This window comes from Streptomyces sp. 2323.1 (genome assembly GCF_900221035.1).
GTDB classification, from domain to species: domain Bacteria; phylum Actinomycetota; class Actinomycetes; order Streptomycetales; family Streptomycetaceae; genus Streptomyces; species Streptomyces sioyaensis.
In genome coordinates this window covers 1032533-1085882 of sequence record NZ_LT907981.1, presented here as the reverse complement: position 1 = coordinate 1085882, position 53350 = coordinate 1032533, and the positions used below count along the sequence as shown (strand labels likewise).

The following is a 53350-nucleotide window of genomic DNA, read 5'->3' as shown; positions in this document are numbered from 1 at the left end:
CCGCTGCGTGCGGATGTACACCGTTGCGTGCGGAGGTACACCGTGCGCAATCGGCCGCCGCCGACCGTGACGGTGTGCTGCGCCGCATCGCAGAGACCGGCTACGGCGCCGTGGAGCCCTGGCGCTGCTCGACGACCGCCCCGGAACCGGGCTCACTGCTTGCGGGTGAACTATGAAGCCACACCCTCGCGCTGACCGAAACTGGACGATCACGCCCTTATTGTCGCTTCTTGTGCTGTTGAGCTGTGCGTTTGTGAACCTCAAGCCCGGCGTCGGAAAGACGACGAGTGCGGTGTGGCTGGCCCACGCGCTTCATGAGTCGGGGCTGTCGCCGCTGCTGGTCGACGGTGACCCAGCCGCTTCCGCGCTGCGCTGGAGTGAGCTGGCCGAGGGCTTTCCGTTTCCGGTGATCGCCCTGCCGGTGGGGGATGTCCACCGTCGCGTGAACGACTTCCTCGGCAGCCGGCAGGCCGTCGTGCTCGACGCGCCCCAGCTGGAGGACCATCCCCGCATCGCCCGCAGCATCATGAGGTACGCCGGCGAGTGGATCGTGCCGGTGACCCCGGCCCCCATCGAACTGGACCGGATGGCACCCATCCGCGGTGAGATGGCGGATGTGCAGTCCCTGCGCGCCGAGCCGGCCCGCACGGTGGTCCTGCTCAATCGAACCAACCGTCCCGATGCCACGCGCACCGGGCCCGATGCCGACGCCCGCGAGGCGCTCACCGAGCGGGGTTTCGAGCTACTGGACACCCAGATCGCGCGGCTCGACCTGTACGCCCAGTCTTTCGGGAGCCCGGTCCAGGCCAAGGGTTCGGCGTACATGGACCTCGCGGATGAACTGATCAAGCGTCAGGAAGAGGCATGAGCCAGCGCAAGGACAGCTACCGCGCGGCATTGCAGCGCGGGCAGGACGTCTCGGCACCCCAGCCCACCGTCACCACGCTGCACAGCAGGTACATCCGGGTGACCGTCGAGGTGGATCCCGATCTGCGAGGCGAGCTGACGCGATGCGTGGGCCGGCCGGTCTCCTCGGTCCTGTTCGCCGGAACGACAGTCCTGCGCACTCTGGCCGTCATCGCCGGCAGGGTGTCCCGGTCCGGAGGCTAGGGCCTGTCCGGTGGATCATGGCCGGGTCCGCGGCGTCTGGCGCGGCACCTCGCGGCGTTGCCGAAACGTCCGCATAGCTCCGCTATGAGGACGCTCCGGCGCCTTGCGATGCACCACACCAGACGCCGCGGCCCTTTCGACCCTGATCCACCGGACAGGCCCTAGCCGCACCCAGAGCGATCGTCGGGTATCGCGAGCCGCCGGCGCCGGTGCCCAGTGGTCCTGCGGCGGTCGTCGCATCCTGGCGGGCGGCGGCCTCCGGCAAGGTGAGCACGGCTCCATCGGCCGCGGCATACCCTCACTGTCCGTGTTCACCGCGCGATGCGCTGATGTGGGCGAAGCGACCCCCGGTGTTATTCAATGGAAGGTGCGGTCAGGGATCTCGGGGCCCCGTCGCACGGGTCCGAGTACGGCCCCGGCGCTGCGCCGGGGATTGCTGAGAGAGCCGCATGGACGCCACACCCTCGCCCTCGTCCTCTTCGCCGTTCGACCTGGTCAGCAGCGCCCTGGGGCGATACATCCCGCGTGGCGGAGCGGCACCGGCCGCAGGGACTGCCGACGCGCAGGGCGACCGCACCACCCGCCAACGGGTACCCGACAACCCGGCAGCCGGCCGTCAGGATCAGATTCTCGGCGCGGTCAACCTGGACAGGGAGCTGAGGATCACCCGCTGCAATCTGGATGCCCCCGTCTTCGCGGGTCTGGACGCCGTGGCCGGGAGTCCCTTCGTCGATCTCCTGCCCCCCGGGGACGTACCGACGGTCACACGGCGGTTGCGGCAGGTCCTGGAGACCGGTGAGGCGCACGTCGCCCGGATCCAGCGCCTGCGGCGCGGCGACGGTTCGGAGCTGGTGGTCTCGATGAGCATCCTGCCCGCCGCGGTACCTCAGGAGGGCCTGACCGTCTCCGTGATCGCCATGGCCCGGAGGCTGCATCTGTACGCCTCCGAGACCGCGATCGGCACCTCGCTGGACATCGGCGACACCGCGCAGTCGCTGGCGCAGTCCCTGCTGGCCTGGGGAGACGTGGCCGCCGTCGACCTCGACTTCGCCGTGTGGACGGGCGAGGGAGTCACCGGGAAGGGGCAGGGGCGCATCCGGCTACGGCGGGCGGCCCTGGTGCCGGACCGGGCGTGGCCCGAGGGCTACGTGACTCCGGGCGACGATCTGCCCAGCGACGCGAGTCGCCTGCTGGCGCAGGCGGTACGGCGGGACGACATCCCGCAGGCCATCGTCATGCCCGACCGGGAGGCGGTCGAGCGGGTACTCGGCAGTCCGCGAGCGATGCGTGCCCTGGTGCCCGGCGACCGGTCGGCGGGTGTGGTGTGCATACCGCTGGTCCTGGACGGCACGCCGCCCGTCGTGCTGGGCGTGGCGGAGGTCTGGCGGCGGGCGGACTGCCCCTTCCGCGACAGCGAGCTGTTCGACCTGCAGGAACTGGTTGCCAGGACCGCCCATCACGTCGACCTGGCCCGCCAGCACCAGCGCGAGCACACGCAGGTGCTGGCGTTGCAGCGCCGGCTGCTGCCCCGGACCGGCGGCGACACGATCGAGATCGCCAGCGTCTACCAGCCCGCCACGCCCGACAGCGCGGGCGTCGGCGGGGACTGGGTGAACAGCTTTCCGCTGCCGGACGGCCGTACCGCGCTGGTGGTCGGTGACGTCGTCGGGCACGGCCTGGGAGCCGCGGCAACCATGGGCCAGCTGAGCATGGAGGCCCGCGCGCTGCTGTCCGCGGGGCTCGCGCCGGACGAGGTACTGGAGCACCTGGACGAAACCGTGACACTGCTGGACGACGCGGAGTCCGGGCTTGCGGCCGGCTACAGCGCCCTCGGCTCGACCTGCTGCATCGCCATCTACGACCCGGTCAGCCACCATGTGGCACTGTCCAGCGCCGGCCACCTCCCCCCGGTCCTGGTCTCCCCGGACGGGCACGCGGGCCCGCTCGCGGTCCGACCGCACCCCGGCCTGGGCGCCGAGTTCGCGCTGCGGGAGCCGTTCGACGTGCACACTTTCGGCGCACCCCCAGGCTCCCTGCTCGCCTTCTACACCGACGGCCTGGTGGAGGATCCGGCCGTGTCGATCGACGAGGGAATCGGCAGGCTGGCGGACGCCGTGTCCAGGGTGCACCCCTGGGACGCCCTGCAGCAGGCCGCACGGTACGTCGTCGCCACGCTGGCACCCGAACCCGTGCGCCAGCGCGACGATGTGACCCTGCTGCTGGCGCGGATGATCGGCTACCGCAAAGGGGACACCGCGACCTGGCGGCTGCCCGCCCGCGACGACGCCCCCGCCCGTGCCCGTGCGTACGTCTCCGCGCGGCTGCGGCAATGGCGCCCCAGGGACGACACCCGGGACGATGCGCTGCTGCTGGTCAGCGAGCTGGTCACGAACGCGGTGCGCTTCGCCACCGGTCCCATCACGGTACGGCTGATCAGGGCCGGTCACGGCCTGCTGTGCGAGGTGGGAGACACAGGCAACGGCAGGCCACGTCTGAGACGGGGCGGCCTCCTCGACGACGGCGGACGCGGCCTGCACGTCGTGCACAGGCTCACCACCAGGTGGGGGGTGCGGTGGACGGACACCGGCAAGGTGGTCTGGGCGGAAGTCGCGAGGTGACGCGGCTGCGGGGCGGGGGAGCGGCCGGCGCAGGGGAGCGCGGCGAGGGTACGGGCGGCGTGCGTGTCACCCGGCGTCACCGACGGTGCCCTCAGCGCTACCGGTGGCGTGACCGGTGATACGGACGGCCCGTTTGCCGGTACGGGTGGCGCGGGCTCGCGCTAGAGCCACTCACCTTCCAGGGCGGTGGCGGTGAGGCCCGGTGCCGCCGCGTACAGGACGGCGCGACTGCCCGGCTTCTGCCCGGCGTCGTGCGCCCGCCGCATGATGTCGAACACGGCGGCGCCGCCGCGGTTGCCGCTGGTGTAGCTGTCGCGGCTGTAGTCCAGCAGCCCTGACGGCCACCCGTCGGGCATCGTCTGCTCCATGTACTCCAGCACCCGGGTCCCGCCGGGGTGCGCCAGCAGCACGTCGGGGTGCCAGGAGTCGGGGTCGTCCTGGTAACGGACGCGCAGCCACTCCCACATCGCGGTGACCGTCTCCTGTACGGCGCGCGGCCCGCGCCGGTCCATCACGAAGTGGGTGCCGTCCGCCCGCGTATCGAGACGGTGCAGGTCTTGGGTGCCGGGCAGGGTGTGGTGCCAGGCGGCGTCCAGCCGCAGCACCGACTCGCGCCTCGGGCGGCCCGTGACCACCACGGCGACCGCGGTGTCCGCAAACAGCATCCGGACGATCAGGGACTCGAGAGAGTCGTCCGAGGGCTGGTAGGTCGTGCTCAGCGCCTCCGCGATCACGACCAGGACCACCCGGTCGGGGTCCGCGGCCACGAGATCCGCCGCCAGCGCCAGGGAGCGGGTCCCCGCTATACAGGCCCACTGCGTGGCCGGTACAAGCATCACGTCGTTGCGGAGCGGAAGCTTGTTGGCCAGGGCGATGTCCAGACCCGGCAGCGCCGGGGTGGTGGAGTGACTGGTGATCAGGCAGTCGATGTCTGCGGCGTCCAGCCCGGCGATCTGCAGGGCCCCGCGGGCCGCACGCTCTCCGTAGGACTGCACGGCCTCCCAGGCCGGGGCTGTGCGCTCCTGGATGGTCTGCGGCGCAGGTATCGCCTCAAGTGCGGCGATCACGCGGTCCACGTCCTGCTGGGTGAACCCGTCGCGGGCCAACGCCTCTTGGGCCGGCCCGATGCCGACAGCCCGCAGGCCGCTGCCGTTGCCGGGCGCGACGGCGGCCTCCAGCGGCAGCATCCACCCGCGTGTCTCGATGCCCGTGCTGGCCGCGATGCCGTCGATCCGCGGCGCCCACGCCGCGTGCGGATGCCGGTCGCGCACCTCCGCCACGATCTGGCTGGTCTGCACGGCGTGCTCGCCGTGTATGACGGCAGGAGGACAGAGGTAAGCGGCCATCATGGGGCACCTTTCAACGGAAACAGGCAGGAATGTCCCGAGTGCTGTGGCGTGGATCACTTTGGGCTTCACACCCAAGAAGTCGCCGATAGGCCCCACTTTGGGAGCTGGTATCCGTTTCGAGCATGGCCACTAAATGGGCATTTGCGCTGTGATGCAGGCAACTTAGGCGCCCTTGGAATACGTGACACGGCACACATCGCCGAAACAGGGGCCCGCAGGGCGGTTCCGCAGGTCATACCTGACCTACCGTCAGCCAGGAGCTAGCTGGTCACTGCCGCCGGAGCTGGGGGCGCCCCCTGGCGGCACGGGCCCCTCGACCGCACCTTTGCCAGGCCGCACCGAGGAAAACGGTGCGGATCGCGGCCTCCAGCCCCCTGTGGCTGTCGGAGATCACCAGCTGGACGTCGTCGTGTTTTCCGCGCGGGACAGGGCGACTTCGAGTACGACCAGGAGGGCGTCGCGGACCGAGCCTGTGTTGCGGGCGTCGAAGACGGTCAGGGGGACGTGGTCGGAGACGTCCAGGGCCCAGCGCACCTCGTCGAGGTTGTGGTGGATTTCGCCGTCGAATGCGTTGACGGCCACGGCGAAGGGGATGTCCTTGTGCTCGAAGTAGTCCACTGCGGCGTAACAGTCGTCCAGGCGGCGGGTGTCGACGATCACCAGGCCGCCGAGAGCGCCCTCGACCACGTCGTCCCACATGAAACCGAAGCGGTCCTGGCCCGGCGTGCCGAACAGGTAGAGCTTCAGGGTCGGGTCGATGGTGATGCAGCCGAAGTCCATGGCGACCGTGGTGGTGGTCTTGCCCGGGGTGTGAGTGAGATCGTCGACGCCGGCCGCGACCTCGGTGATGGCGGCCTCCGTGGTCAGGGGCCGGATCTCGGAGATCGAGCCGACGGCTGTGGTCTTGCCGACGCCGAAGCCGCCGGCGATGACCAACTTGACCGGTACCGGTGGCTGTTCAACCGCTGTCACGGAGTGTGTCCCGTGAGTCGGGGACGGCACGGAGACCATCGATAACCCTTCGCAGTACGGAGATGTCCTGGGTGGTCCCGGCGTTCGGGACGTGCACCGCCAGCCGTCCGGCGGCGCGCAGGTCCTCGGCCAGCACCCGGACCACGTTGAGATGGAGGCGCAGCCCCGCGGCCAGTTCTGCCACCGACTGCGGCCGGCGGCAGGCGGCGACGATGTCGTGTTGTTCGAAGGCGAGCGAGCCCAGGGCGGAGAGCCCGGCCGAGGTCGCCACGACCTGGGTCTCGACCGGGAGCGGGGGGCCGGTGCCGCCCCCCGCCACCCGGCCGGCCGTCAGCAGGAACGGCCGGATCGCGGGCGCGCGGCCGGCCGGCTCCGACGGGCCCTGGGCGCGGCCGGCTGCCTCGTCGTCCGGTCCTGGTTCGCCGCCGGCCATCATGCTCCTCTTCTCAAGCCCTGCATCCTGCCTCCGCGGTGTGGGACGGCTCAGCGGGCCGGTGTGGCGCCGGCGTTCTTCTTGAGCTCCAGCACCAGTTGGGGGGTGAGCGCGCTCCCCGCCCGGTTGGCGAAGAGGGTCATCTCGTAGGCGATGTTGCCGAGCTTCGCCTCCTTCGAGGTCACCACGCCGAGGACGGCACCGCAGCCGATGGCCGACACCAGTACATGGCCGCCCTCCAAGTCGATGATGACCTTGTTGAGGCCGCCGAGGCCGTAGTTGCCGGACGCACCGGCGGCCAGGCTCGTGACACCCGACACGATCGCTGCGAGCCGCTCGGAGTCGGCCTGCTCGCGCAGTTGGGAGACGGCGATCAGCAGGCCGTCGGAGGACACCGCGATGGCGTCGACGACGCCGGCGGTCTGGGTGGCGAACCGGTCGAGCAGCCAGGTGAAGTCGGCCGCGGCGGCCGTCAGATCCATGGGTTCCCGCTCGGAACTGCTCTTACCTGTCGGCGTCGTCACTGCCCGACTCCTTCCGGGGTTGCTGGTGGTGCGATGGTGCTGGATCGGTCGGGGTGGGAGCGCTGTCCTGCTCGGCCCTGCGTACGGCAGCCTCGAAGTCGTCGAGTTCCGAACGGACCGCGTCGGCGTCGACAGGCCGGCGCACGGCCTGGGTCACCCGGTCGGCCGTCGGGGCGGTCCTGCCGAGCGTCGCGCCCCGGACTCGTCGGCGCAGCGGCTGGCCGGACTGGGCCGGGCGTGCCTCGGACGCGGGGGCGGTCTGCTCCGCGTCCGTGCGGGGCGGCGGGACGCGCCGGGGGAGCTCGCCGTCCCGCGAGGGGGCCGCCGGCCGCCGTTCGGGTGTGGTGGCGGGGGCCCGAACCGGCAGGGGTGTGGCGGCGGCGGGCCCGGGCGCGGGCCCGGTGGACTCAGGCTCGGGTGTTGCCGGGTGCTCTGCCGCGGTGTCGGTGTCGGCATCGGCGCCGGCGTTGACCTCGGTCGCGTCCGCTGCCGGGGCCGGCGTGGCGGCGGGGTCCACCGCCAGCAGCAGCGTGGACGGGAGCCAGACGGTGCCGGTGACCCCGCCGCCCGGTGTACGGCTGAGGGTGACCCGGATGCCCGAGCGCCGGGCGAGGTTTCCGACCACGAACAGGCCGAGGACCTTGGTGGGTACGAGGTCGAGCCGTTCCCGGCGGACCAGCCGGGAGTTCTCCTCGTCGAGCCGTTCCGCGCTCATGCCGAGGCCGTGGTCGATGACCTCGATCAGCGCGCCACCGTCCGAGGTGACGTCGGTGCCGGGCCGGACGACCACTTCGACGGGGGTGTCGGACGGGGAGAACGAAACCGCGTTCTCCAGCAGTTCGGCGAGCATCAGGGTCAGGTCGTCGGTGATGTCGGGCGCGACGGTGACCTCTGTCTCGGACCGCAGGGACACCCGCTGGTATCCCTCGATCTGACCGAGCCCGGCCCGGATGACGTTGACCAGGCTGGTCGGCCGGGCCTCCACCTCGGGGTCCCGGATTCCGGCGAGCAGCATCAGACTGTCGGCGTTGCGCTGGAGGCGTACGGCGATGTGGTCGATGCGGTACATCCGCTCCAGGACGTCGGGGTCGGTCTCCTCGCGTTCCACGGCGTCGATGAGGATGAGCTGGCGTGAGGTGAGGTTGCTGACCCGGCGTCCGACGTTGCCGAACATCTCGGCGACGTTGCGGCGGCTGAGCACCTGCCGCTCCAGCAGCGCCGCGGCGGTGACCTGCACCTGGTTGAACGCCTCGGCCAGGTGGCCGATCTCGTCGCGGACCGGGACGGGGATCGGCCGCGGCTGCAGCGGGGTGCCGTCCGCCGACTCGTCGTCCTCGACCCTGGCGAGTTCCTCGCCGGCCACGTCGACCACCTGCTGGGCGGCGCCGGTCAGGGCCGCCAGGGGACGTACGACCGAGCGCCGGACCAGGACGGAGAAGGTCAGCCAGGAGGTGAAGCCGAGCAGGGCGAGGGCGAGCATCGCCAGCGCGTTGTCCAGGGCGCTGCGGGAGAGACCGTCGGACCGGGCGGCGATCTGGTCGGTCAGCGACCGGGTGATGGTGAGGCGGGCCTCGGCCTGCCGGGTTCCCGCGGCCATCGCCTTGCGCAGCTCGTGCGGGGTCTGGCCCTGCAGGGAGCCCGGATCGATCTGGAGCTCCGCGAACTGGGCCTCGATGCCGTTCTCCTCGGCATCCCGCTCGATCCCGCTCAGGAGCAGGACCTGGTCCGGGGCGGCGATCCGGCCGAAGCGTTCGGACTGTTCCTCGTAGAGCTTGTGGGCGCCGACCGCGCGGGTGTACTCGGTGAGCGCGTTGGCATCCCGGGTCTGGGCGGAGAACACCCCGCTCTCGAAGGCCGCGTGGGCGGCGTCGGCGCGCAACACCGTGTCGAGGAGGTTGGTGACCGAGGACGACGAGGTGCCGACGTAGCGGTCGAGGCCGATGCCGTCGATGAGGTAGCCGACCGCGGCGGCGTAGGCGGGGTCGATGGTGGCGGCCGGAACTGATCCCCGTTCGACCTTGTCGCGCAGCACGGCGAGGCCCCGGATGTATGCGAGGGCCCGCGCCTCATCCTTCGACAGCCCCGCCCCGAACGCGGCATGCACGGCGGTGACCTGTTTGTCGGTCTCCTGCTGCGTACGACGGTAGGCGGCGGTCGACGGCAGCGCGGCGCCGGGCCGGGCCGACTCCTGCTCCACGGACAGCAGCAGCGCCTGCCGGTGTTCGGCCTCGACGTCGTTGATCAGCCTCGTGACCTGCTCGCTGTCACGCACCAGCTCCGCGGTCCGGCTGGCGTCCAGGGCCTTGTCCACCTGCGTGTCGACGCCGATGGCCAGCAGTACGCCGACGACCGCGACGGGTGCGATCACCAGAACGTTGAGTTTCCGCCGGAACGGCCATCGGTCCAGGAGGGCACCCGTCTGCTGACGGAACCGCGGCCTCCACGGTGAACGCCGGGACGGGTCCGGTCCGTGTGGCGGGTCCACTGTGTCCACAGACACCCAGGCCTCCTTACGACGTGCTCCTGAGCGGTGACCGAGGTGTTGTTGTTGCCGACCGCCGACGACGGGGGGAGTGTGACGTTTGCGAAATTCGCCCCAAATGCGAGCGAAAAGATTGCGCCACATGTCCAACCGGCCGTGAACACTACCGCGTGGGTGCAGGCATGCAAGACGTGCCCCAGCAATGGCCAAGTGGTATTCAACTCTTTGTCACTTTTGGCACGTTGCCCCCACGAGGCGGGCAACTCCGGCCGAGGGGCCGGTGGCCGTAGGGGCCAGGGGCCGGTGCCCGTGGGGAGCAGGGCGCGGACCGGCTCGTCCCGTACGGGGCCCGGCCGCAGGCGGCGTACACCGACTCTCCCCAAGGCGGATGCCTCTCGGAGAATCGCCACCCGTAACCTGTCTCCCCCACCCCAACCCGTATCCTCATCCTGCCCTGCGAGGAGACCCGTGCACCCCACCCGCAAGGCGGTCGTGACAGCCGCCGCACTCCTGGTCATGGCCACTGCCGCCGGCTGCGAACCCGGCGGCGGCGCCACCGCGTCCCACCGGAGCTCCGCCAAGCCGGGTTGCCCCACCGCCCTCTCCAGAGCCAAGCAAGCCGTCAAGAACGCCGAGGCGGTCAATGCTCCCTGGAAGGGCCCCACCACCGGGCCCAAGGCCGTCCACGGCAAGACCGTGGTCTACATCGCCGAGACCCTGACCAACCCCGGCGTCGCCGGAGTCGCCCAAGGTGTCCAGGAAGCCGCCAAGCTCGTCGGATGGCACGCCCGCACCCTCAACGGCCAGGGCACGCCCGCCGGCCAACGGGCCGCCTTCAAGGAGGCCCTCCACCTCAAGCCGGATGGCATCGTCATCAGCGGTTTCGATCCCGGGGTGGCACCGAACGAGGTCAAAAAGGCCAATGCGGCAGGAATTCCGCTGATCGGCTGGCACGCCAACCCGGCTCCCGGCCCCAATGACGACCCGAAACTCTTCAGCAACGTCACCACGCGGGTGGAGGACGTCGCGAAGATCAGCGCCGACTGGATCATCGCCCGGTCCAACGGCCGCGCGGGCGTCGTCCTGTTCACCGATGCCACGGTGCCCTTCGCGAAGCACAAGTCCGACCTGATCAAGAAGGAACTCGCCACCTGCTCCGGCACCAAGCTGCTGAGCTACACCAACATGCCCATACCCCAGGTCAACAGCCGCGCCATCGGGGAAGTCCGCTCCCTGATGTCCCGTTTCGGCCGCAAGTGGACCTACTCCGCCGCCATCAACGACCTGTACTTCCAGCACGCCGCCCCCGCCCTGCGTGCCGCGGGCAAGGACGGCGCCGGCGCCCCCTTCAACATCGGTGCCGGTGACGGCGACCCGTCGGCCTTCCAGCGCGTCAACGGCAAGCAGTTCCAGGCCGCCACCGTGCCCGAGCCGCTCTCCGAACAGGGCTGGCAGATCGTCGACGAGTTCAACCGCGCGTTCACCGGCGCCAAGGACAGCGGGTACGTCGCCCCCGTCCACATCGCTACCTCCGCCAACAGCGGGGGCGCACTGTCGTGGGACTCCGAGGGCTACCGCCAGGCCTACCGCAAGATCTGGGGCGACTGACGCGTCGCGGTAGCGGTACCGACGGCCGGGGAGTCGCCTCAGTGGCGGCCGTGTGCAGAGTCTGCGGCTCCTCCGAAGAGCCGGCCTACGGCGCGGAAGGGCAGGGTGACGACGGTGGCGATGGCGCCGCCGATCGCCCTGATGACGTCTGCGATCGCGCTCAACATGGGCGGACCTCCGTCCTGGCTGCCCGGCGAGCCGGGCGTCGGTGCCACTGTGCGGGCGTTCGCGTGATGTTGCCCGGGCGGTCAGGCGCTGACCTGGGAGGACTCGCCTGGCAGCCCTGCGAACAGCCCCGCTTCACTATAGGCGCGCACTTTGATGTCGGCATTTCAGCGGAAAGCGGCGCCGAGGGGGTGGTCAGCGCTCCTTCTCACCTAGGGCGACGAGTCGGTTACTGAAAGTGTGTCGTGGCGGTGTCCTCCGATGTTGCTCTGGGAAGCAGGGAGCCCAGCGGTCCGAGGTCCAGATTGAGGTCGCTCATGGTGAGTCCATAGCGGCGGCAGAGTTCCGACATCCGGTCTTCGAGAACCATCAGCGTCATTCCGATCCGCTCTTCCTGGTCCGTACTCAGATCGCCCTGGTCGACGCGGTGCAATGCGGTGCGCTCCATGAGTTGCCGCAAGAGCTCGACGATGGTCAGCACCAATTTGATGAGATCTCGTTCGACGGTCTCCGGATCGGTCTTCAGCCGTTGGGCCAGGTCGCTGCCCGACCGCCGGTCGTTCGTCCCGGCCGGTATCAGATCGAACGCCCGGGCCGCGGCTTGGGCGACCTCCGCGAAGGCGGGGTGGGGCGCGGTATGAGGGTCTTCCGGCACGGGTCCTCCTCGTCGTCGTTGACATGAACTTCCCTGCACGGCAACGGAGTTGTCCGGATGTTCACCACGGTGCCGGGTCGTCGGGCGTGATCGAGTGAATGACCGCACGCAGATTGATCCGGACCAGGTCCACATCGGCGACCGACAGTACGAGATCGCCGGTGAGGACCGCGCCACCGTTCAGCAGGCGGTCGAGGAGGTCGATCAGGGCGACCTGACGCCCGGCGAGCGACTCCTCCAGGAAGCTGTCCGTCGCCACCTCGTTGTCGTTCATGCCCCGGCGCCCGCCGTGGGGGGCGTGGCGAACGAATACGGTGCCCACGGGCCGGTGATCTCGACATGTACGCCGGGCACGTCGTCGGCCAGACCCGTCAACGCCTGGTGGAACTGCCCTGTCCGCTCGGCGGGCACCAGGTAGGCCTCGTTGGAGATGTTCTCCCCCGGGCCCGAAGCCAGATCGCCCTGCTGCGGGCGGTGCGCGACCCTCGCCCGGGCGAGCGCGGACACCCGGTCCGGTACGGCACCGGCGACCGCCCCCGCCGCACGGTAGGCATCGCGGTGATGGCGCCGCTGCGCCCGGCGTTGTTGCAGGTACGCGCGGCCGGGGCTGACCGGCGCGGAGGCGGAGCCGGTGGCCGGCGCCGGGTCCGGTGGCGCCGCGGCCGCCTCGCGCGGGTCCGCGTAGACCTTGACCCCCAGCTCGACATGGCCTTCGAGCCAGGTGAGCAGCTCGCCGAAGTCCGCTCGGCGCTCGTGGAGCATCGACCGGACGCGGGCATCGTCCAGATACACCGTGGCCAGCCGCATGGGGAGCACGGTGGTGGTGGCGTATGCGGCTTCGATCACCGCGTGGTGCGTACGGGCGACGGCCGCCAGCTCGGACAGGTCCTCCAGCCGTGCCCGCATGCCCTCCTCGCTGTACGCGTCGGCCGGCACGGAGGACACGAGGGCGGACAACTCGCCGCAGGTGACGGTCCGGAGGGCGCCGTCGTCCAACCCGGTGAGTTGCGGGGCCCTCGTGTCGAGTGCGGTGCCTGCGCGGCTGAGGGCGTACACGTACGAGACCGTGGTGCCGGGGGCCGTGGGGGCGTCCGGCCGGTCGAGCGGAGTGGCGCCTGCTTCGGTCGAAGTGGCGCCCGCTTCGGTCGAAGTGGCGTCCGCTTCGGTGATCGGGGCGTCGGTGTTCACCGTTCCTCCTCGTGCGGCGGCTGCGGTGTTCCGTCGTTCCGGGAGCCCTTCGGCAGGCCGACGGCAGCCCGTAGTTCGGCGAGCTCGGCGCGCAGTTGGGCGTTCTCCTCGGTCAGGCGGTCGCGGCCCGCTGCCGGGGCGGGTGCGTCCGCGACCTGCTGGCGGGGATGGGCACGCGAGGAGAGCGAGGGATCGTGCTCCCACCAGTCGATGCCCATCTCCTTGGCCTTGTCGACGGAGGCGACGAGCAGCCGCAGTTTGATGGTCAGCAGCTCGATGTCGAGCAGGTTGATCTGAATGTCGCCCGCGATGACGACGCCCTTGTCGAGGACGCGTTCGAGAATGTCAGCCAGGTTGGCGGACGAGCCTTGCCCGCTGTACGGGGACATCCCGGAGGACGGCCCCATACGGCCGGCCAGTGAGTCGGACACGTGATCAGCCTCGTCTGTGCGTCAGTTCAGGTGGGACAGGGGGGTCAGTGCCGGGCCGCGACGGGGCGGCGCCGTGGACGGTCGGCGGGTGGGCCGTTCTCCTCACCGAGGTCGTCCTCCTCGTCGAGGTCGTCCTCCTCACCCTCCTCGTCCTCTTCGAGGCCGGGCTCGTCCTCGTCCGGCTCGTCCTCGTCCAAGTCGTCCCCGTCAAGGTCGGCTTGGTCGTCTTCGAGACCGGGTTCGTCCTCGCTGGCGCGCTCTTCGTCTTCCACGGCCTCGGCGTGTTCGACGACGACCTCGCCGTCGCGGATTTCGCCCCGCCAGCCGTCGGTGGCCTCGCCCCGCATCATGAGGAACTTCCGGTACTGCTTGAGGTCGAGGCGGGCGCGCCGGCCCTGGGCGCGCCAGAGGTTGCCCGTCTTCTCGAAGAGGCCCTTGGGGAAATATTCGAGAACCAGCAGCACTCGCGTCAGGTCTTCGGTGAGGGGGTGGAAGGTCACCACGCCCTTGACCGTTCCCTTGGCGCCTTCGGTGGTCCAGGTGATGCGCTCGTCCGGCACTTGCTCGGTGACGTTCGCCCGCCAACTGCGGGTGGACTTGGCGACCTTCACCTTCCAGTTGCTGGTGGTGTCGTCGGACTTCTCTACGCTCACGACACCCTTGGCGAAGGCGCTGAATTCCTGGAATTGCGTCCACTGGTCGTACGCCTCGCGCACCGGCACACCCACGTCGATGTCCTCGACGATCGTCACGCTCCTGGACGCGCCGCCCCCGCTCTTGCGGCCCGTGCCGAACAGGCCCTTGACCTTGCCCTTGACGGTGTCCTTGAGGTGCGAGGCACCGGCGGTGAGGGCGGCCTGCGCCGGGGAGCTGCCTGCGCCGAGGGCCTTGCCGCCCTTGGTGAGGCCGCTGAGGAGTCCACCCGAACCGTGGCCGGGCTCGCCGAGTCCGGCGACCCTCTCGCCCAGCCGGTGGCCGAGACGGGTGATGGCGTGCTGCGCCCGGGCCTGGAGGTACCGCTGGAATTCTTCCTTGAGTTCGTCGGCGGCCGGGCTCGCCGTCACGTCGTTCTTCACCTTGCTGAACGTGGACTCAGTCATTGCGGCCCCCGCGGTCGGCTGTCCTGCGTGCCGTCCCGGAGGCCTTCTTCCGGGTCCCCGTGGCGGTCTTTCGCGTACCCGACGTGGTCTTTCGCGCACCTGAGGTGGTCTTTCGCGCACCCGAGGCGGTCTTACGTGTCCCGCGAACCGCCTTTTTCGTGGCGGACTTGGCGGACTTGGCGGACTCGGTCCCGGAGTTCGGGTGCTCTACGTGCGCCGGCTCGTCCGTCGTCTCCGCGTCGCGGCCGGTGCGGCTCTCGCTCTCCGCGTCGCTGAGTTCCAGGGTCCGCTCGTGCAGGGAGTCGGTGAGAGCCGACATGCGCTGGGTGAGTGCGGTGCTGACCGCCGACTTCGTGGCGTCCACGAGTTCGCTGCGTACCTGGTCGTTGAGGGGACCGAGGACCGGTGAATTGGCCACCAGTTCGCCCAGCTGCTTCGGGTCCAGGGGCAGCCGCTTGCCGGCGAGGTACATGCCCAGGCCGATGGCCAGCTTGGCCTTCTTCGTACGTCCCAGGACGTAGCCCCCTACGAGGGCCACACCTATCTTGGCGTTGCTCATCATCTCTCGTACACCTCGTTCTCCTCGTGATCAGGAGTCGGTACGCAGCCGCTGCTGGTGGGCCTCCAGCCATTCCAGGCGGTCCAGTAGTTCGTCTTCGCGCCGGTCGAACTCCTCGGGCGTGATGCTTCCGTCGAGCAACTGCTGTTCCATGTCCCGCAGTTCCTGGCGTACGGGCTCCGGGTCGTAGTACTCGCGCTCCGCGGTGAGCAGCACCTGGTCGAGTACCCAGACCGTGCCCCGTACCGGAGCCAGCGGAAGGGTCAGGATGTTCGTGAGGAGGCCCATGGGAATGTCTCCACTCGGCGTGGGGCGGCCGGCTCAGACGAAGCTGTACGGCGGCAGCGGGCCGTTCAGGCGGAACGTGTAGGCCACGCCGCGCTGTTCGGCCTCCTGCTGGACGGCCTCGGAGAACGCTGCGGTCTTTTCCCGCCTGACCAGGAACGACACGTTCAGGAAGTGGGTCTTGGTCGGGTCGGCGACCGCGGTACGTTCCGCTGCCGGCGTGAGGCGGTCCACCATCTCGGCGCCCATACGGTCCTGTCGGGCCTGGACCTCCTGGGAGACCAGCTCGCCGAGCGCCACCCGGTCGCGGTGCGCACCGGGATCGTGCCGGGTGCGCTCGTTGAGCCGCCGTACGCCGGCGGACTCCGCCATGATCTCCCGCAGCAGATCGTCCTCGTCGCGGGCGACCTTGAGATTGAACTCCAGGCAGCCGGCGATCTCCTTGAGGCGTTCGGCGTAGGCGTCGCGCTGCTCCTCCAAGACGGCCGCGACCTGGCCGTCGTCGGGCCCCACCAGGCCGAAGCGCATCGGCAGGGCGGGACCGTCGGAGAGCAGACGCTCCTGCACGCTCTGGTGGGCGACCACATCCCTGCGCTTGGCCCGCAGATCCGCCGGCGCATCGCTGACCACGGCGCTCAGCTGCTCGGTCCGGACGGTGCGCAGCTGCGCTGCGGGGTCGCCGACCCCTTCGACGCCGTCCAGGCGGAGCGGATGATCGGCATCGGTGATGGCGTAGACGTAGGTCGGCATGGTCACTCCTCCCGGCGGCGGGCCGTACGGCGCTTGCTGGACGCGGAAGACTTGCGCGCGGGGCGCTCCGCTTCTTCCTCCTGCTCGGGTTCCTCGTGACCCTTCTGGAAGGAATCGCTGAAGGCCTCGATGGCGCCGGTCAGTGCGCCTTTGGACTTTCCTTTGGCGCCGTCCTCGGTCACCTCGCCGACCAGATCGGTGAGTTGACTGGGCGCCTTGCGGCCAGATTCCAGATCCAGTCGGTTGCATGCCTCGGCGAAACGCAGATAGGTGTCCACGCTCGCGACGACGACACGCACATCGATCTTGAGTATCTCGATACCGACGAGGGAGACGCGGACAAAGGCGTCGATGACGAGTCCTCGGTCGAGTATCAGCTCAAGAACATCGTAGAGATTTCCTGAACCACTGCCACTGCTCGGTGCATTGGATTGCTGGACGACAGTCACGGTCGATCTTCCCTTCCAGTGCGCTGGAGCGGGTCACGGCACGTTCCTTGATTCTGGCGAGCGTCTTTCCGTCACCGGTCGATTTGACCCCTGGCATAGCGGCGGGTTCGCTCGTATCCCACGAGTTCACCCTGTTCGTCGAGGTGGACGCGGTAGGAAGCCATCACGCTCGCGGTGTCCGGAACCCGTTGGATCTCCACTATTTCCACGTCCGCCGACCAACCGTCGTCGGTGCCTTTGAGTGCGGATACCGAGCCGGGCTCGCATTGGAGCATCTGAGCGAGTTGCGCAGCGGCGTGGCGCATCGCTGCGGGGGCGCCGATACGTTTCGGGCCACTCTTTCCTTCCGTGCTCTCCGTTGTTGCCATGATCCCGTCCGTTGCACGTCGTGGTGGTCTTGTTGAAGTCCCAAGTACGGTTGGCTGTTTGGGCGGTAGAACACCGCGTGCCCGTCTACGTCGAACGTATGCGTGGTGGCGGCTTGACCGTTTCCGTCCGCAGAAACTTCTCCCGGTGGGGCACGGTGAACGTGAACTCGCATTTCTCGGTGCGAGGGTGTGCGGGGCGGGGAGCGGGACGCCAAAAACTAGGAGCCCGTATGCGGATCGCGTACGGCGTCGCTGATGCCTCAGCGGGGCGCCGACGCCGTACGATCAGCCGGCCGGCTCACCTTCTGCGGCCAGCCCTGTCCGACCGGTCAGACCCGCCAGCGCTGCCAGGTCGCGCCCGAAGCCACCGGCGGCGCGCGGGCGCAGTCTGCTCGACGTCTCGACCGGACAGTCCGAGGTGCGCAGGACCCGGTGGCCGCCGCGTTCGAGCGCGGTGACGAGGCCGTGGTCCTCTCCGACGGGAAGCGGTGGGAAGCCGCCCGCCTTCCGGTAGGCGGTGGCGGTCACGCCGAGGTTCGCGCCGTGGACGTGCGGGTGACGCCATGGGACGCCGCCGGCGGGCCGAGTGGCGTGGTAGAGGCGGTGGTGCCGGGTGGCGAGGCCGGGGACCGGGGGCCATCGGGTCACGGTGACGGTGCCGACGACCGCGTCCCATCCTTCTTCTGCTCGGGCGAGTTGGAAGGCCAGCCAGTCGCGCGGCACGGCGCTGTCCGCGTCGGTGGAGGCGATCCACACGCCGGTCTCCGGGACCCCCAGGACGTCCAGGGCGCGGAGCGCGGCGGCAGCGCGGGACCTGCCCGGATTGTGACAGCGCAGCGGCACCACCACCGCCCCCGCTCTGCGGGCCACCCCGGCCGTGTCGTCGAGGCAGGAATCGGCCGCCACCACGACCGCCACCCGCGTCCGTACCAGCGCCGGATGGCGGGCGGCCGCGTGCACGGCAGCCAGGGCACGCGGCAGGAGGGCCTGCTCGTTGTGCGCCGGGATGACGACGGCCACCGCCTCCGGGGTCATACCAGCCCTTCCCGCGCGGCGACGGACGGTGGCCTGCTGCCGTCGGGGCCGAGCCGGCCGTAGGTCTGCAGGACGAAATCCTCCTCGCGGTGGTCGGCGAGCAGAGCAAGGCCGGGAACGCGCGCGACAACCCTTGCGAGGTCGGTTCCCGTTGCCAGGTGTTCCTTCACCGGGTGGTTCCAGTGCACGGCCACGAGGGTGCCGTCGGGCTCCAGCGCGCCGACGGCACGGTCCAGGAGGGCGTGCACGTCGGCGGTGTCGAAGTAGTAGAGCAGCTCGGAGAGGACGATGAGGTCGAAGGTGCCGTCCGGCCACTCCGCGGGGAGGGTGCGGCGTTCCACGGTGACGTGCGGATGCGCTGCCGTACGCCGGGCCGTCGTGGCAACTGCGGAGGCGATGCGGTCGCAGGCGAGAACGGAGTCGCAGCGCGCGGCGAGCCGGAGGGTCAACTCGCCGACGGAGCAAGCCGGTTCGAAGGCACGGCGATACCGCGGCCGGGGCAGGGCGGCGAGCGTCAGGTCGTACTTGCGGCGCTCGTACCAGCGCTCGGCGAGCTGCCAGGGGTCGGACGAGTGCTGGTACATGGCGTCGAAGTAGGAGGACGGAGTGCTCACCCGAACACCACCTCCGTGGCGCGCAGATGATGGGCGAGCTCTTCGGGCGGCAGGATCGCGGCGTCGCCCGGTCCGGGCCCCAGCGGGCGGATCTGGCTGGTGAAGCAGCTGAGGGCAGCGGCCTTGCGGGCCAGGGAGGCGGGCGGGAGGACGATGCGTGCGGCATCGGACCAGGGCACCCGCGGGTCATCAGGGCGGGCCCAGTGCCACATCCACACCGGATAGTGGAGGCAGCGCACGCCGGCGGCGCGGGCCGCTTTCCGCGCGGCGCGGCCGGCTGCCTCGTGATCAGGGTGGAGATCGGCGGTCCACGGCGCGGCGCAGAGTGCGGCTTTGGCCATGAGGGTCGTCAGGACGTTCGCGAGGTGGGCTTCGTGGCCGGCGACGTCGGTGTCGGGGAGGCGCAGCCGGATGATGTCCGTGCGGTGCGCGCCGAGCGTGCCGAGCGCCGAGCGGGCCTCCAGGGCGCGGCGGCGGGCGAGGGACTCGGGGGTCTCGATGCGGCTGTGCGGATGCGAGCGCTCCCCGTCGGTGATGGTGACCACGGTCAGCCGCACACCGGCGGCCGCCAGCAAGGACAGTGAGCCGCCGAAGCCGAGCACCTCGTCGTCCGGATGGGCAGCGATCACCACGACATGACCGGTCCGGGGCAGCCGCAGCTCGGGGAGCGCCTCCCACCCGCTCCACGCCCGCCATTCCCGTTCCGCGGTCCCCGGTGCCCGGATCGGGTCGATGTCCTGCTCGTCCTGGTACGACGTCATCGCGATGCCTCCGGGCGGGCCACCAGGCCACCGAGCTCGGCGAGATCGCGCTCCGCGTGGTGCTGGCGGAGGTAGACGGTCAGGTCGGCGGCGTTGCGCGCATGGCGCAGGTCCCGGCACAGCGGCGCGGCGCCGGTGGCCCGTCCCACACGGGTGAGCGTCCGGGCACAGACGTCCTCGACGAACCCGCGCACCCGCAGACTGCGGAGCCTGGCGCCGCCCCCGCGGTCGAGCGGGTCCTGGTCGATCTCCGCGGCCGCCTGTTCCAGCAGCGCGCCGGCGGCGTGCAACCACATGTCGACGGCGCCCAAGTGTGCATCGGTGTGCGGGTCCGCTCCGCGTTCCGCCGCGCGCCGGAGGGTCTGGGCGACGGCCAGCGCGCCGCCGTACCAGCAGGCCGCCACACCGATTCCGCCGTGCTGGAAGCCGGGGCGCCGTACGTAGCCCTCCACCGGGCCGACGGGTACCGCGGGGGCGTCGGTGAAGCGGACGTCCAGAGTGTCGCTGCCGGCCATTCCGAGGGCCTGCCAGGTGTCCTCCACCGGGCGGCAGGCTGCACCGCCCGTGCGCACGGAGAAGAGGCGCCGGCCGTCCGGGGCGGCGGCGGTGACCAGGGCGTGCGTGCAACTGTGGGCGCCGGAGCAGTACTGCTTCAGACCGTTCAGCCGCCAGCCACCGTCGCCCGGCGTGGCGGTCAGCCCCTCTCCCGGGGGTTCCGCCGCCCACACACCCCATCTTTCGGCCGGCCCTGGGGGCGGCGCGCCGAGCTCCGCGAGGATGGCGAGGGCATCCACATGGCCCTCGACGAGCCGTGCCAGGCTGAGGTCCCGCCCGGCGACGGATTGCAGGGAGACGAACCGCTGGGCGGTCCGTCCGGAGCCGGGAAGCGGGAAACCCAGCGCCCCCGATGCGATGTCCGCAACTACGGAAATGAATTCCTGCGCGGTCTCCCGCCGGGCTGTTTCGGGGCGGAGACCGGATTTCTCGTCGTCCTGGTCGCGCCCATCGAGGTCAGGGGTGGGGGAGGGCGCGGTGTCGTGCATCTCGGTCTCCTTCACCAGTCGCCCACGGGCCATGGGCAGCCCGTATCAGCCGACTCTCCTACCGTGGCACGGCGCGTGGCAGCCGGCCTGATGATCTAGCGATGTTCCGCCCCGTGACGGCTTACGTAATGGCTGCGGAAGGCAACGAATCCGGACCGTCACGGGTGCCGAGCTCCAAGTGAGAAACCGACCCGAGGTGACCGTGTGCGCGGCCGTCTCTGCCCCGCATGAGACAACAGTTTTGTCAGGGAATCCTGGGGCATCAAAACAGTGCCCCATCCCAGGAAGGACCGCACCATGAGCGCCACGGAAAAGGCGAAAGCAAAGGCTGCCGAGATCGGCGGCAAGATAAAGAAGGAAGCCGGACGTCTTGTCGGCAACGAGAGTGCGACGGCTGAGGGCAGTGCGAAGGAATCCAAGGGACATCTCCGCGCGGCCAAGGAGAAGGCCAAGGACGCCTTCAAGCACTGATCGGTCACACACTCCTTGGGCGGTCCCCGGCGTTGATTCCGGGCACCGCCCAAGTAGTGTGCGGGCAGGTGTTGTTCCTCGTGCGGCAGTCGTATGCGCGGGCCGCATTCCTACTGCATCCCGGACGTCAGTGACGGCGCTGGTCGACGTGGTGCTGGAGTACGTCACAGGTGTATTGGAACTCCTCCATCAGGCGGGTGGCCTCGATGACCAGGACCCCGTACGGGCGGGCCGGGTCGGCGAGTGGCAGGGCGTCCCGCTCGGCCTGTTCGGCCACCCGTCGGCGGCATTGCTGCGCCTGGTCCGCGAGCCGGCACAACTGCGGCGCCTGTTCGTGGAGCCGGTCTTCGTCCAGGCCGGAGAGGACCCGGATGATCTCGGAGACGGACGCCAGGAAGTCGGCGTAGCACTCCAGAAAGGACCCGTAGCGGTAGCGGTCCTCGTCCCCGCTCCACCGGTCCAGGCTCCGCGTCAGGCTCGCGACTTGGTGCAGGGTGCGCTCCAGCGCTTCCAGCACCGCGCCGTAGCCCGCGAAGCCGGGGCGCCCGCGATGGCGGCGGAAGAGACGGCGGGGGTTGTAGTGGAGGCTCTCCTGGGCCGTGCGCAGGCCTGTCCTCGCCTCGGTGACGAGGTCTCCCGTCCGTCCCGCCCGGGCCCGCCACCGTTCGGTGCGCTCCGGGTCGACGTCGTGTGCCCGCAACGCCGGATACACGTCGCTGACCAGGTCACACAGGGCGTGCGCGAGGGTGCGGATGCCGTGCTCGGCACCGCGGTAGCGCAGGGGCGGCAGGACGGCGACATTCACGAGGATCCCGACCCCGCAGCCGATGAGCACCAGCAGGATGATCTGGCCGAGCTGGGTCACCTTCTGGAGGTTCGAGGTGGCGGAAAGGTAAGTGGAGAAGGCGAAGAACGCCGCGGTGGCTACCTGGGAGCCCTGCGAACCGAGCGCCGGCCACCGGCCGATCGTGAGCGCGATCAGCGCCACCAGGGCGAACGTCAGCACGTCGGGGCCGACCAGGAAGCCCAGGGCCGCCTGGACCGCCACCCCCGCCACCACGGCGGCCACGTAGCGTGACGAATCCAGCAGCGACCGGTAGACGGTCACCTGCATGATCAACACCGCGGAGAACGGGGCGAACGCCGGTGACTGGGCGTGCAGCATGTCGGAGGAGATCAGCCAGGCGATCGTGGCGGCCAGGGTGCTTTTGCCGATCAGCAGCGCGGTGTGCCGCTCAAGCCCCTCCGACCCCCGTGCCCGCTTCCACCACTGCCCGATCCGGGCGAGCCGGCCCTGCTGCGCCGGCTCCGCCCGCCCCTCGCCCACTCCCTCGGTCATGCCGGCCCTCCGCCTCCTGAACGGTCCGCGCACTGCGGCGGATCTTCGCTGGGCCCGGTACCCGCCCTCAGCGGCCCCACCCCCTCACACGGGGAGATCCGGCACTCCCTGCTGCCCCCGGAGCAACATCTCACGGGCAATGAATGATCTCCGGTGGCACGGTGTTTGACGAGGAATCAGCGGATGCCCGCAACAGCGGGAAAACTTCCGGGGTTTCAAAAAGTCAGGAGTGGCGAGACGAATGGGATGAGTGACGAACGAAAGAAGTCCGACGGCCCCTCAGGGACGGTGCAGCGCGAATCCAAGGCGGCTGCCGCCAAGGGAAGGAAGGCTGCCGAACATACGGCTCGTGTCGCCACCAAGGAAACCGCGGCGGCCGGTGATCGTGCCAAGGCGAGTATCGAAAGCGGTCGGCAGGCCGCGGTGGACGCAACCGAAAACTTCGCTGCCACGGCCGTCACCACCTGGAAGGTAGTCAAGAAGCGCAAGGCCCTTGCCGCGAGCGTCGGCGCCGGGCTGATCGGCGCCGTCGGAGCCGCATTCGCCGCGGGCCGTGCCACGGCGAAGCCAAGGACCGGCCCCCTGACGCGACTTGCCCACGGCCGCATCTGAGCCGGCCTTCCCCCACAAGACACTTGAATATCCCCAGTCGCCACATCCGGCGCTTTCCACCGGAGGTCGAACTCTCACCGCGTGGAGTCGAAGTCCCCTATTCGGAGGTTGACTCTCATGGTTCCCCTGCTTCTCGTCCTGCTTCTCGCGCTCCTTCTCTTCGGCGCCGGATTCGCCTTGAAGGCCCTGTGGATCGTCGCCGTTGTCGTGCTGGCGTTCTGGCTGCTCGGTTTCCTCATGCGGTCGACGAGCGCCGCAGGTGGGCGCGGGCGCTGGTACCGCTGGTGACTTCACCGTCCGCGCGGGCTCCCCGCAGCTGAATGCTGCGGGGAGCCCGCGCCGCCGCAATAGAATGAAGAAAACCGAGTCGGCGCGCGCAAAAAGACCGCTGAATTCCCCTGGAAATGCACAGCCGCCGGCGTTCCGCGGCATGCCGGCCGCCGGGCGGCCCACCACGACGTGAGGGTTCCCATGACGGACACCATCTGGAGCTTCGCAGGAAAGACGGGCTACCAGGCAGGCACCGACCTGACCGGCTTCGACGTCGAGGCGATCGACGGCAGGATCGGCAAGGTCGACAAGCACTCCGAGGAGGTCGGCACCGCTTACCTGGTCGTCGACACCGGGGTATGGATCTTCGGCAGGCATGTCCTGCTGCCGGCCGGAACCATCTCCTCCATCGACGTCGAAGCGACCACGATCTACCTCTCCCGCACCAAGGACGACATCGAGCACGCCCCCGAGTTCGACAAGGACAAGCACATCGACGATGACGCCTACCACCAGCAGCTCACCGGCTACTACGGCGCTCCGCACTCCTGACCGCGCCGGGGTGCAGTCCGTGCACGCCAGCGCGGAGCCGACCTACGGCGGGGGCCCCGGGGCTCGCTCAGGCTCCGCGGGCGGCACGGAGCCGGCCGCGTGCCGTCACGCGACCAGCGCCGCCAGCAGCGTGACGCCCGCCAGGAACCAGGCGACATAGTCCCCGGCATGGCCGGAGTGCAGCCGGCGCAGCGGCGCGGCCCAGCGGGTCGGTTCCTCCGGTACGGGCTGTCGCACGGCCGCCAGGGCGAACGCCGCGGCCAGAGCGGTGGCCAGCAGGCCCCACAGCACGCCGGGTGCGGTCCAGTGCGGCGGGGGAGTGGCCGCGGGCTCCGTCGTACGGCCGTCCAGCACGGTGGCCAGATAGCCGGCGTGGTCGGTGAAGGCGTCGGCCGCAGCGCCGATGCCCGTCCACAGGCCCGGAACCAGGCCCACCGCGAGCGCCCCGGCGAGCAGCACCGTGGGCACGGCGAGCATGCTGTCCGGCACCCGGGAGAGCCGCCCGCCACGGGTCTCCGGCTCCTCCGCATCCCCGGTCGTCTCCTCGGCCGAGCCGGCCGGCCCGGAATCGGCTGCCGCTGTCTCCGGGGCCGGACCCGCCGCCAGGAACACCCGCGCCCCGGCCCGCAGCACCGCGCCCCCGGTGGCCGCCGAGACCAGCACGAACAGCGCCGTAGCCCAGCCGCCCGCCGCCTCTTCGATGACGGCCTTGCCCAGCGCGGTGCCGAACGGCGGCAGTCCCGCCAGCGCCAGGCCGCCGAGCCCGAACAGGGCACCCGCCCAGCGGAGTTCACGTCCCTTGCCGTGCAGCTGGTACTCGTCGACGCTGCCGAACCGGTCCAGGAGGATGCCGACGCAGGCGAAGAGCGCGGCCTTGATCCCGGCATGCGCCAGCACGTACAGGACGACGCCGCCGAGCCCCTCCGGGGTGAGCACCGCGACACCCACCAGGAACAGCCCGGTGTGCGCCACCGTCGAGTAGGCGAGCAGCCGCTTGAGATGGCGCTGCTGCCAGCACATCACCGCGCCCAGCACGGCGGTCAGCACCCCCAGGGCCAGCAGCGCCCGGTGCGCGTCGGGTGCCGGAATGCCGCCCGGGCCGGCGAAGACGGTCCAGTAGATGCGGGCCACGCCGTACAGTCCCAGCTCGACCATGACCCCGGACAGCAGCATGCACACCGGGGTGGGCGCCACCGCGTGCGCATCGGCGAGCCAGAAGTGGAACGGCACCGCCGCGGCCTTGACCAGCAGACCGGTGAGGACGAGGACGAAGGCGGCGATCACCAGCGCGTCCGAGCCGCCGGTCCGGGCGTCGAGGGCGCTGCCGATCTGGGCGAGGCCGAGTTCCCCGGTCCGGGCGTAGAGCAGTCCGATGCCCAGCAATGTGGCGTAGGCGCCCAGGGAGTTGACGAGGCCGAACACCAGCGCCCCCTGGACGGCGCGGGCCTCTTCGACGCGGTAGCCGGTGAGCGCGTAGGCGACGACACCCATCAGCTCGAAGAAGACGAAGGCGTTGAAGAGGTCCCCGGCGAGCGCGAAGCCGCACATGCCGGCCTGGAAGAGCAGCACCAGGGCGGGGAAGGAGCCCGCATGGCGCCGTGGCGGTTCGTCGAAGTACCGCCAGGCGTAGGCGAGGGCGGCCAGGGACAGCAGCGAGACCAGCGCGGCCAGGCCCAGACCGATGCGGTCACCGACCAGCACGATGCCCACGCTCGCGCCGCCGTGCGGCCGCCAGCCGCCCAGCCATTCGACGGGCCGCGCGGTGGACGACGGGGTGGCGGCCGAGGCGGACAGCGCGAGCGCCGCAGTACCCGCGGCGAAGAGGCACCCCAGCACTTCCGCGGTGTACCGCGGAAGCCGTCGGCCCGCGCCGACCAGCACCGCCGCGCCGAAGAGCGGGGTGGCCACGATCAGCGGGAGGCTCTGTGCGACGGTCACCCCCGCAGCTCCGAGAGCTCGTCCGGGTCCACCGTCCGGTGCCGTTTGGCGATCTGGATGACCAGCGAGAGCAACAGCGCGGTGACGGTCGCGCCGATGACGATGTCCGTGAGGGTGAGGGCCTGCACGACGGGGTCGACGACCGGGCGGGAGCCCGGCGCGATGTCGGAGAAGACCGGGGCGGTGCCGCCGCGCCGGTAGCCGATCGCGAGCAGCAGCACATAGGTCGAGGACTGGCACACGGCGAGACAGCCCACCGCGTGGAGGAGATTGCGGCTGGTGGCCAGCCCGTAACAGCCGATCAGGAACAGCCATCCGGCGATCAGGTACGGCAGCACACTCATGTTCCGGCCCCCGCTTCGTCGTCGCGCTCCGCGCCCTCGATCTCCACGGCCTGGTCCAGGAACCGCGCCAGCAGGACGACCACCCCGCACGCCACCTCCACGCCGATCGCGGCATTGAGCACGGGAACGGTGCCGCCGGAGGAGAGCGTGTTGAAGGTCCCGTAGGGGAGGAAGTTGGTCAAAAAGGCCGCCCCGGTGACCAGTGCGGCCGCGCCCACCAGCAGATAGGCGGCCTCACCCGCGGCATCCGCCACCTCGTACATGCCGACCGGTCTGATCCGCTCCAGCGCACGGTAGTCCACGGCGATGTAGAGCAGATGCAGCGCGGTGGCGACCACCACCCCGCCCTGGAAGCCGCCCCCGGGACTGAGCTGGCCGTGCGCGACGACGTACAGGCCGATCAGCAGGGTGACGGGCAGCGCGAGCAGGGCATAGCGGCGTACCGGCGACGCGACCCGGGCCGGCTCGGGCGGCAGCCGGTTCTCCTCGCGGGTCTGCCGCAGCAGGACGACGGTGCCCACGACCGAGCCGAACAGGATGGACTCCTCGCCGAGTGTGTCGAAGGCGCGCTGGTCGAAGTTGACCGAGGAGATGGTGTTGGCCGTGTGCCGGGCGAGCGCGGCATGTACGGCCCGGACGCCGTAGGGGTGCCACGAGCCGCCGAACGCGGGTAGCTCCCAGCAGGCCAGAACGAACAGGACGGCCACCCCCAGACCCCCGGCGGCCAGCACCCACAGCCGCACTCTGCTGCTCATTCGTGCTCCTCCCGGCGCTCGCTGCGTGCCGTGCGGCGCACTTTGCGCACGGACAGCAGCACCATCAACGGCGTCAGCGCGGAGCCGACCGCCAGCTGGGAGAGTGCGACATCGGGCGCTTGCAGCAGCAGGAAGACGGTGGCCAGCGCCAGGCCGAGCAAGGAGAGCAGGAAGGACTGCCGGACCGGATCGCGCACCAGGACGGTGGCGGTCCCGGCAGCGGCCACCAGGACCAGGCCGCACAGCAGCGGCAGTTCATCAGCCATCGGACATCCCTTCCGCCGGCCCGGTACGGTCGTGCCCCGTGACGACGGCGGCGGTCACCGCCCGGGCGGCCGCCCAGCTCCCCAGCATCAACAGCCCCCCGATGACCAGCAGTTTCACCAGCGCCCTGCCTGGGCCGGTGGCCGCGCACAGCGGCGGCACCACGGCGAGCACGGCCGCATAGCTCAGCGCCGTCACCGTGCGCAGCGCCCGCGGCCGAGGCGGACGGGCCGCCAGCCGGTCGGCGAGCAGCCGCACATACAGCAGCGTGCCGGCCGGTCCGAGCACCGAGAGCACCAGCGCCGGATCCACGTAGGCCGGGCGCGCGTAGCCCTGCGCCAGCAGCAGGACGACCAGGCTGAGCAGGGTGGTCGTGAGATTCTGCGCGGGCACCCGCCGGCGAACCGGGCCGGTGGCCGCGCCCCATGCGGCCGGGGCGACGCCGCCCACCAGCAGCGCCGTCCCCGCGGCGGTCCAGCCGTTCACCGGCGCCCGGCGGCGCGGCGCGCCCCACAGGCCGCGGCGGCACAGAGCAGCGCAGCGCCGGCGCCGACCGCCCACTCCAGCGTGTCCACCGGACCGATCAGTACGATCCACAACCCGGTCAACACCGCCCACCACCCGAGGAGTTCGGCGCCCGTCGTCAGCCCTCGCGTCATCCGCGCACCTCCTGCCGCCCGGGTACCCCGGCCTCAGGCTCACATGCGGCGGCCCGGCGGCCCTGTCACCGCGCCGTGCGTTAGTCCGCCTGACCCACTTCCTCGGCGTGCCCGCGTCGTGCGCGCTCCAGGGCGGCGTCGAAGTCGCGCTGGGTGTCGTCGCACCAGTGCAGCAAGTCTGTGAGGACGTGCTGCAAGGTCTCGCCCGGGCTGCGGTGCCAGCCCTCGCCGGAGAGGGTGTACGTCCGGAGGGCCTCGTTGGCGCGGGCGACCGCCGCGTCGTGCACCTGTGGCGTTGCCATGCTCGTATCTCCTGTCGAAGCGGTTCGAAGCGGTCCGTCCTGTGCTGACGGCCGGCACCCGGGACCTGACGCCGTCCCAGAAAACTATAATGGACTGCATATTTGGAGTAGGGTTCATTTTCTCGGCCGTCGACTCTCCGGGGCGGCCCTTCATGAGGGAACGGGGGCGGAACCCATGACCACCACCACCGCAACACATGAGCTGCGGACGGTGACGGCCGTCCGGTACGTGACCCCGCTCAGGAGCGGCGGCTCGGTCCCCGGCGTCGTCGAGGCCGACGATCTGGGGACGTACGTCGTCAAGTTCACCGGCTCGGCGCAGGGGCGCAAGGCGCTCGTCGCCGAGGTCATCGTGGGGGAGCTGGCGCGGCGACTCGGGCTGCGGGTACCGGAGTTGGTGCTGATGCACTTCGACCCCGCCGTGGCCGAGGCGGAACCGCATCAAGAAGTGCAGGATCTGCTGCGCTCCAGTGCGGGACTCAATCTCGGGATGGACTACCTGCCGGGAGCCGCCGACGTCACGCCGCACGCGCTGCACGCCGATCCGATGGAGGCCGCCAGGATCATCTGGCTGGACGCGTTCACCGCCAATGTGGACCGCACGGTGCACAGCTCGAACCTCATGGTCTGGCCGACCTCCGGTCACCAGGAGCCCCGCTTGTGGCTCATCGACCACGGTGCCGCGCTCGTCTTCCACCACCGGTGGGAGAGCGCGGCGGACGCGGTGGGGAAGGCCTACGACCTCCGCCATCACGTGCTCGGCTCCCGGAGCCCGGACCTGGCGGCGGCGGACGCCGAGCTCGCACCCCGGGTGAGCACCCGGCTGTTGCGCGAGGTCGTCGCGGCCGTCCCGGGCGAATGGCTGCGTGGGGAGCCGGGCTTCACCACGCCGGACGAGGTCCGGGATGCGTACGTCGCCCACCTCGCGGCGCGCGCGAAAGTCTCCGCCCGGTGGCTTCCGGGGGCCTTCCGCGAGGGCGGGCAGCCCGGTGAATGAACGCCCATGACCAGCACAGTTAGGCTCTTTTCATGAGCGAAGGGCTGCGGGAGCGCAAGAAGCGGCAGACACGGCAACACCTCTCCGAGGTGGCCATCGGCCTGTTCGTGGAGCGCGGCTTCGATCAGGTCACCATCGCCGAGGTCGCAGCGGCGGCCGAGGTCTCGGTCAACACCCTCTACAACTATTACGAGGCCAAGGAAGACCTCGTCCTGCCGCCGGACCAGGCCTCCCCGCAACGGCTCGCCGATATCGTGCGCGCCCGGCAGCCCGGGGAGTCCGCTGCCCGGGCCGTGCTCGCCCACCTCCGGGACGAACTGCGCCGCCGCGACCGCACCGTGGGTCTGACCGCAGGCTTCGGCCGGGTCTTCGCCATGATGCGGGCCGCCCCCACCCTCACCGCCCGCCTGGAGGACCTCGGCCGGCAGATGACCGAGGCACTCGGCGCCGTCCTGGCCGAGGAGACCGGGGCCGCGCCGGACGACCAGATGCCGCGCGCGGTGGCCTCCCAGATCGGGTGGTTCCACTCGCTGGTCTACAGCGAGATCGGCCGGCGCCTCGTGGCGGGCGAGAAGCCGGACACCATCGCGGCGGCCGTGCTGGAACTCCTCGATCTCGTCGAGGACCTGCTGAGCGAACGCACGCTCACCTATGCCCTGCGCGAGGGCTCGTCACGTTCCGCTTGACGGGACGTCCGGGGTGGCCGTCCTCATGGGTGGCCGCCCCCCTGCGCGGGCGGCCCGCCCGTATCCGCGAAGACGCCCTCCAGCATCCCGGTGGCCTGTCCCACCTCGATCAGATGGCCGTCCGGATCGCGGAGGTAGCAGCGGATCTCGGCCTTGCGGTCGATCGGCTCGGTCAGGAACCGCGCGCCCTTGGCGACGGCCTGCTCGTAGAAGGCCGCGATGTCGGCCACCCGTACATTGAGGAAGGCCGACACCGGGTCGCCGGGTTCGGGCGGGGTGAGGGTGACCTCGGGCTTGTCGGGGGTGGGGCCGCCGCCGGGGTTCATGATGATCCAGCCGTTGGCGATCTTCACGATGCAGGGGTTCTCGGCCAGCACCACCTCACCGCCGAACACCTCCGCGTAGAAGCGGCGGGATACGGCGACGTCCCGCACGGTCAGGAAGTGGGTCAGTACGAGCCCCTGAGCGGGTGTCGGCCAGTCGTCGTGATGTGTCATCAGGTCTTCCCTTCCCAGCGCTCCGGATCGATCTCCAGCGCCGCCCGGTCCCATCCGGCCCGGTCGGCGGCTGCCTCGTAGGTGCTGTGCAGGAAGCGGGAGAGCGTCCGGTCGGGGTCGTCGGCGCTGCGTACCGTTTCGTACGGCAGCAGGAACTGACCGTTTTCCGGGCTGTAGAACGCCTCGGCGGGGGCCACCGGAGCGTCCGCGAAGCCTTCCGGTTCGGGGTAGGCGTAGGCGTAGAAGGCGCCCTCGTCCCCGCCGCCGGGCCAGAATCCGCAGCTGCTCAGCTCGTGGGAGTAGCCCTCCACCATGACCCAGTCGCCGCAGTTCGGCGCGCCGCCGGGGTGCCGGGGGGCGCCGCGCCCGGAGAAGCGGGTGCAGGCCAGGTCCATGGCGCCCCAGAAGAAGTGGACCGGGCTGACCTTGCCGGCGAAGGCGCTGCGGAATTCCCCCAACACCCGGTTGGCTTGCAGGAGTTGACGCCAGAAAAGCTGCGCCGCATGCGGGTCGTAGGTGTGGTGCCGGTAGTCCTCCGCGAACGGGATCGCCGGCTCGATCTCGTTGGGATGCCCCTGGATCGTGGTGGGGACGTCCAGTTCGTCCAGGGCCCGCAGGACCCGGGCGTGGAAGTCGGCCACCGGCATGGACTCCAGCGTGATGCGGCGGGTACCGCCGTCGCTGGTGCGCAGGTGCAGCGTGTGGTCGAGGAAGTCGAATTCGATGTCGAAGGCGCCCGTACCGTGCGGGACGGCGGAGGTGGTCAGTCCCCGCGGGCTGACGTAGAACGTCACCTGCCACCAGTGGTTGAGGAGCGGTGCGTGCGCCAGCCGGACCTTGCCGACGATCTGGGTCCACATGTGCAGCGTCTCGCGGGTGTCGGTCCAGTCGGCCACCCGCAACTGCGGCCACCCCGTAGCTGTCCGGGAGGTGTGCGTTGTCCCCATGGTTCCTCCGCTCCGTGGCGTCGGACGCTCCTGGGCCGGGCGCTCCTGCGTCTCCGGTACGGCGCCCCGGGCCCGGGCCTGGCCCCGTGCGGACCGGGACGACCGGCGAACGAGCCGGACCTGCGCGGTGGGTCCCTGTCACCGCCCGTCCGCCGCGCCGATCCGACGGCGGTGGGCCGCACCCCCGTCCGCTCTCCACCTTGCCCAGGGCCCGTGACCTCCGGCAACTCGGCACCGGCTGGTCCTGCCGGTGCCGAGTGCGTGGTGGCGTTCGGCGGTCCGCAGCCCCCCGGCTGCTCACCGCTCGGCGGGCGCTCCCTGTGCGCCACGCCCTCCTCGCCCACCCGGCTCACCCCGCGTGAGACCGGGTACCGAAACCGCCCGCCGCCCCGCGACGCCCGCCCGTGCGGGCCCGCCCTCCGTACGGGCCCGAACGCCGGCCGGAGCCGGGACGGGGCGGGCATCGCAGGGCCGAGCTTCGTGCCCGGGCCGCGTTGGTCTTACGCGGCCCGGGCCGGTACGCCCCCGGACGCGGAGTTACGCCGCCGCGCCGGGTGCGAGGGCGGTGACGCTGAACTCATCGCCGCAGACCTGCAGTCCGGAGGCGCGAGCGGTCATCGACTCCTTCGAACCGGGCGGGAACGCCTGCACCGAGGCCCCGGCCGGCCAGCAGCCGGAGCCCTTCATCCCCTTGGTGATCGTGTGCAGCACCGCATGGGCGCTCTTGCCGGGAGCGAGCGTGACGGCCGCGCCCGCCGCGCCTTCACGGGTGGCCGGCTTGCCGACCGCCTGCCCGTCCTTGGCCAGCAGCGAGACTCCGGGGAAGCCGCGCAGGGTGCAGGACTGCTTGCCGCTGTTGGTGAAGGTCAGCGCAGAGCGGATGTTGCCCGCGCCCGGGTCGGGCTGCCCCAGCGACATGCGCAGCGACGCCGCGGTGCAGCGGTGCGACGAGTGGTCGGTGGACGCGGCGCCCCGGGCGGCGGTGGGCTGACCCGCGGTGTCCGCCGACCCGCCGGAGTTCTGCGAACCGGTGCCGGTGCCGCCCCCGTTGGTGCCGGACGCCGCGCCCGAAGAGCTGCCGCCCGAGGTGGCGGACGACGGGCTCTTCGCGCTGTCGGGCTTGCCGTCCTGGCACGCCGTGAGCGCGGCCGCGGCGGTCACGGCCAGCAGCGCGGCAGCGAGGGTGCGGACGCGGCGGGGGGAGGGCTGGGGGGACATAGTGCTCCTGTGATCTTCGAGCCTGGCGGATGAGCTGTGCTGCACTCGTGTACCTGCTCCCTGGGGGGCAGGCCGCAACACCCCTGACACGTACGGCGGTCAGGTGGGGCCGGGTGTTGCGGCGAGCAGGGACAACCCTTCCGGCGGTCACTGTCGGTTCACTAACGGAGCACTAACGTCCGGCTGCCGCGGTGCGGTTTGGCCCCTCACGCCCCCGGAGCGCCTGTCCGGAGCCCGTCCATGACCAGGTCGAGGAGGCGGCCGGCGCGTGACTGCCAGTCGCTGTGCGGGTCGATCTGCCAGAGGCCGGCGATGGCGAGGACGAAGTCGTCGGGGGTCACGTCGGGGCGGATGGTGCCGGCGTCCTCGTTCGCCTTCAGGAGCAGGGCCACGGCCGAGGTCACCGGGCCGTGGCCCAGGCCGGCCAGGCTGCCGCAGGCGCTGGTGGCCTTGCGCATGGCATCGGCCAGGCCGGCCTTGGCCATGGCGTACTGGGCGAGACGGTCCATCCACTCCCGCAGCGCCTGCTCGGGTGTGCGGGTTTCGAGCAGCTGGGAGGCGGCGTCGGCGACCTGCTGCACCTCGTAGCGGTAGACCTCCAGGACGAGTGACTCGCGGTTGGGGAAGTTGCGGTAGAACGTCCCCTGCCCGACGCCCGCCTTCTTCGCGATCGCGCTCAGCGGGGCGTCCGCCGAGTGCGTCAGCTCCGCCAGCGCCACTTCCAGGATGCGCTCGCGATTCCGTTGCGCGTCCGAGCGCAGGGGTGCGTTCTTGTGCTGCTGCACTCGTCCTCCTTCCGGGAATCACGGGAAAGCCGCTCTTGCTAACCGGACAGTTGTCCGGTAGTTTCGATGGAGTGGACAGTTGTCCGCTTAGGTCCACCATAGCGGCAGATACGGCCGGAGTGGTGGTCGGTGCGGGGGGTCGGTGCGTGGTGGCCGATGGTGCCCGCCGCCGGTCCGTCTCCAGCCGCCCCCGCCATGGCCTCCGAGCTGACGCCGCCCTGTACAGAGCCCTTGCCTCCCTGACCGCCCGTGAGGTTCCCGCCTGGTGCTCCCGGTTCCGCGGCGCGGGGATCGTCCGACTCCCGAGGGGCCCGCCGGTCTCAGGCCCGCGCCCCGACGCCCGCCGCGCCTGACCTACGCGAAAGAAGGCTGACCATGGCCCCACCGACGTCCAGCGCCGTCACCCTGCACATCAACGGCGAGAAGCACACGCTGCCCGTCGATCACCGCACCACCCTGCTTGACGCGCTGCGCGAGCAGCTCGATCTGACCGGAACCAAGAAGGGCTGTGACCAGGGCCAGTGCGGCGCCTGCACGGTGCTGATGGACGGGCGCCGGGCGGTGTCCTGCCTCCAGCTCGCGGTCGCCGCCGAGGGACGCGAGATCACCACCATCGAGGGGGTGGCGGACGGCGAGCGGCTGCATCCGGTGCAGCAGGCCTTCCTCGACCTAGACGGCTACCAGTGCGGCTATTGCACACCGGGGCAGATCTGTTCGGCCCTTGCGGTGATCGAGGAGCATGCGGCGGGCTGGCCGAGCGCCGTGACCGCCGATGTGCGACCGGAGGCGGGCGTGCCGGCGCTCACCGCCGACGAGATACGGGAGCGGATGAGCGGCAACCTGTGCCGCTGCGGCGCGTATGTGTCGATCGTCCAGGCGGTGGCCCGGGCGGCCGAGGCTGCGGGGGCCCCGGCGGTGCCGCGGCAGGGGAGCGGCCCGGGCGAGGCCGGGGCCCCGACGGACGAGGAGGCGGCGGCATGAGGGAATTCGGCTATCGGCGGGCGACCGACGTCCAGGGTGCGGTCGCGCTGCTCGCCGCCGAGCCCGAGGCGCGCCTGCTCGGCGGCGGCACCAATCTCGTCGACCTGATGAAGACCGGAGTGGAGCGGCCCGCGCTGCTCATCGACGTACAGGACCTCCCCCTCGACCGGATCGAGGTCACCCAGGACGGCGGTCTGCGCATCGGCGCGACGGTCACCAACAGCGCACTCGCCGCCGATCCCGAGGTCCGGCGCCGCTATCCGGCGCTGGCGCAGGCCGTACTGGCCGGTGCCTCGGGGCAGTTGCGCAACATGGCCACGGTCGGCGGCAATCTGCTGCAGCGCACCCGCTGCGGCTACTTCACCGACCCGGCCGCGGCGTGCAACAAGCGCGTCCCGGGCGCCGGCTGTCCGGCCATCGAGGGCGAGCACCACAACCACGCGATCCTCGGGGCCTCCGGGCACTGTGTCGCCGTGCACCCCTCGGACATGGGGGTGGCGCTGGCCGCATTCGACGCCGTCGTCGAGTACGAAACGGCGGACGGGGCAGGGGAGTTGCCCTTGTCGGAGTTCTACCTTCCGGTGGGGGAGACCCCGCATCTGGAGACCGCGCTGCCGTCCGGTGCGCTGATCACCGGGCTCCGGCTCCCGCCGGCTCAGGTCGCCGCCGTCTCCCGCTACCGCAAGGTGCGCGAGCGCGCGTCATACGCCTTTGCGATCGGCTCGCTCGCCGCCGCCCTCGACGTCCGCGACGGCACCGTCCACGAGGTCCGGCTCGCCTTCGGGGCGGTGGCGTCCCGGCCGTGGCGGGCCCGGACGGCCGAGCGGGTGCTGACCGGGGGGCCGGCGAGCGCCGAGGCATTCGCCGCCGCCGCGGATGCCGAACTCGCGGCCGCCGAGGCGCTGCCCCACAACGGCTACAAGGTGACGCTGATGCGCAACCTCGTCGTCGCCATGCTGACCGAGCTCACCGAGGAGGCTGCACGATGACCACGACGACCACGGGAACCACCGCGGTGACGGGGGCCGTCGGCGCCGCCCACACCCGCGTGGAGGGCCTGGCCAAGGTCACCGGCGCGGCCCGCTACGCCGGCGAGATCCCCTTCGCCGAACTCGCCCACGGCTGGCTGGTGTTGTCCACCATCGCCCGCGGCCGCATCCGCGCCGTGGAGTCCGCCCCCGTACTGGCGATGCCCGGGGTGCTCGCCGTGCTCCACCACGGCAACGCGCCGCGCGTCGACGGCAACTACACCGGTCCGCTCGGGCCGCCCGATCCGGTCGTCCAGGTCTTCCAGCACGACCGGGTGCCGTACGCCGGCTGGCCGGTGGCGCTGGTCGTCGCCGAAACGCCCGAGCAGGCGCGGGAGGCCGCCGAGACGCTGGTGGTCCGCTACGACCAGGAGCCGCACGAGGTCGCGTTCGCCGCCGGGCACCCGGACATGTACACGCCGGAGAGCTCCCCGCAGTCCGCGGCGGAGACGGAGAAGGGGGACCTGGCGGCCGAACTCGCCGCGTCCGCCGTGGTGGTGGACGCGCAGTACACCACGCCCGAGGAGCACCACCATCCGCTGGAGCCGCATGCGGCGATGGCGCGCTGGGACGGCGGCCGGCTGGAGCTCGTCGACTCCAACCAGGGCAGCAGATACGTGGCGGAGGAACTCGCCAACCTGTTCTCCCTGGACCCGGCCTCGGTACGGGTACGGTCCGAGCACGTCGGCGGCGGCTTCGGCTCCAAGGCCCTCCGCCCGCACCAGGTGCTCGCCGCCATGGCGGCCACGGTCCTCCAGCGCCCGGTCAGGGTGGTCCTGACGCGCCGCCAGATGTTCTCGGTCGTCGGCTATCGCAGCCCCACCGCGCAGCGGATCAGGCTCGGCGCCGACGCCGACGGCCGGCTGCGCGCCTTCGACCACCAAGCGGAGTGCGTCACCTCGACGGTGCGTGAATTCATCGAGCGGAGCGCCGACATGGGGCGGGTGATGTACGACGCCGACGCGCACCACACCGTCCACCGCGTCGTACGGCTCGATGTGCCGACCCCGAGCTGGATGCGTGCACCGGGCGAGGCACCGGGCTCGTTCGCGCTGGAGTCCGCGCTCGACGAACTCGCCGAGAAGTGCGGGATGGACCCGATCGCGCTGCGGGCCCGCAACGAACCGGCGGCGGGCCCGGTCTCCGGGCTCCCGTTCAGCAGCCGCAAGCTGCTCGACTGCTTCCAGGAGGGCGCCCGCCGATTCGGCTGGGCGGACCGGGACCCGCGTCCCGGCCGGCGGCGGGAGGGGCGCTGGCTGCTCGGCACCGGCACGGCGGCGGCACAGTTCCCCGCGCGGGCCCTCCCGTCCACGGCGTCCGTGACGGCGGAGGCGGACGGCGGCTTCACCGTACGGATCGCCGCCGCGGACATCGGGACCGGAGCGCGCACCGCCCTGACCCTGATCGCCGCGGACGCGCTGGAGGTGGCGCCGGAGCGCATCCGGATGCAGATCGCGGACAGCGACTTCGGCCCGGCGATGATCGCCGGCGGCTCGATGGGCACCCGCTCCTGGGCCTGGGCGGTCACCGCCGCGGCGCGCGAACTGCGGGAACAACTGGCCCTGGGCGGCGGGATACCCCCGCAGGGGATCACGGTGCGGTCGGACACCACCGCCGCGATCGCCGCGCTGGCGCAGAAGGAACGGCACGCCTTCGGCGCCCAGTTCGCCGAGGTCGCCGTGGACGTCACCAGCGGTGAGGTCCGGGTGCGCCGGATGCTCGGCATCTTCGCCGCCGGCCGGATCGTCAATCCGCTCACCGCGCGCAGCCAGTTCATCGGCGGAATGACCTGGGGACTCTCCATGGCGCTGCACGAGGAGGCGGTCCGGGACCGGGCCTCGGGCGCCCCGGTCGGCGCCGACCTCGCCGGCTATCACGTCGCCGCGCACGCCGACGTACCCCCCATCGAGGCGGACTGGGTCGACGACCCCGACGAGGACGACCCGGTCGGCATCAAGGGGATCGGTGAGATCGGCATCGTCGGCGGTGCGGCAGCGATCGCCAACGCGGTCTGGCACGCGACCGGGGTACGCCACCGCGACCTGCCGATCCGCCCCGACCGTGTCCTGCTGGCGGGAGGCGGCGACCGCGCCGCCGGATGAGCCCGTCCGGACGTCCGCGGTGCCGCCGTCCCGCCGGACCACGAACCACGAGGAGACCACGATGCTGGACATCGCCGACGAGTTGACCCGTTGGGTCGAACAGGGCCGGGACTTCGCCGTCGCCACCGTCGTGGCCGTCGGCGGCAGCGCACCGCGCCGGCCCGGCGCCGCCCTCGCCGTCGACAGCCGGGGCACGGCGATCGGCTCGGTCTCCGGGGGCTGTGTGGAGGGGGCGGTCTACGACCTGTGCGTCCAGGCGCTCAGGGACGGTGTGACGGTCCGCGAACGGTTCGGCTACAGCGCCGAGGACGCCTTCGCGGTGGGATTGACCTGCGGCGGGGAGATCGAGGTCCTGGTCACGCCGGTGGCGGCGAACGCGCCGGAGCGGAGGGTGTGGGCGGCGGCGCTGTCGGCCGCCGCCCGGGGCACCGCGGCGGCCCTCGCCCGGGTCGCCCGGGGCCCGGCCGGACTCCTCGGCAGACCGCTGCTCGTCCACCCCGACGGGACGTACGAAGGCGGCCTCGGCGGGCCTCCGGAGCTGGACCGCGCGGCGGCAGAGCAGGCCCGCGCGCTGCTGGACGCCGGGCGCACCGGGTCGTGCGACCTCGCGGAGGACGGATCGCGCTGCGAGCCGGCCGTGACGCTGTTCGTCGAATCGAGTGCACCACCGCCCCGCATGATCATCTTCGGTGCGGTCGACTTCGCCGCGGCGCTGGTGCGCGCCGGAAAATTCCTCGGCTACCACGTCACCGTGTGCGACGCCCGCCCCGTCTTCGCCACCCGGGCCCGCTTCCCCGAGGCCGACGAGCTCGTCGTCGAGTGGCCGCACCGCTATCTCCAGCGCACCGAGACCGACGGCCGCACGGTGCTGTGCGTGCTCACCCACGACGCCAAGTTCGACATACCCCTGCTGGAGGTGGCCCTGCGGCTGCCGGTCGCGTTCGTTGGCGCGATGGGCTCCCGCCGTACCCACGAGGACCGCAACCGCCGCCTCCGCGAAGCCGGCCTCACCGCACCCGAACTCGCCCGGCTCCACTCACCGATCGGCCTCGACCTGGGCGCCCGTACCCCCGAGGAGACCGCCCTGTCCATCGCGGCGGAGATCGTCGCGGCCCGGCGGGGCGGCACGGGCGTGCCCCTGACCGGCTCGCGGCGGCCGATTCACCATGACGCGCACGAGCGGGGATCCGGTGCGGCCGGGTCGCCCGCGGCGGCCTGACGCGGGGGGCGTCCCGCCGCGGCGGCCTGACGCCCACCCGGCCGCCGGTCCGTAAGGGGGGCGGCTGATACGTCCGGACCCCGGCCGGGCAGGGATGGGCACATGACCGTCCTCGTCGGAACCTCCGGCTGGCAGTACAAGGACTGGCGTACGGTCCTTTACCCGCCCGACCGGCCGCAGCGGCTGTGGCTGGAGGAGTACGCGCGGCACTTCGCCACCGTCGAGAGCAATGCCGCCTTCTACCGGCTGCCCGAGGAGAAGACCTTCGTCGACTGGCGGGAGCGGACCCCCGACGGATTCGTGATGGCCGTCAAGGCGAGCCGCTACCTCACCCACATCAAGCGGCTGCGCGATCCCGAGGAGCCCGTCGCACGGCTGATGTCGCGCGCCGCCGCCCTCGGCCCCCGGCTCGGCCCCGTCCTCCTCCAACTGCCGCCCACCCTGCGCGTGGACGCCCGGCTGCTCGACACCTGCCTCGGCTGCTTCCCGGCCGGCACCCGGGTCGCGGTCGAACCCCGGCACGCCTCCTGGTGGACCGCGGAGATCCGTACGGTGCTGGAGCGGCGGGGCGCCGCGCTGTGCTGGGCCGACCGCGACTCCCGGCCCGTGACGCCCCTCTGGCGGACCGCCGACTGGGGGTATCTGCGCTTCCACGCGGGCCGCGCGGAACCCTGGCCGCGCTACGGCCGGCAGGCGCTCACCACCTGGGTGCGGCGGATCACCGACACCTGGCCGGAGCGGGCCGACATCTACGCGTACTTCAACAACGACCCGGACGGCGCGGCCGTCCTGGACGCCGCGCACTTCGGCCGCGCCGTCGGGGCCGCCGGCCGCGGTGTGAGCCGTACGCCGACCGGGCGTGGCGCCGCGGGCTGACCACGGCGCCGGGATATATCTGCGCGGGTACCGCCAGGGCGAGGAAGCGAGGTGAGACGCGGATGATCCGCCGACATGTGGTGGTCTCCGGGGACGTCCAGGGGGTGTTCTTCCGCGACACCTGCCGGCGCACGGCGGAGGAGCACGCCGTGGCCGGCTGGGTGCGCAACTGCCCGGACGGGACGGTGGAGGCCGTGTTCGAGGGGACGCCTGAGCGTGTCCAGAAGCTGGTGGACTGGGCGCACCAAGGCCCGCCCCTGGGGACCGTCGACGCGGTGTCCGTCCAGGAGGAGGAACCGGAGGGCCTGACGGACTTCGACGTCCGCTAGTTACCCCAAGGGTTCCGGCTGAGGACTGCCGGGGCGGTGCCCGGCCCCCACCGCCTCAGAGGAAGTCGATCTCCGAGGTCAGCCGTACCCCGGTGCGGCGCAGGACCTCCTGGAACACGATGTCGATCGCCTCGGTGAAGCCGGCGGCGCTCGCGCCCTCGTCGGCGACCAGCGTGTAGTGCAGCGAGGACAGCCGGACGCCCGGCACGATCGGGCGGCGCAGCTCGAATCCGGCCTGCCGGATGAGCCAGCTCGCACTCACCCGCACCGAGCCGTCGGGGAAGTGGTTCACCGGAGCGTTCTGCGCCCGCAGGCTGTCGGCCTGGGCGGGGGAGATCTCGGGGCTGAGGAACACACTGCCGACCGACCGGTCGTCGGTGCCGCTGCAGCCCAGCACCATGCCCTTGCTCCGCCGGACGGCCAGCACCGCCTGCGCCACTTCCTCCAGGGGGACCCGGCTCCCGACCGGCACGCCGAGCTCGGCGGCGACCGTACGGTAGCCGACCGGCGCGCTGAGTTCGGACCGGCGCAGCGCGAAGACCAGGCTCAGCAGCGTCCAGCGGCGGGAGTGTTTGAAGACGCTGGTGCGGTGCCCCAGCCCGCACGCCGCGGCATCCAGGGTGACCATACGGCGCAACGTCCAGTCCCACGCGGTCACTTCCACCAGGCTGTCGGCGGTTTCCTGACCATAGGCACCGACGTTCTGGACCGGGGTGGCGCCGGTGGTCCCGGGGATGCCCACCAGCATCTCCATCCCGGTGAGGCCCTCGGCGATGGTGGTGTCGACCAGGTCGGAGAGCAGATGACCGGCCTGCACCTCGACCCGCACCCGGCCGTCCGCCGTGCTCCCCGTCATCCGTACGCCCTTGGTGCTCATCCGCAGCACGGCGCAGTCGCATCCGGCATCGCTGACCAGCACATTGCTTCCCTCGCCCAGACAGACCGGGGCGCCGGGCAGGGTGTCGGCCAGCGCGACGAACTCGGGGAAGTCCGCGGGGTCGTGCAGCTCCATGAGGGCCGCGGCCGGTCCTCCGATGCCCAGCGTCGTCATCGGGGCAAGCGGTACCGCGTGAGTGACTCGCATGTGGTCCTGTTTCTCCTGGATGCCGATCCGTGTCAGAGGGGGCCCCGGGGGGGCGGTGGTTGCGCAGCGGCGGTGCTCAGCCCGCGCTCAGTCCGTGCCGACCACGGGGAGTTCCTGCGCTTGGGCACTGTATGCGCAGGTCGCTGACCTGCGGACGGCGAAGGCGTTCATGGCGTCGGGCCCTGGCACACCGCCGGTGGCTGCCCCGCATGCAGCAGCTCGTCCGCCCGCTGCACGATCTCGCGCGCCACCGCGCTGTCGTACCGCAGAAACCTCCGGCGCAGGCTCATGAGCCGGGTGTGGGCGCGCTGTGAGGTGACGTTTCCGGTCAGCGCCAGTGCGTCGGCGGTGGCCTCCGCCGCACCGTCGAGCTCACAGCGCGCCAGTCGTGCCTCGGCCAGCGAGGCGCTGTGCAGCAGCAGATTGCGCGGCTGGCTGCCCTTGAGCATGTCGATCCCGCGGGTCAGATGGGACTCCGCCCGCTGGGGGCGCCCCAGCTCCAGCCAGGCCCGTCCGGCGTCGGCCACCATGACCGCCGGTGTGAGCCAGTACGCCCAGGGCGGCTCGCACGAGGGCCGGCCGGCCCGGCTGAGCTCGGCGGCCTCCTCCAGGGCGCGTTGACAGCCCGCTTCGTCGCCGAGGCTCGCATGGGCTCTGGCCTCGCGGGTGGCCAGCAGTGCCTGGCCGATGCCCATGTCCTCGTGCGCGGTCCCCTTGCGGGCGATGCGGCTCAGCCGCAGCGCCTCCTCCGCCCGGCCGGCCCAGCCGGCGCGGTAGCTCATGCAGGAGATGATGTACGCGCCGAGCGGCCGGTCGCCGGCGGCACGGGCGGCGCTCAGCGCGTTCAGAAAGCGGGAGGTGCTCAGCGCGTCCATGCCCTGGTCGGCGGTCAGCCACGCGGTGAGCTGGCCGAGCTCGGCGATGATGCGGTGCAGTTGCAGCCCGGTCTCGGCGCCGTAGGCGTACTTGGCGGCCAGCTTCTGCGCCCACTGCAGGTCCTGGAGCGCCCAGTCCAGGACGAGTCCGCTGCTGGCGCTGTCGTCGAGCTGCCGCAGCTGCTGGATCCGGACGGCCAGCATGCCGACCGCGGCATCGGGGACCTCGTCGCCGCGACTGCGTGAGGGCGGCGGAGGGTCGTCGGTCACCAGCCAGTCCACCGATGCCGCCAACGGGTCCTGGCCGGCGGGCAGTTGGAGGGGTGCCACGGGCCGGCGGCGGGCGGGGCCCTGGAGGAGCGGCGGGGTGTCGGCCGGGAAGTGCTGGGGCCACAGCGCCTCGACCGCGATCGGCTCACCGAGCTGCTCGGAGAGGATCCGGGCGACGATGTACGGCAGCCGGCGGCGGGGGCAGGAGCCCTTCAGCCAGTTGTAGGGGGCCTTGCTGCTGATGGTTCCGCTGCCGCAGCGTCTGTTGATCTCACGGGCCAGCCGCTCCGGCGGCCAGGATAATCGCGCCAGACACGACGCTAAGACGGAGGTACCGGTCATCGGCGGACACCTTCGGCCGCGGCTGCCCTCGGCGCCGACGCTGTGGTGCCCGGTGCGGGCGCGGCCGCTTCCGACGACTGCCCGGCCGGCCCCCGGGTGAGGCCGGACCTGAGCCGGATCGGGCCGACGGTGTGCATAGCTGCTTTCCACGCTCCCCTGCCAGAACTACCGGTGCGTACAAGGCATGCCCCCGGGCGGGGTACGGAATCTGTGACGACAGCCACAGCTCATGCCGCTGTACTCCCCGCGGAGGAAGTACAGCTCCGCGGCCTCAGACGCGGGACGGCTGCCGGACGCCGCCCCGGTCGCCGTCCGGCACCGCGGACGGGTGCAGCGCCCACCAGTAGAGCGCGACGCCGACGGCCAGGACGGCGACCGCGAACAGGAAGGGCGCGGCGAACGATCCGGTCACCTGCGCCAGCCGGCCGGTGAGCAGCACACCGCCCGCGGTGGCCGCCGTATTGAGGAAGTTCATCAGCCCGCTGACCGCCCCCACCGTCCCCGGCGGGGCGAGCAGGCCGGGCAGGCTCCAGGCGACGGGCGCGGCGATCGCCAGCCCCGCGAGGGAGGCCGACATCCAGAACACCGCGACCTCGGGCGAGGCCGCACTCCCGGCGGCGCCGATCGTCGCGCCGAGCGCCAGCCCGCAGGTCAGCACGGTTTTGCGCACCCGCCACGGATGACGGCCCCGCCGCACCAGCCGGTCCACCAGCCAGCCCCCGAAGGCGAGTTCGGCCACCGTCGCCACCGCCCACGGAATCATCGAGTACAGGCCGGACTGCAGCAGCCGCACATGGAACTGCCGCTGGAGGAACTCCGGCATCCAGGTCAGCACGATGTTGATGGTGTAGCCGTAACAGGCGAAACCGCAGGACAGGATCCAGATCCGGCCGGAGCGCAGGGCCGCGAGGAACTGCCGGGCGCCGCCCCGGTCGGCGTCCCGCGCCCCGCCCGCAAGGATGAAGTCCCGCTCCGCCGGACGCAGTGAACGAAGCGCGGACGGGTCCCGGTAGCCCCACCACCACACGGCCGTGAACAGCACACTGACCGCGGCGCTGAACACGAATCCGGCGCGCCAGCCCCACTCGCTCATCACGAACGCCAGCACCGGGAACGCGATCATGTTGGCCAGCTTGGTGGCGCCGTCGAACAGCGCCGTCGCCATACCGCGCTCTCCGACGGGGAACCAGGCAGCGGTCGCCTTGGAGGCACCGACCATCGACGGCCCCTCGGCCACCCCGAGCAGCAGCCGCGCCACGATGAGCGGCCCGACCCCACTGGCCACGGCGGTCAGCAGGCCGGCAACGGCCCATAACGCGGAGGCGATCCGGGTGAGCCGTGAGACGCCCAGGAGGTCGACCAGCATCCCGGCGGGTAACTGGACCAGGCAGTACGACCAGGTGAAGGCCGACAGCACCACCCCGAGTTGCTGGAGGTCCAGCCCGAAGTCCTCGGCGATCGAGGAGCTCGCCACCGATATCGCCGTGCGGTCGAGGAAGTTGACGACGATACCGCCGGCCAGCAATCCGCCGATCGCCCAACGGGTGCGTCCACGGGGTTCCACGAGCGTGCGTCCGCCTTTCCTGGTGGGGCCGTCGCCTCCGTACCGGGACGGTCCTCCGATGTCCGGGCCGGAGGTCCCGCCGGGCACAGCGGCCCGCTGACGAACGGACCGGACGGCCCGAACCGACCGGCGAGACGCCCGGACTCCGGGCGGACGCTACTCCTGTGGGCGCGGCCGGCAGCCGCGGGGTGTCGAGAAATGACGGTGTCCGGTCAGGAGGATGCCGCCGCATCGCCCCGCCGGTGTGGCTGGCACCGCTCGCTCAAGGCATCGAACAATGGCCGAAATTCGGGCAGAGCCCTGGGGCGGTCCGCCAGCCTCCGCAGGCCGGGCCGGACGGCGCGGGCCCACCGGACAAGGCCAACGACCTTGCGGACAGCCCCTAGGACACGACGTCCCGCACCGCCTTGCCCGCCAGATGGTCGAGGACGTTCTGTACGGCGGCCAGGGCGATGCGGACGAGCGTCTCGCGGGTGACGCCCGCGACATGCGGGGAGAGGACCACGTTCGGGGCCTTGAGCAGGCGCAGGGCCGCCGTGGGCGGTTCGGGGTCGAAGACATCGAGGCCGGCGCCGGCGAGGGTGCCGGCCTCCAGGGCGTCCGCGAGGGCGTCCTGGTCGATGAGGGCGCCGCGGGCGGTGTTGATGACGAACGCGGTCGGCTTGAGGAGGGCCAGGCGCTCCGCGTCGAGAAGGTGGCGGGTCCGCTCGGTGAGCGGGGCGTGCAGGCTGATGTAGTCGGAGGTGCGCAGCAGTTCGTCGACGCTCAGATGACGGGCGTCGCCGAGCCGGGCCGCGGCCTCGGGTGCGATCGGGCTCGGCCCGGCATAGACGATGCTCATGTCGAACGCGACCGCACGCCGGGCCACTTCCGTGCCGATCTGGCCGAGTCCGATGATGCCGAGGGTCTTGCCGGACAGTTCGGTGAGGGACTGCTGGAGGCGGGGCAGTGCCCAGTCGGCCTCGACCAGGGCCGTGTGCGCGGGGACCAGCTGCTTGGCGAGGGCGAGCATCAGGGCGAAGGTCTGCTCGGCGACGTTCTGCTTCTCGGCGCTGCTGGAGCCGATGGTGCAGACGGGGAGGTTGCGCGCGCGGGCCGCGTCCAGATCGACGTAGTCGAAGCCGTGGCTGGCGCACTGGACGAGCTCCAGAGCCGGCGCGGCGTCGAGGTGTGCGGCGGTGACCGGACTCAGACCGGTGATCAGGACATGCGCCGCGCGCAGGGCCGCGGGGTCCTCGTCGGCCGTCTCGACGACGGTGACCCGGGCCTGACCGGGGAAGAGGCCGGTCAGCGCGGCGCCGGCGGTGCGGCCGCCGACATGCGGGGAGACGACGGCGAGGACGTTCTTCACCGGCTGCGGCCCGGATTCCGCGGCCGGATCTGTCGTGGTGGTCATGCGGACTCCTCGATGAGGTCGTCGGCGGTCAGGGTGGTGGGGCGGGAGTGCCCGGACAGGGCGAGGGTCAGATCGAACTCGGCGAGCAGACAGCGGATGACGTGCTCCACGCCCGCCTGGCCGTCGAGGCCGAGCCCATAGGCGTAAGGGCGCCCCACCAGCACCGACTTCGCGCCCAGTGCCAGCGCCTTCAGGATGTCGTCGCCGGTGCGGATCCCGCTGTCGAAGAGGACGGTCAGCCGGTCCCCGGCCGCCTTCACGACCCGGGGCAGTGCGTCGGCGGCGGCGACCGAGCCCGCCACCTGGCGGCCGCCGTGGTTGGAGACCACCACCCCGTCCATCCCGGCCTCGGCGGCCAGCAGCGCGTCCTGCGGGTGCAGGATGCCCTTGAGCGCGATCGGGCCGTCCCAGTTCTCGCGCAGGAAGGCCAGGTCCGGCCAGGTCTTGGCGGGGTCGGCGAACATCCCGACGAAGTGCATCACGGCCGCGTCGGGGTCCTCGTGCACCGGCTTGGCGAGCCCGGCCGTGAACGCCGGGTCGGTGAAGTAGTTGGCGGTGCCCACGCCGTGCAGGAACGGGAGGTACGCCTGATCGAGATCGCGCGGCCGCCAGGCGAGGAGCGGGGTGTCGAGGGTGACGAACAGCGCGGTGAAGCCCGCCGCCTTGGCCCGGTGCAGAAAGCTGCGGGTCACCTCGCGGTCCTTCGCCCAGTACAGCTGGAACCACCGCTCCCCGTCCCCCATCGCCTCGGCGACCTCTTCCATGGGGGTGCTGGAGGCGGAGGACAGGATGTACGGCACGCCGTGCGCCGCGGCGGCCCGGGCGGCTGCGGGCTCGGCGTCCGGATGCATCAGCGACAGCACGCCTACCGGCGCCAGCGCGAGCGGCGCGGGCAGCGAGCGGCCCAAGACCTCCACGGACAGGTCGCGTTCGGCCACGTCCCGGAGCATCCGCGGGACGATCCGCCGGCGGTCCAGGGCGGCCCGGTTGGCGTCGGCGGTGCTCCCGGTGCCCGCGCTGCCGGCCACATAGCCGACCGGGCCGGGGCCGAGCCGCTGCTCGGTGAGCTCCGCCAGCCGCGACAGATCGGTCGGCAGCCGTGGGACGGCGCCCGTCATCCCGCGGAGATAGATCTCGTACTGGAAGTCCGCCCAGTGCTTCGCCATCCGTACGTCCCGCCTCTCGTCGCTGAGACCGCATGCTCACCGAGATCCTGGCGACAGTGACAAGGCCCGTCCACCGCGGTGCGCACAACGCGCGGCTGACATCATCACCCTGTGATGAAGGAACGGGAGCGCATCAGACAGCAGCTGACCGGCTCCCCGCGCGTGGTCGCCTCGATCGTCACCGCGGTGCGCGCGCAGGTACCGGCCTACGCCGCCCTCGACGACGGCCGGCTCCACGAGGTCCGGGCCATCGCCGCCTGGGCGCTGGAGCGGATGCTCCAGCTGTGGGCCACCGACGGTGCGCTCACCCCGGCCGATCTGCGGCGGTTCCGCGGGATCGCGGCGGCGCGGGCCGCGGACGGCCGCCCCGTGCAGGCGGTCCTGCGGGCCTACCGGGTCGCGGCGACGGTCCTCACGGACGAGGTCGCGGCCTGTACGCCGGCGCCGGACGCACCGGACGCCTTCGCGCTCGTCCGCATGGCGCTGACCACCCTGGACACGCTCGCCGAGGAGATGGCCACGGCGTACACCGCCACCAGCGAGGACCTCGCCGCGGACCGGGACCGGGCGCTGCGGCTGCTCCTCGACGATCTGATCGCCGGCCGGCATGCCTCGGTCGGCTCCCTGACCGCGCGGGCGGCCCGGTTGGGCAGTCAACTACCGGATCCGTACTGCCTGTTGGTGGCCGAGCCGGTCGAGGCGGACGGTCCGGTGGTGACCCAGGAGGCGGCGCTCGGGCTGCTGGCCGCGCTCGCCGGTGACGGCCACGACACCACCTCGCTGGCGACGGTCCGCGGCTCCCGCCTCGTCCTGCTGCTGCCCGCCGCGGCCGGCGGGGCCGCGGCGGAGGCGCTGCGGGAGCGGGGCCTGCGCGGCTGTGCGATCTCGGGGGAGAGCCAGGACCGGATCGCCGCCGCCTATCGGCTCGCGGCCGATGCCCTGGACACCGCGCCGGCGCACGCCCACCACCCCGCGCGGGTCCTGACGGACGGGGATGCCCAAGTGCTGGCGCTGCTCGGCGGCCGCCCCGCCGCCGCCCCGGAGCAGATCAGCCGGCTGATCCTCGGCCCGCTCGTCCAGCCGGGCCGCGGCCACCTCAGGGAAGCGCTGACCAGCTACCTCGATACGGGCTCCGCGAACGCCGCCGCCCGTGGCCTCGGCCTGCACCCCCAGTCGCTGCGCTACCGGCTGCGCCGCATAGCCGAGCTCACCCTGCGCGACCCACGGGATCCCTGGCAGCGGCTCACCCTGGACATCGCCCGCACGATCGGCCCCTGAGGCGTAGGGCGGGCCGTCGCGGAACCGCCCTACGGACCGTCCTGGCCGTCCTTACTGGCCTTGAGCTTCTTCCACACCGTGCTCAGCGCTTCGAGGTCCTCCTCGTCGAGGAGGTCGGTGAACACCGGTGCCAGGCAGGCGCGGCGGGTGGCATCGGCCTCCTTGAAGAGCTGGTGGCCCTCCGGGGTGAGGGACACCTCGACGGAGCGTGCGTCACGCGCCGAGGGGGTGCGGACGACCAGCCCACGGCTCTGCAGGGCATCGACCACGCGGGAGACCTGGCTGCGGCTGAGCATGGTGCTGTTGCCGAGTACGGAGGCGGGGACCGGGTCCGGGCTGGAGGCGAGCCAGAGCATCACCTCGAACCAGGAGACCGGCAGGTCATGGGCCTTGCTCAGGGCGCGGTCCACGCGCTCGGTCAGCACGGTCCCGGCCCAGACCAGTCCGTAGAAGGCGTGATCGGCCACGGGCATCTCGGTCTGGGTGAGCTTCCTCTTCGCCATACGGGCAAGACTACCGGTTGCGTGTACGCACACATAATGTCTATGGTGTGTGTACACGCACTTAATTTGCTCTTCGCGGAGCTCGCGGACTCGCAGAGATCGCAGAGATCGAAAGGCCCCACCACCATGTCTTCCACCTCTTCCACCTCTTCCTCTTCTCCCAAGGTTGTTCTGATCACCGGTACGTCCTCCGGCATCGGCCTGGCCGCGGCGATCGCCGCCGCGCGGGCCGGCTGGCAGGTCGTGGCGACGCTGCGGGACACCGGCCGCGCCGGGGCGCTGCGTACGGCCGCCGCCGACGCGGGGGTGGAGCTCGATGTCCGGCAGCTCGACGTCACCGACGAGGCCTCCGTCGCTGCCGCGGTCGGCGGGGTGCTCGCCGATCACGGCCGGCTGGACGCGGTGATCAACAACGCCGGTGCCGGGCACCTCGGCACCCTGGAGAACGAGTCCGTGGCCGACGTCCGCGCGGTCATGGAGGTCAACTTCTTCGGCGTGCTGCACGTGTCGAAGGCGGCGCTGCCGCATCTGCGCGCGACCGGTGGCCGTCTGATCACCGTCACCAGCGTCGGCGGAGTCGTCGGCCAGCCCTTCAATGAGGCCTACTGCGCGGCCAAGTTCGCCGTCGAGGGCTACATGGAGAGCCTGGCGCCGGTCGCGGCCACGCTCGGGGTGTCCGTGTCCGTCGTCGAACCGGGCGCCGTGGCAACCGAGTTCGTCAATAATATCGGGGTCGATCGGCAGGCCGAGGTCGACGCCGCGGGCCCGTACGCGAAGCCGCTGCGGGCCTACCTGGACCGCACCGCCGCGCAGTTCCTCAACGGCGCACAGACCTCGGCCGAGGCCGCCGAGGCCGTGCTGGAGGCGCTCACCGCGGACCGGCCCGCGTTCCGGATCCAGACGTCGGACTGGGCGCGTGGCTTCACCGGCACCAAGCTCACCGACCTGGACGGCTCGGCGGTGCTCGGCCTCACGGCCCAGTGGGTGAGCTGACCGCCTTCGCGGGCCCCGCCGGGGCCGGCCGGGCCCCCTGTCGCCTTCGTTCTGCACCCGTAAGGCCGTGATCCGGAAGGTCGTGTTCTGCTCCGGGGCGGCCGTGGGGTTTCCACTCCGGCCAATCCGCGCGGCTTTCCGGTTTCCGGCCCGGCCAATCGGCGCGGAATTAAGCTAAAGAGATTCCCAGGGATTCCCCATCGCCCCCGCCGTATTTGGTTGCGGAGTAGAAAACTTCTCCACGGTCGTCGCCGGTGCGTGCCAGGCTGTCGCTTCGGCGCTCGGTCCGCGTCCGCACCGGCGCCGCGATCGCCCCGGGAAAGCTGCGCCCAGCACCTATTTTCCTTCTCGTTCCCTCGCTTCTCTCGGTCTGGCACGCGGGGTGCAGGGCTGTATCCGCGCCCGCAGTGGACGCCACCGCGCGACGGCTGCTGCACAACTCCCCTCCGCCATCCCCTGGTTGACCTGCGCAGGGAGCGATCCGAGAGCGGCACGCCCCGCCGTGCTCCCCGCCACGATCCGGACCCGCATGACGCAGCCCTAACCGGAATCTCCGGAGCGATACGGAACGAATTGAACGTTTCGGGACTGTCCGGAACGCCCGTCGAGTGACGCCTCTTCAGAGAGCCACATCACAACTCGCTTTCATATCGTTGTTGGTTCGATTCTTGACTAAAGGGCCGTGGGTGACGTTCACTTCAGCCGTTCTGGGCCGGTCAGGAGGCCCTTTTGGAGGTACCGGGAATGAATGTAATAATGCGGCGCGCCCTCACCGGCGCGATGGCACTTTCGCTCGCAGCGCCCTTGGCGGCCTGCGGAAGTGATCATCAGGATGCCGGTGCCGGCAAGGACCACATCGGTCTGCTGCTCCCGGAGAGCAAAGCGGCCCGCTATGAGAAGTTCGACCGCCGCATCATTTCGGCACGCATTGCGTCCCTCTGCCTCGAATGCAAAGTCGACTACCACAATGCCGAGCAGCAGGTCGATGCCCAGAAGAGACAGTTCGACGCCCTGGTGACGAAGGGCGTCAAGGTCATCATCCTGGACCCGGTCGACGCCGAGGCGGCCAAGAGCTGGGTGGACTCGGCCGCGAAGAAGGGCGTCAAGGTCATCGCGTACGACCGGCTCGCCGAGGGTGATGTCGCGGCCTATGTCTCCTACGACAACGAGAAGATCGGCCGGCTCCAGGGGCAGGGAATTCTCGCCGCCCTCGGCTCGCAGGCGGCCGCCTCCGACGTCGTCATGATGAACGGCTCGCCGACCGACCCGAATGCGCCGTCCTACAAGAAGGGCGCCCATGACGTCCTCGACGGCAAGGTCCATAAGATTGTTTACGAGAAGAGCATCCCTGACTGGTCCGCGGTGAAGGCCAAGAAGGAGATGAGCGACCTCATCGACGCGCGTGGCCCGGCGGGATTTGACGCGGTCTACTCGGCCAATGACGGCATGGCGGGCGGCATCGCCGCGGCGCTCAAGTCCGCCGGCATCAAGAATGTGCCGCTCGGTGGCCAGGACGCCGAACTCCCAGCTCTGCAGCGGCTGGTAGCCGGCACCCAGACCTTCACCATTTACAAGGAAGTCCGACCGGAGGCCGAAACCGCCGCCGAAATCGCCTTCCGCCTCCTGCGCGGGAAGAGCATCACGTCCCTCACCTCGGCCACCGCCCAGAGCAAGAGCAAGTCCGGTATCCCCGCTCAGCTCTTCAAGGCGCAGATCGTCACGAGGAAGAACATGAAGGACACCGTCGTCCGCGACGGCGTCGTGCGCACCGACCTGCTCTGCGCCGACGGCCTCAGCGCCCAGTGCAAGTCCCTCGGTCTGAGCTGACCGCACACCGGCGTCCCCTCGGTAGGCGCCGGAGCAGGCGATGATCGCCCCGCCGACGGCCGATGCCCGGCAAGCCCGGCATCCGGCCGCCGACGGGGCGAAGCCGTGTGTGGCGCGCAGCCGTCTGTGGGGCTCGTCCCCGTACGCGGCGACCGGCGCAGCGCACCCGGCTCGGGCCGGACACTCAGGCACCGGGGAGCGGCTGTGCCCTCCGCCTCAGCCGCCCGCACTCCCTCCCCGCCCCAGCCAGTCATACGCGGCCCGCGCCGTGAACTCCTCCTGGCCGCCCTTGAACAGCAGCCCGGCGTGTGCGAACGCCGGGTCGTCGGCGGTACCGGCCACATACGGAACGGCGATACACCGCATGCCCGCCCGGTGCGCCGCGAGCGCGCCGGGCGCGGCATCCTCCAGCACCACACAGGCGGCCGGATCGGTCCCCAGCCGGCGAGCCGCCTCCAGGAACACATCCGGCGCCGGCTTGCCGTGCGCCACCTCCTCGGCCGACACCACCGTCGTCAGCAGCGCACCGAGCCCGGTACCGGCCAGCACCGTCTCGATCGCGTCCCGCGACGAACCGGACGCCACCGCCAGCGGATGCCCGGCCTCCGACAGCCGCTCCACCAGCGCCCGCATCTCCGGGAAGACCTCGGTATGTGCCCGCGCCAGCTCCAGATACAGGCGGTTCTTGCCGGCCAGCAACTCCTCGACCGGTGCCTCGATACCGAACTCCCGTCGGAGGATCTCCAGCGTTTCGCGGGTGCCGATGCCGATGAAGCGGGTGTGGTGCTCCCAGCTGAAGTCCGGCACGCCGTAGCCCGCCAGCAGTCGGCGGCCCGCCTCGTAGTAGTTCGGCTCGCTGTCCACCAGCGTGCCGTCGAGATCGAAGATCACCGGGGCAGGCGGGGCGGGCGTGACCCGGGATGCGGGGGAGGCGCTCATGCCCCCCAGCATGCCAATTCGCCCCCTCAGCGCGACCTCGCGGCGCCGCCCACCGCCTCGACCAACGGCAGCATCCGGTGCGGCACCCGCTCGCGCAGCGCCACCTCCGTACGGGTGCGGACCACGCCCGGCATGCTGATCAGCTGCTGGATCACATCCTCCAGATGTGCCGCGTCCCGGGCCACCACCCGGGTCAGCAGGTCCCCGCCGCCGGTCGTCGAGAACGCCTCGATGATCTGCGGAACCTCCGCCAGCGCGTCGGCCACCTCCTCCAGATGCCCCTGGGTGACCTCGATGTGGACGAAGGCCAGTACGGGGTGGTCGAGCGCGGCCGGGGACAGCCGGGGGCTGTAGGCGGTGATCACACCGTCCCGTTCGAGACGGTCCAGGCGCGCCTGCACGGTCCCCCGGGCAACCCCGAGGAGGCGCGCGTACTCCCGCACACTCGTGCGCGGCTGCTCCAGCAGCAGCCGAAGAATCTTGGCATCCAGCGCATCCACGGCCATGGCCCCTCGGCTCCTCCCGGTCGACGAAATCTCCTGATGACGCTACCAATGGCTCAGTGGTTGTGGTGGCGGCTGGGCCAGTGGTCCTGCTTCTGTCCCTCGCGCTCGTTGAGGTTCCTTGCTACACAGGTGCGGTGACGGACGACGGCACCAGAGAGCTCCAGGCCGGACGAACGGGACTCATCGTGCAGATCCCTGAGGCCGAACCCGCTGTGCGGGCATGGCGGGAACGGCTTGATCCCGGGGCCCGAGAGGGAGTTCCGGCGCATGTCACCGTGCTCTTCCCGTTCCTCCGGGAAGACTGCGTCGATGGCGCCGTCCACCGTGCTCTGGAGGAGGTGCTGGCAGCCCACCCGGCTTTTCCGGTGCGGTTCGAGAGCTGCGGACGGTTCCCCGGAGTGCTGTATCTGGCTCCCGAACCGGACGGACCGTTCCGGCAGCTCACTCGGGCGATCGCCGATCGGTGGCCGCAGACCCCGCCGTTCGGCGGCCGGTTCACCGACGTCGTCCCGCATCTGACCGTCGCCCAAGGGCACGATGACGCTGTCCTGGAAGGGGTTGAGGCCGAACTCCTCGGCGGTACGCCCATCACGGCGCTCGTGTCATCGGTCGAGCTTCTGGTGCACGACGGCACGAGGTGGCATGAGCGGGCGTCCTTTGCCCTCGGGTAGCGCGCGGGAGCTCGTCCCCCGGCCGACCGTTGAACTATGGCGTCCGGCCGGCGCTCGTCTCCCGGCGGCGCCCGCCCCGGAGCCGACGGCCTCCCTCAGGCATGCGGATAGTTGCCGGCCTGGCCGCTGGGGGTCCCTTCCTCGTCCCTCGCGGCGCCGCCCCCCGGCGGGGGCCGGACTGGTGCACCTACCCAGCACGGTGCGTACGTGCCCCGCCCGGTACACGAACGGTGCGGATGCGTGTCCGCGGATACGTGTCCGCGGAT

At 71.3% G+C, this 53350-nt stretch carries 61 protein-coding genes and 1 pseudogene; 21 read left to right on the top strand and 41 right to left on the bottom strand.

Annotated elements, in window-relative coordinates; genetic code table 11:
• The first annotated feature begins 253 nt into the window (after positions 1 to 253).
• The 3 genes from CPH93_RS04130 (at position 254) to CPH93_RS04115 (ending at position 3728) form a co-directional block, all read left to right on the top strand.
• Positions 254 to 868, top strand: coding sequence for a ParA family protein (locus CPH93_RS04130; protein ID WP_078568566.1), 615 nt, complete (start codon positions 254 to 256; stop codon positions 866 to 868).
• Complete coding sequence (locus tag CPH93_RS04125) at positions 865 to 1110, top strand: hypothetical protein (protein ID WP_096211976.1); 246 nt, start codon at positions 865 to 867, stop codon at positions 1108 to 1110. The genes CPH93_RS04130 and CPH93_RS04125 overlap by 4 nt, the downstream gene beginning before the upstream one ends.
• A 449-nt stretch (positions 1111 to 1559) precedes the next feature.
• A complete protein-coding gene (locus CPH93_RS04115; protein WP_096211975.1) occupies positions 1560 to 3728 on the top strand; it encodes an ATP-binding SpoIIE family protein phosphatase in 2169 nt (722 codons plus the stop codon).
• 161 nt (positions 3729 to 3889) lie between these two features.
• On the opposite strand, the gene CPH93_RS04110 is transcribed toward CPH93_RS04115, so the two are convergent.
• From CPH93_RS04110 to CPH93_RS04090, 6 genes and pseudogenes are all read right to left on the bottom strand, one after another.
• Positions 3890 to 5074, bottom strand: coding sequence for a polyketide synthase (locus tag CPH93_RS04110; protein WP_096215302.1), 1185 nt, complete (start codon positions 5072 to 5074; stop codon positions 3890 to 3892).
• 322 nt (positions 5075 to 5396) lie between these two features.
• Positions 5397 to 5486 (bottom strand): annotated as a pseudogene (locus CPH93_RS35285) (transposase); the annotation flags it as partial.
• Positions 5468 to 6088 carry a GTP-binding protein gene (locus CPH93_RS04105; protein WP_093487010.1) on the bottom strand — a complete coding sequence of 207 codons (621 nt, stop codon included), beginning with the start codon at positions 6086 to 6088 and terminating at the stop codon, positions 5468 to 5470. The gene CPH93_RS04105 and the pseudogene CPH93_RS35285, both read right to left, overlap by 19 nt.
• Positions 6036 to 6482 carry a DUF742 domain-containing protein gene (locus CPH93_RS04100; protein ID WP_096211974.1) on the bottom strand — a complete coding sequence of 149 codons (447 nt, stop codon included), beginning with the start codon at positions 6480 to 6482 and terminating at the stop codon, positions 6036 to 6038. Before CPH93_RS04100 ends, CPH93_RS04105 begins: the two co-directional genes overlap by 53 nt.
• Before the next feature lie 50 nt (positions 6483 to 6532).
• On the bottom strand, positions 6533 to 6964 hold the full coding sequence (locus CPH93_RS04095) for a roadblock/LC7 domain-containing protein (protein ID WP_006601854.1): 432 nt from the start codon (positions 6962 to 6964) through the stop codon (positions 6533 to 6535).
• A 22-nt stretch (positions 6965 to 6986) separates the two neighbouring features.
• Positions 6987 to 9374, bottom strand: a complete 2388-nt coding sequence (locus tag CPH93_RS04090) for an ATP-binding protein (protein ID WP_096211973.1) — start codon at positions 9372 to 9374, stop codon at positions 6987 to 6989.
• A 582-nt stretch (positions 9375 to 9956) separates the two neighbouring features.
• Between CPH93_RS04090 and CPH93_RS04085 the strand changes: the two genes are divergently transcribed.
• Positions 9957 to 11096 carry a substrate-binding domain-containing protein gene (locus tag CPH93_RS04085; RefSeq protein WP_093487016.1) on the top strand — a complete coding sequence of 380 codons (1140 nt, stop codon included), beginning with the start codon at positions 9957 to 9959 and terminating at the stop codon, positions 11094 to 11096.
• A gap of 38 nt (positions 11097 to 11134) precedes the next feature.
• On the opposite strand, the gene CPH93_RS37205 is transcribed toward CPH93_RS04085, so the two are convergent.
• Positions 11135 to 11263: an LPFR motif small protein gene (locus CPH93_RS37205; RefSeq protein ID WP_006601851.1), complete on the bottom strand. Its 129-nt coding sequence runs from the start codon at positions 11261 to 11263 to the stop codon at positions 11135 to 11137.
• Here CPH93_RS37205 and CPH93_RS37200 point away from each other — a divergent pair.
• On the top strand, positions 11202 to 11330 hold the full coding sequence (locus tag CPH93_RS37200) for a hypothetical protein (RefSeq protein WP_256332099.1): 129 nt from the start codon (positions 11202 to 11204) through the stop codon (positions 11328 to 11330). The two genes, CPH93_RS37205 and CPH93_RS37200, sit on opposite strands and share 62 nt — an antisense overlap.
• A 160-nt stretch (positions 11331 to 11490) precedes the next feature.
• Here CPH93_RS37200 and CPH93_RS04080 read toward each other — a convergent pair whose 3' ends face one another.
• The 14 genes from CPH93_RS04080 to CPH93_RS04015 form a co-directional block, all read right to left on the bottom strand.
• A complete protein-coding gene (locus CPH93_RS04080) occupies positions 11491 to 11916 on the bottom strand; it encodes a gas vesicle protein K (RefSeq protein ID WP_096211972.1) in 426 nt (141 codons plus the stop codon).
• 61 nt (positions 11917 to 11977) lie between these two features.
• A complete protein-coding gene (locus tag CPH93_RS04075; protein WP_093487021.1) occupies positions 11978 to 12190 on the bottom strand; it encodes a gas vesicle protein in 213 nt (70 codons plus the stop codon).
• Entirely contained in the window at positions 12187 to 13104 is a 918-nt protein-coding gene (locus CPH93_RS04070) for a GvpL/GvpF family gas vesicle protein (protein WP_231977176.1), read from the bottom strand. Before CPH93_RS04070 ends, CPH93_RS04075 begins: the two co-directional genes overlap by 4 nt.
• Positions 13101 to 13535: a gas vesicle protein GvpJ gene (gene gvpJ / locus CPH93_RS04065; RefSeq protein WP_231977175.1), complete on the bottom strand. Its 435-nt coding sequence runs from the start codon at positions 13533 to 13535 to the stop codon at positions 13101 to 13103. Before gvpJ ends, CPH93_RS04070 begins: the two co-directional genes overlap by 4 nt.
• A 44-nt stretch (positions 13536 to 13579) precedes the next feature.
• Complete coding sequence (locus CPH93_RS04060) at positions 13580 to 14635, bottom strand: SRPBCC family protein (protein ID WP_096211971.1); 1056 nt, start codon at positions 14633 to 14635, stop codon at positions 13580 to 13582.
• Positions 14628 to 15197 (bottom strand): hypothetical protein, encoded by a 570-nt coding sequence (locus tag CPH93_RS04055; RefSeq protein WP_197708735.1) that lies wholly within the window; start codon positions 15195 to 15197, stop codon positions 14628 to 14630. Before CPH93_RS04055 ends, CPH93_RS04060 begins: the two co-directional genes overlap by 8 nt.
• Before the next feature lie 27 nt (positions 15198 to 15224).
• Positions 15225 to 15482 (bottom strand): gas vesicle protein GvpG, encoded by a 258-nt coding sequence (locus CPH93_RS04050; protein WP_096211970.1) that lies wholly within the window; start codon positions 15480 to 15482, stop codon positions 15225 to 15227.
• A 33-nt stretch (positions 15483 to 15515) separates the two neighbouring features.
• Positions 15516 to 16229, bottom strand: a complete 714-nt coding sequence (locus tag CPH93_RS04045) for a GvpL/GvpF family gas vesicle protein (RefSeq protein WP_096211969.1) — start codon at positions 16227 to 16229, stop codon at positions 15516 to 15518.
• A gap of 2 nt (positions 16230 to 16231) precedes the next feature.
• Complete coding sequence (locus tag CPH93_RS04040) at positions 16232 to 16678, bottom strand: gas vesicle structural protein GvpA (RefSeq protein WP_093487028.1); 447 nt, start codon at positions 16676 to 16678, stop codon at positions 16232 to 16234.
• A gap of 71 nt (positions 16679 to 16749) precedes the next feature.
• Positions 16750 to 17046 (bottom strand): gas vesicle protein GvpO, encoded by a 297-nt coding sequence (locus CPH93_RS04035; RefSeq protein WP_093487030.1) that lies wholly within the window; start codon positions 17044 to 17046, stop codon positions 16750 to 16752.
• A 285-nt stretch (positions 17047 to 17331) separates the two neighbouring features.
• A complete protein-coding gene (locus CPH93_RS04030; RefSeq protein WP_096211968.1) occupies positions 17332 to 18081 on the bottom strand; it encodes a glycosyltransferase in 750 nt (249 codons plus the stop codon).
• Positions 18078 to 18695, bottom strand: coding sequence for a class I SAM-dependent methyltransferase (locus CPH93_RS04025; RefSeq protein ID WP_096211967.1), 618 nt, complete (start codon positions 18693 to 18695; stop codon positions 18078 to 18080). The genes CPH93_RS04030 and CPH93_RS04025 overlap by 4 nt, the downstream gene beginning before the upstream one ends.
• Positions 18692 to 19456: a PIG-L deacetylase family protein gene (locus tag CPH93_RS04020; RefSeq protein ID WP_096211966.1), complete on the bottom strand. Its 765-nt coding sequence runs from the start codon at positions 19454 to 19456 to the stop codon at positions 18692 to 18694. The genes CPH93_RS04025 and CPH93_RS04020 overlap by 4 nt, the downstream gene beginning before the upstream one ends.
• The gene (locus tag CPH93_RS04015; protein WP_443031455.1) at positions 19453 to 20499 is read right to left on the bottom strand and encodes an acyl-CoA dehydrogenase; all 1047 of its coding nucleotides are present in this window, start codon (positions 20497 to 20499) and stop codon (positions 19453 to 19455) included. The genes CPH93_RS04020 and CPH93_RS04015 overlap by 4 nt, the downstream gene beginning before the upstream one ends.
• 297 nt (positions 20500 to 20796) lie before the next feature.
• Here CPH93_RS04015 and CPH93_RS04010 point away from each other — a divergent pair, with 297 nt between their 5' ends.
• Positions 20797 to 20970 carry a CsbD family protein gene (locus CPH93_RS04010; RefSeq protein WP_093487038.1) on the top strand — a complete coding sequence of 58 codons (174 nt, stop codon included), beginning with the start codon at positions 20797 to 20799 and terminating at the stop codon, positions 20968 to 20970.
• A 127-nt stretch (positions 20971 to 21097) separates the two neighbouring features.
• Here the strand turns inward: CPH93_RS04010 and CPH93_RS04005 are convergent, their stop codons facing one another.
• The gene (locus tag CPH93_RS04005) at positions 21098 to 22309 is read right to left on the bottom strand and encodes an FUSC family protein (protein WP_231977173.1); all 1212 of its coding nucleotides are present in this window, start codon (positions 22307 to 22309) and stop codon (positions 21098 to 21100) included.
• 246 nt (positions 22310 to 22555) lie between these two features.
• Between CPH93_RS04005 and CPH93_RS36650 the strand changes: the two genes are divergently transcribed.
• The 3 genes from CPH93_RS36650 (at position 22556) to CPH93_RS03990 (ending at position 23743) form a co-directional block, all read left to right on the top strand.
• Complete coding sequence (locus CPH93_RS36650) at positions 22556 to 22921, top strand: hypothetical protein (RefSeq protein ID WP_231977172.1); 366 nt, start codon at positions 22556 to 22558, stop codon at positions 22919 to 22921.
• Between the two features lie 117 nt (positions 22922 to 23038).
• Complete coding sequence (locus CPH93_RS03995) at positions 23039 to 23209, top strand: hypothetical protein (RefSeq protein WP_006601838.1); 171 nt, start codon at positions 23039 to 23041, stop codon at positions 23207 to 23209.
• A 183-nt stretch (positions 23210 to 23392) separates the two neighbouring features.
• Positions 23393 to 23743: a PRC-barrel domain-containing protein gene (locus tag CPH93_RS03990; protein ID WP_096211965.1), complete on the top strand. Its 351-nt coding sequence runs from the start codon at positions 23393 to 23395 to the stop codon at positions 23741 to 23743.
• Between the two features lie 105 nt (positions 23744 to 23848).
• On the opposite strand, the gene CPH93_RS03985 is transcribed toward CPH93_RS03990, so the two are convergent.
• From CPH93_RS03985 to CPH93_RS03960, 7 genes are all read right to left on the bottom strand, one after another.
• A complete protein-coding gene (locus tag CPH93_RS03985) occupies positions 23849 to 25681 on the bottom strand; it encodes a complex I subunit 5 family protein (protein ID WP_096211964.1) in 1833 nt (610 codons plus the stop codon).
• The gene (locus tag CPH93_RS03980; RefSeq protein WP_006601835.1) at positions 25678 to 26025 is read right to left on the bottom strand and encodes a sodium:proton antiporter; all 348 of its coding nucleotides are present in this window, start codon (positions 26023 to 26025) and stop codon (positions 25678 to 25680) included. The genes CPH93_RS03985 and CPH93_RS03980 overlap by 4 nt, the downstream gene beginning before the upstream one ends.
• Positions 26022 to 26780, bottom strand: a complete 759-nt coding sequence (locus CPH93_RS03975; protein WP_096211963.1) for an MnhB domain-containing protein — start codon at positions 26778 to 26780, stop codon at positions 26022 to 26024. Before CPH93_RS03975 ends, CPH93_RS03980 begins: the two co-directional genes overlap by 4 nt.
• Positions 26777 to 27046 (bottom strand): Na(+)/H(+) antiporter subunit B, encoded by a 270-nt coding sequence (locus tag CPH93_RS03970; RefSeq protein WP_093487046.1) that lies wholly within the window; start codon positions 27044 to 27046, stop codon positions 26777 to 26779. The genes CPH93_RS03975 and CPH93_RS03970 overlap by 4 nt, the downstream gene beginning before the upstream one ends.
• On the bottom strand, positions 27039 to 27530 hold the full coding sequence (locus CPH93_RS03965; RefSeq protein ID WP_096211962.1) for a monovalent cation/H+ antiporter complex subunit F: 492 nt from the start codon (positions 27528 to 27530) through the stop codon (positions 27039 to 27041). Before CPH93_RS03965 ends, CPH93_RS03970 begins: the two co-directional genes overlap by 8 nt.
• On the bottom strand, positions 27527 to 27703 hold the full coding sequence (locus tag CPH93_RS36115) for a hypothetical protein (RefSeq protein WP_167551422.1): 177 nt from the start codon (positions 27701 to 27703) through the stop codon (positions 27527 to 27529). The genes CPH93_RS03965 and CPH93_RS36115 overlap by 4 nt, the downstream gene beginning before the upstream one ends.
• An 80-nt stretch (positions 27704 to 27783) precedes the next feature.
• Positions 27784 to 28005: a hypothetical protein gene (locus CPH93_RS03960; RefSeq protein WP_096211961.1), complete on the bottom strand. Its 222-nt coding sequence runs from the start codon at positions 28003 to 28005 to the stop codon at positions 27784 to 27786.
• A 175-nt stretch (positions 28006 to 28180) separates the two neighbouring features.
• On the opposite strand from CPH93_RS03960, the gene CPH93_RS03955 reads away from it, so the two are divergent.
• Positions 28181 to 29002 carry a HipA family kinase gene (locus CPH93_RS03955; protein WP_096211960.1) on the top strand — a complete coding sequence of 274 codons (822 nt, stop codon included), beginning with the start codon at positions 28181 to 28183 and terminating at the stop codon, positions 29000 to 29002.
• A gap of 32 nt (positions 29003 to 29034) precedes the next feature.
• Positions 29035 to 29688 (top strand): TetR/AcrR family transcriptional regulator, encoded by a 654-nt coding sequence (locus CPH93_RS03950; RefSeq protein WP_096211959.1) that lies wholly within the window; start codon positions 29035 to 29037, stop codon positions 29686 to 29688.
• A 23-nt stretch (positions 29689 to 29711) separates the two neighbouring features.
• On the opposite strand, the gene CPH93_RS03945 is transcribed toward CPH93_RS03950, so the two are convergent.
• The 4 genes from CPH93_RS03945 to CPH93_RS03930 all read right to left on the bottom strand — a co-directional run bounded on the left by CPH93_RS03945 (position 29712) and on the right by CPH93_RS03930 (position 33135).
• Positions 29712 to 30185, bottom strand: coding sequence for a VOC family protein (locus tag CPH93_RS03945; protein ID WP_096211958.1), 474 nt, complete (start codon positions 30183 to 30185; stop codon positions 29712 to 29714).
• A complete protein-coding gene (locus CPH93_RS03940) occupies positions 30185 to 31132 on the bottom strand; it encodes a DUF5996 family protein (RefSeq protein ID WP_096211957.1) in 948 nt (315 codons plus the stop codon). Before CPH93_RS03940 ends, CPH93_RS03945 begins: the two co-directional genes overlap by 1 nt.
• 537 nt (positions 31133 to 31669) lie before the next feature.
• Positions 31670 to 32350, bottom strand: a complete 681-nt coding sequence (locus tag CPH93_RS03935) for a DUF4232 domain-containing protein (protein WP_096211956.1) — start codon at positions 32348 to 32350, stop codon at positions 31670 to 31672.
• Between the two features lie 206 nt (positions 32351 to 32556).
• Complete coding sequence (locus CPH93_RS03930) at positions 32557 to 33135, bottom strand: TetR/AcrR family transcriptional regulator (RefSeq protein ID WP_093487061.1); 579 nt, start codon at positions 33133 to 33135, stop codon at positions 32557 to 32559.
• 375 nt (positions 33136 to 33510) lie between these two features.
• On the opposite strand from CPH93_RS03930, the gene CPH93_RS03925 reads away from it, so the two are divergent.
• The 6 genes from CPH93_RS03925 to CPH93_RS03900 all read left to right on the top strand — a co-directional run bounded on the left by CPH93_RS03925 (position 33511) and on the right by CPH93_RS03900 (position 39670).
• Entirely contained in the window at positions 33511 to 34116 is a 606-nt protein-coding gene (locus CPH93_RS03925; protein ID WP_093487063.1) for a 2Fe-2S iron-sulfur cluster-binding protein, read from the top strand.
• A complete protein-coding gene (locus tag CPH93_RS03920) occupies positions 34113 to 35105 on the top strand; it encodes an FAD binding domain-containing protein (RefSeq protein WP_093487065.1) in 993 nt (330 codons plus the stop codon). Before CPH93_RS03925 ends, CPH93_RS03920 begins: the two co-directional genes overlap by 4 nt.
• Positions 35102 to 37246: a xanthine dehydrogenase family protein molybdopterin-binding subunit gene (locus tag CPH93_RS03915; RefSeq protein ID WP_093487067.1), complete on the top strand. Its 2145-nt coding sequence runs from the start codon at positions 35102 to 35104 to the stop codon at positions 37244 to 37246. The genes CPH93_RS03920 and CPH93_RS03915 overlap by 4 nt, the downstream gene beginning before the upstream one ends.
• 61 nt (positions 37247 to 37307) lie before the next feature.
• Positions 37308 to 38465, top strand: a complete 1158-nt coding sequence (locus tag CPH93_RS03910; RefSeq protein WP_096215298.1) for an XdhC family protein — start codon at positions 37308 to 37310, stop codon at positions 38463 to 38465.
• Between the two features lie 102 nt (positions 38466 to 38567).
• Positions 38568 to 39341, top strand: coding sequence for a DUF72 domain-containing protein (locus CPH93_RS03905; protein ID WP_096211955.1), 774 nt, complete (start codon positions 38568 to 38570; stop codon positions 39339 to 39341).
• A gap of 62 nt (positions 39342 to 39403) precedes the next feature.
• Positions 39404 to 39670, top strand: coding sequence for an acylphosphatase (locus CPH93_RS03900; protein WP_173909710.1), 267 nt, complete (start codon positions 39404 to 39406; stop codon positions 39668 to 39670).
• A gap of 55 nt (positions 39671 to 39725) precedes the next feature.
• Here the strand turns inward: CPH93_RS03900 and CPH93_RS03895 are convergent, their stop codons facing one another.
• The 5 genes from CPH93_RS03895 to CPH93_RS03875 form a co-directional block, all read right to left on the bottom strand.
• Entirely contained in the window at positions 39726 to 40775 is a 1050-nt protein-coding gene (locus CPH93_RS03895; RefSeq protein ID WP_269460161.1) for a UDP-N-acetylmuramate dehydrogenase, read from the bottom strand.
• A 146-nt stretch (positions 40776 to 40921) separates the two neighbouring features.
• Positions 40922 to 42241 carry a hypothetical protein gene (locus CPH93_RS03890; protein ID WP_096211953.1) on the bottom strand — a complete coding sequence of 440 codons (1320 nt, stop codon included), beginning with the start codon at positions 42239 to 42241 and terminating at the stop codon, positions 40922 to 40924.
• Positions 42242 to 42512: 271 nt separating this feature from the next.
• Positions 42513 to 43805: an MFS transporter gene (locus CPH93_RS03885; RefSeq protein ID WP_231977171.1), complete on the bottom strand. Its 1293-nt coding sequence runs from the start codon at positions 43803 to 43805 to the stop codon at positions 42513 to 42515.
• Between the two features lie 382 nt (positions 43806 to 44187).
• Positions 44188 to 45201 carry a 2-hydroxyacid dehydrogenase gene (locus CPH93_RS03880; protein ID WP_096211952.1) on the bottom strand — a complete coding sequence of 338 codons (1014 nt, stop codon included), beginning with the start codon at positions 45199 to 45201 and terminating at the stop codon, positions 44188 to 44190.
• Complete coding sequence (locus tag CPH93_RS03875) at positions 45198 to 46367, bottom strand: lactate 2-monooxygenase (RefSeq protein ID WP_096211951.1); 1170 nt, start codon at positions 46365 to 46367, stop codon at positions 45198 to 45200. The genes CPH93_RS03880 and CPH93_RS03875 overlap by 4 nt, the downstream gene beginning before the upstream one ends.
• A 114-nt stretch (positions 46368 to 46481) precedes the next feature.
• Between CPH93_RS03875 and CPH93_RS03870 the strand changes: the two genes are divergently transcribed.
• Positions 46482 to 47645 (top strand): helix-turn-helix domain-containing protein, encoded by a 1164-nt coding sequence (locus CPH93_RS03870; RefSeq protein WP_096211950.1) that lies wholly within the window; start codon positions 46482 to 46484, stop codon positions 47643 to 47645.
• Positions 47646 to 47674: 29 nt separating this feature from the next.
• Here the strand turns inward: CPH93_RS03870 and CPH93_RS03865 are convergent, their stop codons facing one another.
• A complete protein-coding gene (locus tag CPH93_RS03865) occupies positions 47675 to 48148 on the bottom strand; it encodes a MarR family winged helix-turn-helix transcriptional regulator (RefSeq protein ID WP_096211949.1) in 474 nt (157 codons plus the stop codon).
• A gap of 126 nt (positions 48149 to 48274) precedes the next feature.
• On the opposite strand from CPH93_RS03865, the gene CPH93_RS03860 reads away from it, so the two are divergent.
• On the top strand, positions 48275 to 49141 hold the full coding sequence (locus CPH93_RS03860) for an SDR family oxidoreductase (protein WP_096211948.1): 867 nt from the start codon (positions 48275 to 48277) through the stop codon (positions 49139 to 49141).
• A 744-nt stretch (positions 49142 to 49885) separates the two neighbouring features.
• Positions 49886 to 50968, top strand: coding sequence for a sugar ABC transporter substrate-binding protein (locus CPH93_RS03855; protein ID WP_096211947.1), 1083 nt, complete (start codon positions 49886 to 49888; stop codon positions 50966 to 50968).
• Positions 50969 to 51184: 216 nt separating this feature from the next.
• Here CPH93_RS03855 and CPH93_RS03850 read toward each other — a convergent pair whose 3' ends face one another.
• Both CPH93_RS03850 and CPH93_RS03845 read right to left on the bottom strand, forming a co-directional pair.
• On the bottom strand, positions 51185 to 51907 hold the full coding sequence (locus CPH93_RS03850; RefSeq protein ID WP_096215295.1) for an HAD family hydrolase: 723 nt from the start codon (positions 51905 to 51907) through the stop codon (positions 51185 to 51187).
• A 26-nt stretch (positions 51908 to 51933) separates the two neighbouring features.
• On the bottom strand, positions 51934 to 52413 hold the full coding sequence (locus tag CPH93_RS03845; RefSeq protein WP_093487089.1) for an Lrp/AsnC family transcriptional regulator: 480 nt from the start codon (positions 52411 to 52413) through the stop codon (positions 51934 to 51936).
• A 134-nt stretch (positions 52414 to 52547) separates the two neighbouring features.
• On the opposite strand from CPH93_RS03845, the gene CPH93_RS03840 reads away from it, so the two are divergent.
• Positions 52548 to 53084 carry a 2'-5' RNA ligase family protein gene (locus CPH93_RS03840; protein ID WP_231977170.1) on the top strand — a complete coding sequence of 179 codons (537 nt, stop codon included), beginning with the start codon at positions 52548 to 52550 and terminating at the stop codon, positions 53082 to 53084.
• The last annotated feature ends 266 nt before the right edge of the window (positions 53085 to 53350 follow it).

What these genes read in the sequence shown, in the direction of transcription:
- CPH93_RS04125 (WP_096211976.1), top strand. Translation starts at nt 865, where the DNA reads ATGAGCCAGCGCAAGGACAGCTACCGCGCGGCATTGCAGCGCGGGCAG.
- CPH93_RS04115 (WP_096211975.1), top strand. Translation starts at nt 1,560, where the DNA reads ATGGACGCCACACCCTCGCCCTCGTCCTCTTCGCCGTTCGACCTGGTC.
- CPH93_RS04110 (WP_096215302.1), bottom strand. Translation starts at nt 5,074, where the DNA reads ATGGCCGCTTACCTCTGTCCTCCTGCCGTCATACACGGCGAGCACGCC.
- CPH93_RS04105 (WP_093487010.1), bottom strand. Translation starts at nt 6,088, where the DNA reads ATGGTCTCCGTGCCGTCCCCGACTCACGGGACACACTCCGTGACAGCG.
- CPH93_RS04100 (WP_096211974.1), bottom strand. Translation starts at nt 6,482, where the DNA reads ATGGCCGGCGGCGAACCAGGACCGGACGACGAGGCAGCCGGCCGCGCC.
- CPH93_RS04095 (WP_006601854.1), bottom strand. Translation starts at nt 6,964, where the DNA reads ATGGATCTGACGGCCGCCGCGGCCGACTTCACCTGGCTGCTCGACCGG.
- CPH93_RS37205 (WP_006601851.1), bottom strand. Translation starts at nt 11,263, where the DNA reads ATGTTGAGCGCGATCGCAGACGTCATCAGGGCGATCGGCGGCGCCATC.
- CPH93_RS04075 (WP_093487021.1), bottom strand. Translation starts at nt 12,190, where the DNA reads ATGAACGACAACGAGGTGGCGACGGACAGCTTCCTGGAGGAGTCGCTC.
- CPH93_RS04060 (WP_096211971.1), bottom strand. Translation starts at nt 14,635, where the DNA reads ATGACTGAGTCCACGTTCAGCAAGGTGAAGAACGACGTGACGGCGAGC.
- CPH93_RS04055 (WP_197708735.1), bottom strand. Translation starts at nt 15,197, where the DNA reads ATGATGAGCAACGCCAAGATAGGTGTGGCCCTCGTAGGGGGCTACGTC.
- CPH93_RS04050 (WP_096211970.1), bottom strand. Translation starts at nt 15,482, where the DNA reads ATGGGCCTCCTCACGAACATCCTGACCCTTCCGCTGGCTCCGGTACGG.
- CPH93_RS04045 (WP_096211969.1), bottom strand. Translation starts at nt 16,229, where the DNA reads ATGCCGACCTACGTCTACGCCATCACCGATGCCGATCATCCGCTCCGC.
- CPH93_RS04035 (WP_093487030.1), bottom strand. Translation starts at nt 17,046, where the DNA reads ATGGCAACAACGGAGAGCACGGAAGGAAAGAGTGGCCCGAAACGTATC.
- CPH93_RS04030 (WP_096211968.1), bottom strand. Translation starts at nt 18,081, where the DNA reads ATGACCCCGGAGGCGGTGGCCGTCGTCATCCCGGCGCACAACGAGCAG.
- CPH93_RS04020 (WP_096211966.1), bottom strand. Translation starts at nt 19,456, where the DNA reads ATGACGTCGTACCAGGACGAGCAGGACATCGACCCGATCCGGGCACCG.
- CPH93_RS04015 (WP_443031455.1), bottom strand. Translation starts at nt 20,499, where the DNA reads ATGCACGACACCGCGCCCTCCCCCACCCCTGACCTCGATGGGCGCGAC.
- CPH93_RS04010 (WP_093487038.1), top strand. Translation starts at nt 20,797, where the DNA reads ATGAGCGCCACGGAAAAGGCGAAAGCAAAGGCTGCCGAGATCGGCGGC.
- CPH93_RS04005 (WP_231977173.1), bottom strand. Translation starts at nt 22,309, where the DNA reads ATGACCGAGGGAGTGGGCGAGGGGCGGGCGGAGCCGGCGCAGCAGGGC.
- CPH93_RS36650 (WP_231977172.1), top strand. Translation starts at nt 22,556, where the DNA reads ATGAGTGACGAACGAAAGAAGTCCGACGGCCCCTCAGGGACGGTGCAG.
- CPH93_RS03995 (WP_006601838.1), top strand. Translation starts at nt 23,039, where the DNA reads ATGGTTCCCCTGCTTCTCGTCCTGCTTCTCGCGCTCCTTCTCTTCGGC.
- CPH93_RS03990 (WP_096211965.1), top strand. Translation starts at nt 23,393, where the DNA reads ATGACGGACACCATCTGGAGCTTCGCAGGAAAGACGGGCTACCAGGCA.
- CPH93_RS03980 (WP_006601835.1), bottom strand. Translation starts at nt 26,025, where the DNA reads ATGAGTGTGCTGCCGTACCTGATCGCCGGATGGCTGTTCCTGATCGGC.
- CPH93_RS03975 (WP_096211963.1), bottom strand. Translation starts at nt 26,780, where the DNA reads ATGAGCAGCAGAGTGCGGCTGTGGGTGCTGGCCGCCGGGGGTCTGGGG.
- CPH93_RS03970 (WP_093487046.1), bottom strand. Translation starts at nt 27,046, where the DNA reads ATGGCTGATGAACTGCCGCTGCTGTGCGGCCTGGTCCTGGTGGCCGCT.
- CPH93_RS36115 (WP_167551422.1), bottom strand. Translation starts at nt 27,703, where the DNA reads ATGACGCGAGGGCTGACGACGGGCGCCGAACTCCTCGGGTGGTGGGCG.
- CPH93_RS03960 (WP_096211961.1), bottom strand. Translation starts at nt 28,005, where the DNA reads ATGGCAACGCCACAGGTGCACGACGCGGCGGTCGCCCGCGCCAACGAG.
- CPH93_RS03955 (WP_096211960.1), top strand. Translation starts at nt 28,181, where the DNA reads ATGACCACCACCACCGCAACACATGAGCTGCGGACGGTGACGGCCGTC.
- CPH93_RS03950 (WP_096211959.1), top strand. Translation starts at nt 29,035, where the DNA reads ATGAGCGAAGGGCTGCGGGAGCGCAAGAAGCGGCAGACACGGCAACAC.
- CPH93_RS03945 (WP_096211958.1), bottom strand. Translation starts at nt 30,185, where the DNA reads ATGACACATCACGACGACTGGCCGACACCCGCTCAGGGGCTCGTACTG.
- CPH93_RS03940 (WP_096211957.1), bottom strand. Translation starts at nt 31,132, where the DNA reads ATGGGGACAACGCACACCTCCCGGACAGCTACGGGGTGGCCGCAGTTG.
- CPH93_RS03935 (WP_096211956.1), bottom strand. Translation starts at nt 32,350, where the DNA reads ATGTCCCCCCAGCCCTCCCCCCGCCGCGTCCGCACCCTCGCTGCCGCG.
- CPH93_RS03925 (WP_093487063.1), top strand. Translation starts at nt 33,511, where the DNA reads ATGGCCCCACCGACGTCCAGCGCCGTCACCCTGCACATCAACGGCGAG.
- CPH93_RS03920 (WP_093487065.1), top strand. Translation starts at nt 34,113, where the DNA reads ATGAGGGAATTCGGCTATCGGCGGGCGACCGACGTCCAGGGTGCGGTC.
- CPH93_RS03915 (WP_093487067.1), top strand. Translation starts at nt 35,102, where the DNA reads ATGACCACGACGACCACGGGAACCACCGCGGTGACGGGGGCCGTCGGC.
- CPH93_RS03910 (WP_096215298.1), top strand. Translation starts at nt 37,308, where the DNA reads ATGCTGGACATCGCCGACGAGTTGACCCGTTGGGTCGAACAGGGCCGG.
- CPH93_RS03905 (WP_096211955.1), top strand. Translation starts at nt 38,568, where the DNA reads ATGACCGTCCTCGTCGGAACCTCCGGCTGGCAGTACAAGGACTGGCGT.
- CPH93_RS03900 (WP_173909710.1), top strand. Translation starts at nt 39,404, where the DNA reads ATGATCCGCCGACATGTGGTGGTCTCCGGGGACGTCCAGGGGGTGTTC.
- CPH93_RS03890 (WP_096211953.1), bottom strand. Translation starts at nt 42,241, where the DNA reads ATGACCGGTACCTCCGTCTTAGCGTCGTGTCTGGCGCGATTATCCTGG.
- CPH93_RS03880 (WP_096211952.1), bottom strand. Translation starts at nt 45,201, where the DNA reads ATGACCACCACGACAGATCCGGCCGCGGAATCCGGGCCGCAGCCGGTG.
- CPH93_RS03875 (WP_096211951.1), bottom strand. Translation starts at nt 46,367, where the DNA reads ATGGCGAAGCACTGGGCGGACTTCCAGTACGAGATCTATCTCCGCGGG.
- CPH93_RS03870 (WP_096211950.1), top strand. Translation starts at nt 46,482, where the DNA reads ATGAAGGAACGGGAGCGCATCAGACAGCAGCTGACCGGCTCCCCGCGC.
- CPH93_RS03865 (WP_096211949.1), bottom strand. Translation starts at nt 48,148, where the DNA reads ATGGCGAAGAGGAAGCTCACCCAGACCGAGATGCCCGTGGCCGATCAC.
- CPH93_RS03860 (WP_096211948.1), top strand. Translation starts at nt 48,275, where the DNA reads ATGTCTTCCACCTCTTCCACCTCTTCCTCTTCTCCCAAGGTTGTTCTG.
- CPH93_RS03855 (WP_096211947.1), top strand. Translation starts at nt 49,886, where the DNA reads ATGAATGTAATAATGCGGCGCGCCCTCACCGGCGCGATGGCACTTTCG.
- CPH93_RS03850 (WP_096215295.1), bottom strand. Translation starts at nt 51,907, where the DNA reads ATGAGCGCCTCCCCCGCATCCCGGGTCACGCCCGCCCCGCCTGCCCCG.
- CPH93_RS03845 (WP_093487089.1), bottom strand. Translation starts at nt 52,413, where the DNA reads ATGGCCGTGGATGCGCTGGATGCCAAGATTCTTCGGCTGCTGCTGGAG.